General features: G+C 73.8%; 51 protein-coding genes (1 of these 51 cut by a window edge). 24 read left to right on the top strand and 27 right to left on the bottom strand.

The genetic code is table 11. The features are described 5' to 3' along the window. From ACFYNO_RS17685 to ACFYNO_RS17670, 4 genes are all read right to left on the bottom strand, one after another. Nucleotides 1-1,018 carry the 5' portion of a cytochrome P450 gene (locus ACFYNO_RS17685; RefSeq protein ID WP_388012312.1) on the bottom strand. Its footprint begins 122 nt before the window's first position, so the window shows 1,018 of its 1,140 coding nt (coding positions 1-1,018); it begins with the start codon at nucleotides 1,016-1,018; its stop codon lies beyond the left edge, outside the window. A gap of 172 nt (nucleotides 1,019-1,190) precedes the next feature. Next, nucleotides 1,191-1,934 (bottom strand): amino acid ABC transporter ATP-binding protein, encoded by a 744-nt coding sequence (locus tag ACFYNO_RS17680; protein WP_388012309.1) that lies wholly within the window; start codon nucleotides 1,932-1,934, stop codon nucleotides 1,191-1,193. Then, the gene (locus ACFYNO_RS17675) at nucleotides 1,927-2,691 is read right to left on the bottom strand and encodes an amino acid ABC transporter permease (protein WP_388012306.1); all 765 of its coding nucleotides are present in this window, start codon (nucleotides 2,689-2,691) and stop codon (nucleotides 1,927-1,929) included. The genes ACFYNO_RS17680 and ACFYNO_RS17675 overlap by 8 nt, the downstream gene beginning before the upstream one ends. 15 nt (nucleotides 2,692-2,706) lie before the next feature. Continuing rightward, nucleotides 2,707-3,579 (bottom strand): ABC transporter substrate-binding protein, encoded by an 873-nt coding sequence (locus ACFYNO_RS17670; protein ID WP_388012303.1) that lies wholly within the window; start codon nucleotides 3,577-3,579, stop codon nucleotides 2,707-2,709. A 679-nt stretch (nucleotides 3,580-4,258) separates the two neighbouring features. Here ACFYNO_RS17670 and ACFYNO_RS17665 point away from each other — a divergent pair. The 9 genes from ACFYNO_RS17665 (at nucleotide 4,259) to ACFYNO_RS17625 (ending at nucleotide 15,873) form a co-directional block, all read left to right on the top strand. Continuing rightward, entirely contained in the window at nucleotides 4,259-5,206 is a 948-nt protein-coding gene (locus tag ACFYNO_RS17665; RefSeq protein WP_388012300.1) for a TauD/TfdA dioxygenase family protein, read from the top strand. A gap of 74 nt (nucleotides 5,207-5,280) precedes the next feature. Next, entirely contained in the window at nucleotides 5,281-6,477 is a 1,197-nt protein-coding gene (locus ACFYNO_RS17660) for an ROK family protein (protein WP_388012297.1), read from the top strand. Between the two features lie 47 nt (nucleotides 6,478-6,524). Next, nucleotides 6,525-8,111: an ABC transporter substrate-binding protein gene (locus ACFYNO_RS17655; protein ID WP_388012294.1), complete on the top strand. Its 1,587-nt coding sequence runs from the start codon at nucleotides 6,525-6,527 to the stop codon at nucleotides 8,109-8,111. 2 nt (nucleotides 8,112-8,113) lie between these two features. Beyond that, nucleotides 8,114-9,058 (top strand): ABC transporter permease, encoded by a 945-nt coding sequence (locus tag ACFYNO_RS17650; protein WP_388012291.1) that lies wholly within the window; start codon nucleotides 8,114-8,116, stop codon nucleotides 9,056-9,058. Nucleotides 9,059-9,063: 5 nt separating this feature from the next. Beyond that, nucleotides 9,064-9,921, top strand: a complete 858-nt coding sequence (locus tag ACFYNO_RS17645; RefSeq protein ID WP_388012288.1) for an ABC transporter permease — start codon at nucleotides 9,064-9,066, stop codon at nucleotides 9,919-9,921. Then, nucleotides 9,918-11,525, top strand: coding sequence for an ABC transporter ATP-binding protein (locus tag ACFYNO_RS17640; protein ID WP_388012286.1), 1,608 nt, complete (start codon nucleotides 9,918-9,920; stop codon nucleotides 11,523-11,525). Before ACFYNO_RS17645 ends, ACFYNO_RS17640 begins: the two co-directional genes overlap by 4 nt. A gap of 59 nt (nucleotides 11,526-11,584) precedes the next feature. Further along, on the top strand, nucleotides 11,585-12,517 hold the full coding sequence (locus ACFYNO_RS17635) for a GNAT family N-acetyltransferase (RefSeq protein ID WP_388012283.1): 933 nt from the start codon (nucleotides 11,585-11,587) through the stop codon (nucleotides 12,515-12,517). A gap of 99 nt (nucleotides 12,518-12,616) precedes the next feature. Then, nucleotides 12,617-13,132 (top strand): hypothetical protein, encoded by a 516-nt coding sequence (locus ACFYNO_RS17630; RefSeq protein WP_388012280.1) that lies wholly within the window; start codon nucleotides 12,617-12,619, stop codon nucleotides 13,130-13,132. Between the two features lie 350 nt (nucleotides 13,133-13,482). Then, a complete protein-coding gene (locus ACFYNO_RS17625; protein WP_388012277.1) occupies nucleotides 13,483-15,873 on the top strand; it encodes a helicase-associated domain-containing protein in 2,391 nt (796 codons plus the stop codon). Between the two features lie 73 nt (nucleotides 15,874-15,946). Here the strand turns inward: ACFYNO_RS17625 and ACFYNO_RS17620 are convergent, their stop codons facing one another. From ACFYNO_RS17620 to ACFYNO_RS17595, 6 genes are read right to left on the bottom strand one after another with little or no spacing between them, the layout of a single operon-like run. Further along, entirely contained in the window at nucleotides 15,947-16,717 is a 771-nt protein-coding gene (locus tag ACFYNO_RS17620) for an urease accessory protein UreD (protein WP_388012274.1), read from the bottom strand. Next, nucleotides 16,714-17,400 carry an urease accessory protein UreG gene (gene ureG / locus ACFYNO_RS17615; RefSeq protein WP_388012271.1) on the bottom strand — a complete coding sequence of 229 codons (687 nt, stop codon included), beginning with the start codon at nucleotides 17,398-17,400 and terminating at the stop codon, nucleotides 16,714-16,716. The genes ACFYNO_RS17620 and ureG overlap by 4 nt, the downstream gene beginning before the upstream one ends. A 23-nt stretch (nucleotides 17,401-17,423) precedes the next feature. Continuing rightward, nucleotides 17,424-18,101, bottom strand: a complete 678-nt coding sequence (locus ACFYNO_RS17610; protein ID WP_388012268.1) for an urease accessory protein UreF — start codon at nucleotides 18,099-18,101, stop codon at nucleotides 17,424-17,426. 7 nt (nucleotides 18,102-18,108) lie between these two features. Next, nucleotides 18,109-19,827 carry an urease subunit alpha gene (locus tag ACFYNO_RS17605; RefSeq protein WP_388012584.1) on the bottom strand — a complete coding sequence of 573 codons (1,719 nt, stop codon included), beginning with the start codon at nucleotides 19,825-19,827 and terminating at the stop codon, nucleotides 18,109-18,111. 26 nt (nucleotides 19,828-19,853) lie between these two features. After that, nucleotides 19,854-20,165 (bottom strand): urease subunit beta, encoded by a 312-nt coding sequence (locus ACFYNO_RS17600; protein WP_388012265.1) that lies wholly within the window; start codon nucleotides 20,163-20,165, stop codon nucleotides 19,854-19,856. A gap of 13 nt (nucleotides 20,166-20,178) precedes the next feature. Next, on the bottom strand, nucleotides 20,179-20,481 hold the full coding sequence (locus tag ACFYNO_RS17595) for an urease subunit gamma (protein WP_388012262.1): 303 nt from the start codon (nucleotides 20,479-20,481) through the stop codon (nucleotides 20,179-20,181). A 340-nt stretch (nucleotides 20,482-20,821) separates the two neighbouring features. On the opposite strand from ACFYNO_RS17595, the gene ACFYNO_RS17590 reads away from it, so the two are divergent. Further along, nucleotides 20,822-22,480 (top strand): allantoin permease, encoded by a 1,659-nt coding sequence (locus ACFYNO_RS17590; protein ID WP_388012259.1) that lies wholly within the window; start codon nucleotides 20,822-20,824, stop codon nucleotides 22,478-22,480. Between the two features lie 103 nt (nucleotides 22,481-22,583). On the opposite strand, the gene ACFYNO_RS17585 is transcribed toward ACFYNO_RS17590, so the two are convergent. Further along, on the bottom strand, nucleotides 22,584-23,066 hold the full coding sequence (locus tag ACFYNO_RS17585) for a MarR family winged helix-turn-helix transcriptional regulator (RefSeq protein WP_388012256.1): 483 nt from the start codon (nucleotides 23,064-23,066) through the stop codon (nucleotides 22,584-22,586). Nucleotides 23,067-23,108: 42 nt separating this feature from the next. Between ACFYNO_RS17585 and ACFYNO_RS17580 the strand changes: the two genes are divergently transcribed. Continuing rightward, a complete protein-coding gene (locus ACFYNO_RS17580; protein ID WP_388012253.1) occupies nucleotides 23,109-24,014 on the top strand; it encodes an alpha/beta hydrolase in 906 nt (301 codons plus the stop codon). A 16-nt stretch (nucleotides 24,015-24,030) separates the two neighbouring features. Here ACFYNO_RS17580 and ACFYNO_RS17575 read toward each other — a convergent pair whose 3' ends face one another. From ACFYNO_RS17575 to ACFYNO_RS17565, 3 genes are all read right to left on the bottom strand, one after another. Next, nucleotides 24,031-24,954 carry a hypothetical protein gene (locus tag ACFYNO_RS17575; RefSeq protein WP_388012250.1) on the bottom strand — a complete coding sequence of 308 codons (924 nt, stop codon included), beginning with the start codon at nucleotides 24,952-24,954 and terminating at the stop codon, nucleotides 24,031-24,033. A 94-nt stretch (nucleotides 24,955-25,048) separates the two neighbouring features. Further along, a complete protein-coding gene (locus tag ACFYNO_RS17570) occupies nucleotides 25,049-29,542 on the bottom strand; it encodes a hypothetical protein (RefSeq protein WP_388012247.1) in 4,494 nt (1,497 codons plus the stop codon). Then, on the bottom strand, nucleotides 29,539-30,732 hold the full coding sequence (locus tag ACFYNO_RS17565; RefSeq protein ID WP_388012244.1) for a hypothetical protein: 1,194 nt from the start codon (nucleotides 30,730-30,732) through the stop codon (nucleotides 29,539-29,541). The genes ACFYNO_RS17570 and ACFYNO_RS17565 overlap by 4 nt, the downstream gene beginning before the upstream one ends. Before the next feature lie 221 nt (nucleotides 30,733-30,953). Between ACFYNO_RS17565 and ACFYNO_RS17560 the strand changes: the two genes are divergently transcribed. Genes ACFYNO_RS17560 through ACFYNO_RS17550 form a run of 3 tightly spaced genes read left to right on the top strand, consistent with a single transcriptional unit; the run spans nucleotide 30,954 to nucleotide 32,927 of the window. Then, nucleotides 30,954-31,589 (top strand): ArsR/SmtB family transcription factor, encoded by a 636-nt coding sequence (locus ACFYNO_RS17560; protein ID WP_388012241.1) that lies wholly within the window; start codon nucleotides 30,954-30,956, stop codon nucleotides 31,587-31,589. Next, entirely contained in the window at nucleotides 31,586-32,323 is a 738-nt protein-coding gene (locus ACFYNO_RS17555; RefSeq protein ID WP_388012238.1) for an SRPBCC domain-containing protein, read from the top strand. Before ACFYNO_RS17560 ends, ACFYNO_RS17555 begins: the two co-directional genes overlap by 4 nt. Nucleotides 32,324-32,354: 31 nt before the next feature. Then, nucleotides 32,355-32,927: a dihydrofolate reductase family protein gene (locus ACFYNO_RS17550; protein WP_388012235.1), complete on the top strand. Its 573-nt coding sequence runs from the start codon at nucleotides 32,355-32,357 to the stop codon at nucleotides 32,925-32,927. A gap of 11 nt (nucleotides 32,928-32,938) precedes the next feature. Here ACFYNO_RS17550 and ACFYNO_RS17545 read toward each other — a convergent pair whose 3' ends face one another. After that, nucleotides 32,939-33,583 carry a dihydrofolate reductase family protein gene (locus ACFYNO_RS17545; protein ID WP_388012232.1) on the bottom strand — a complete coding sequence of 215 codons (645 nt, stop codon included), beginning with the start codon at nucleotides 33,581-33,583 and terminating at the stop codon, nucleotides 32,939-32,941. Nucleotides 33,584-34,143: 560 nt separating this feature from the next. On the opposite strand from ACFYNO_RS17545, the gene ACFYNO_RS17540 reads away from it, so the two are divergent. Continuing rightward, on the top strand, nucleotides 34,144-34,986 hold the full coding sequence (locus tag ACFYNO_RS17540; protein WP_388012581.1) for a class I SAM-dependent methyltransferase: 843 nt from the start codon (nucleotides 34,144-34,146) through the stop codon (nucleotides 34,984-34,986). Nucleotides 34,987-35,118: 132 nt separating this feature from the next. Here ACFYNO_RS17540 and ACFYNO_RS17535 read toward each other — a convergent pair whose 3' ends face one another. From ACFYNO_RS17535 to ACFYNO_RS17525, 3 genes are read right to left on the bottom strand one after another with little or no spacing between them, the layout of a single operon-like run. Further along, nucleotides 35,119-35,565, bottom strand: a complete 447-nt coding sequence (locus ACFYNO_RS17535) for a hypothetical protein (RefSeq protein ID WP_388012229.1) — start codon at nucleotides 35,563-35,565, stop codon at nucleotides 35,119-35,121. A 41-nt stretch (nucleotides 35,566-35,606) separates the two neighbouring features. After that, complete coding sequence (locus ACFYNO_RS17530; RefSeq protein ID WP_388012226.1) at nucleotides 35,607-37,688, bottom strand: galactose oxidase-like domain-containing protein; 2,082 nt, start codon at nucleotides 37,686-37,688, stop codon at nucleotides 35,607-35,609. Between the two features lie 22 nt (nucleotides 37,689-37,710). Then, nucleotides 37,711-39,303: an ArnT family glycosyltransferase gene (locus ACFYNO_RS17525; RefSeq protein ID WP_388012223.1), complete on the bottom strand. Its 1,593-nt coding sequence runs from the start codon at nucleotides 39,301-39,303 to the stop codon at nucleotides 37,711-37,713. A gap of 563 nt (nucleotides 39,304-39,866) precedes the next feature. On the opposite strand from ACFYNO_RS17525, the gene ACFYNO_RS17520 reads away from it, so the two are divergent. From ACFYNO_RS17520 to ACFYNO_RS17510, 3 genes are all read left to right on the top strand, one after another. After that, entirely contained in the window at nucleotides 39,867-40,496 is a 630-nt protein-coding gene (locus ACFYNO_RS17520; RefSeq protein WP_388012220.1) for a TetR/AcrR family transcriptional regulator, read from the top strand. 300 nt (nucleotides 40,497-40,796) lie between these two features. After that, nucleotides 40,797-42,554: a protein kinase gene (locus ACFYNO_RS17515; protein ID WP_388012217.1), complete on the top strand. Its 1,758-nt coding sequence runs from the start codon at nucleotides 40,797-40,799 to the stop codon at nucleotides 42,552-42,554. Between the two features lie 52 nt (nucleotides 42,555-42,606). Further along, nucleotides 42,607-43,062 (top strand): VOC family protein, encoded by a 456-nt coding sequence (locus tag ACFYNO_RS17510; RefSeq protein WP_388012214.1) that lies wholly within the window; start codon nucleotides 42,607-42,609, stop codon nucleotides 43,060-43,062. A gap of 97 nt (nucleotides 43,063-43,159) precedes the next feature. Here the strand turns inward: ACFYNO_RS17510 and ACFYNO_RS17505 are convergent, their stop codons facing one another. Then, entirely contained in the window at nucleotides 43,160-43,426 is a 267-nt protein-coding gene (locus ACFYNO_RS17505; protein WP_388012211.1) for a hypothetical protein, read from the bottom strand. A 375-nt stretch (nucleotides 43,427-43,801) separates the two neighbouring features. Between ACFYNO_RS17505 and ACFYNO_RS17500 the strand changes: the two genes are divergently transcribed. Next, nucleotides 43,802-44,254, top strand: a complete 453-nt coding sequence (locus ACFYNO_RS17500) for a protein phosphatase (protein ID WP_388012208.1) — start codon at nucleotides 43,802-43,804, stop codon at nucleotides 44,252-44,254. Between the two features lie 13 nt (nucleotides 44,255-44,267). On the opposite strand, the gene ACFYNO_RS17495 is transcribed toward ACFYNO_RS17500, so the two are convergent. Further along, nucleotides 44,268-45,224: a zinc-binding alcohol dehydrogenase family protein gene (locus tag ACFYNO_RS17495; protein WP_388012205.1), complete on the bottom strand. Its 957-nt coding sequence runs from the start codon at nucleotides 45,222-45,224 to the stop codon at nucleotides 44,268-44,270. A gap of 139 nt (nucleotides 45,225-45,363) precedes the next feature. On the opposite strand from ACFYNO_RS17495, the gene ACFYNO_RS17490 reads away from it, so the two are divergent. Beyond that, nucleotides 45,364-45,819, top strand: coding sequence for a MarR family winged helix-turn-helix transcriptional regulator (locus tag ACFYNO_RS17490; RefSeq protein WP_388012202.1), 456 nt, complete (start codon nucleotides 45,364-45,366; stop codon nucleotides 45,817-45,819). Nucleotides 45,820-45,860: 41 nt separating this feature from the next. Next, nucleotides 45,861-46,592, top strand: a complete 732-nt coding sequence (locus ACFYNO_RS17485) for a class I SAM-dependent methyltransferase (RefSeq protein WP_388012199.1) — start codon at nucleotides 45,861-45,863, stop codon at nucleotides 46,590-46,592. A 792-nt stretch (nucleotides 46,593-47,384) separates the two neighbouring features. Here ACFYNO_RS17485 and ACFYNO_RS17480 read toward each other — a convergent pair. Then, nucleotides 47,385-47,747 carry a cupin domain-containing protein gene (locus tag ACFYNO_RS17480; protein WP_388012196.1) on the bottom strand — a complete coding sequence of 121 codons (363 nt, stop codon included), beginning with the start codon at nucleotides 47,745-47,747 and terminating at the stop codon, nucleotides 47,385-47,387. A 115-nt stretch (nucleotides 47,748-47,862) separates the two neighbouring features. Then, nucleotides 47,863-48,444 carry a GNAT family N-acetyltransferase gene (locus ACFYNO_RS17475; protein WP_388012193.1) on the bottom strand — a complete coding sequence of 194 codons (582 nt, stop codon included), beginning with the start codon at nucleotides 48,442-48,444 and terminating at the stop codon, nucleotides 47,863-47,865. A 350-nt stretch (nucleotides 48,445-48,794) separates the two neighbouring features. On the opposite strand from ACFYNO_RS17475, the gene ACFYNO_RS17470 reads away from it, so the two are divergent. Together ACFYNO_RS17470 and ACFYNO_RS17465 are read left to right on the top strand one after the other, a co-directional pair. Beyond that, nucleotides 48,795-49,922 (top strand): hypothetical protein, encoded by a 1,128-nt coding sequence (locus ACFYNO_RS17470; RefSeq protein ID WP_388012190.1) that lies wholly within the window; start codon nucleotides 48,795-48,797, stop codon nucleotides 49,920-49,922. A gap of 16 nt (nucleotides 49,923-49,938) precedes the next feature. After that, nucleotides 49,939-50,424 carry a GNAT family N-acetyltransferase gene (locus ACFYNO_RS17465; RefSeq protein ID WP_388012187.1) on the top strand — a complete coding sequence of 162 codons (486 nt, stop codon included), beginning with the start codon at nucleotides 49,939-49,941 and terminating at the stop codon, nucleotides 50,422-50,424. 3 nt (nucleotides 50,425-50,427) lie between these two features. On the opposite strand, the gene ACFYNO_RS17460 is transcribed toward ACFYNO_RS17465, so the two are convergent. The 5 genes from ACFYNO_RS17460 to ACFYNO_RS17440 form a co-directional block, all read right to left on the bottom strand. Further along, nucleotides 50,428-51,435, bottom strand: coding sequence for a hypothetical protein (locus tag ACFYNO_RS17460; protein WP_388012184.1), 1,008 nt, complete (start codon nucleotides 51,433-51,435; stop codon nucleotides 50,428-50,430). Nucleotides 51,436-51,506: 71 nt separating this feature from the next. After that, nucleotides 51,507-52,442 carry a cupin domain-containing protein gene (locus tag ACFYNO_RS17455; protein WP_388012181.1) on the bottom strand — a complete coding sequence of 312 codons (936 nt, stop codon included), beginning with the start codon at nucleotides 52,440-52,442 and terminating at the stop codon, nucleotides 51,507-51,509. 64 nt (nucleotides 52,443-52,506) lie between these two features. Then, entirely contained in the window at nucleotides 52,507-53,430 is a 924-nt protein-coding gene (locus tag ACFYNO_RS17450; protein WP_388012178.1) for an NADP-dependent oxidoreductase, read from the bottom strand. 354 nt (nucleotides 53,431-53,784) lie between these two features. Continuing rightward, on the bottom strand, nucleotides 53,785-54,159 hold the full coding sequence (locus ACFYNO_RS17445) for a nuclear transport factor 2 family protein (RefSeq protein ID WP_388012175.1): 375 nt from the start codon (nucleotides 54,157-54,159) through the stop codon (nucleotides 53,785-53,787). 39 nt (nucleotides 54,160-54,198) lie between these two features. Further along, nucleotides 54,199-54,714 carry a GNAT family N-acetyltransferase gene (locus ACFYNO_RS17440; protein ID WP_388012172.1) on the bottom strand — a complete coding sequence of 172 codons (516 nt, stop codon included), beginning with the start codon at nucleotides 54,712-54,714 and terminating at the stop codon, nucleotides 54,199-54,201. Nucleotides 54,715-54,814: 100 nt separating this feature from the next. On the opposite strand from ACFYNO_RS17440, the gene ACFYNO_RS17435 reads away from it, so the two are divergent. Beyond that, nucleotides 54,815-55,585 carry a hypothetical protein gene (locus ACFYNO_RS17435; protein ID WP_388012169.1) on the top strand — a complete coding sequence of 257 codons (771 nt, stop codon included), beginning with the start codon at nucleotides 54,815-54,817 and terminating at the stop codon, nucleotides 55,583-55,585. Nucleotides 55,586-55,870: the final 285 nt, after the last annotated feature.

Raw genomic sequence — 55,870 nt, 5'->3', positions numbered from 1 at the left:
GGTCCTCGACCAGCTCGGTGCTGAGCGTGGCGGCGGCGCAGGTGTACGGGCCCCAGCCGAACGGGAGGTAGGCGGGGGTGGGCGGCGGCGCCTCCCAGCGGGCGGGGCGGTAGGCCTCGGGGTCGTCCCAGTGGTCGGGGTGGCGGTGGGTCAGCCAGCTGCACACGGTGACGGTGTCGCCGGGCCGGAACTCCCGCTCGCCCAGCCGGTGTCCGGTGGCGACCCGGCGGTCGAAGAGCCAGGCCACCGGCCAGAGCCGCAGTGCCTCGCGGACCACCCAGGCGGGCCGGCGGCAGGGCTCCTCGGGGTGCAGGCCGAGCAGGTAGACCGACCAGGCGAGCAGGAAGGCCAGCGAGCCGGTCACCGACATGATGAACCCGACGTGGATCTCGGCCAGTTGGCGGTCGGTGGCCTCGGCCGGGGCGAGCCGGGCGACCAGCTCCAGCAGGTCGGCCGGCTCGCCGGTGCCGCTGCGGCGCTCGGCCGCGGCGACGGTCAGCAGCCGCATGGCGCGGGCCCGGTAGCGGGCGCGGGCCCACCCGCCGCCCCGGCCGTGGGCCGAGGCGAGCACCGAGCGCTCGACCATCTCCCGGACCAGGTCGTGCAGTTCGGGCGGGGCGGTGGGCGCGAGCAGCGCCTCGCCGAGGTGGTGGAGCAGCACCAGGTTCGCCGCGTCGGGCCAGTGGGTGGGCGGCCCGCCGGGTGCGAGCTCCCGCTCGATCAGGGCGGGCAGCTCGGCGCGCCGGCGCTGCGCCACCCGGCCGAGCAGCTCGCGGGCGCCGCGGCCGATGTCCACCTGCAGCGAGCGCGGACCGAGCTGGCCGAGCGAGCTCGCGAAGAAGTCCGAGTGCTCCACGAAGTGCCCGTCCCGGTTGCCGAGCACGGCCCTGGCCTCGGCCGGGTCCACCACCCAGAGCGCGCCGCCGGCCCGGGCGGCCGGGCCGCTGGTGCGGAAGCCGTGGGCGAGCCGGGCGAGCAGTTCGGGCCCGGCCGGCCACGGGGTGCTGCGTGGGTGCATGGCGGATCACCTCCTGCGCGGAGCCTCGGACGGCTGCGGGCCGGCTGCGGGCCGCCTGCACGGGATCGACTCGCCGCCTCCGACGTGGTTCCACAGTCTGCATGCCGCTCCGGGCCCGGGCAAGACAGCAGGTGACGGTTCGTCAGTTCGGATGCAGCGTCCGTTCGCCTGCTCACAGCACGTCCGCGAGGAACCGCCGCAGCCGCGCGCTCTCCGGCGCCGCGAACACCTGCTCCGGCGGTCCCGCCTCGACCACCGTGCCGCCGTCCATGAACGCGACCTGGTCCGCCGCCTCCCGGGCGAACCCCATCTCGTGCGTGACCACCACCATCGTCATCCCGGCCTGGCCCAGCTCCGCCATCAACCCCAGGACGCCCTTGACGAGTTCGGGGTCGAGCGCCGAGGTTGCCTCGTCGAAGAGCATCACCCGGGGCTCCATCGCCAGGGCGCGGGCGATCGCCACCCGCTGCTGCTGGCCGCCGGAGAGCCGGCCGGGCCGGAGCGCGGCCTTGTGGCGCAGGCCGACCAGGTCGAGCTGGTGCCGGGCCGCCTCGATCGCCTCCTCCTTGCCGAGCCCGCGCAGCCGGCGCAGCGGCAGGGTCAGGTTGCGCTCCACGCTGAGGTGCGGGAAGAGGTTGAACTGTTGGAAGACCATGCCGACTTGGCGCCGCAGTTGATCCGGGTCGCGGCGCAGCACGCTCTCGCCGTCGAGCAGCACATCGCCCCGGTCGGGCTCCAGCAGCCGGTTGACGGTGCGCAGCAGGGTGGACTTGCCGGAGCCGGACGGCCCGATCACGCAGAGCGTCTCGCCGCGCGGCACGTCGATGCTGCAGCCGCGCAGCACGGGGGTGCCGCCGAGTGCGAGGTGGAGGTCCCGGGTGGCCAGGCTGACCGGGGAGAACGGGGCGTCAGGCATGGGCGGCCTCCTCTTCGCTCGCGGCGGCCGGTTCCTCGGCGGCGCCGGCCGCCGGCCGGCCGGTCCGCAGGCGGCGGTCGACGACGTTGACCAGGTGGGTGAGCGGCACGGTGAGCACCAGGTAGAACAGGCCGGCCAGCACCAGCGCCGACTCGTTGCCGGTGTTGGCGGCCGCGTCCTGGCCGATCCGGAACAGGTCGCGCTGATCGGCCGTCAGGCCGAGGAAGTAGATCAGGCTGGAGTCCTTGACCAGCGAGATCAGCTGGTTGACCCAGGCGGGCAGCACCCGCCGCACGCCCTGCGGGATGATCACCAGCCGCATCGCGGCCGGGTAGCGGAAGCCGAGCGCGCGGGCCGCCTCCAGCTGGCCGCCCTCCACGCTCTGGATGCCGGAGCGGAAGATCTCGCCGAAGTAGGCGGCGGCGATCAGCGAGAGCGCCAGGATGCCGAGCGGGTACGGGTCCGGGCCCCAGATCGCCAGGCCCTGCGGGGCCAGGCCGACGCCGATCAGCAGGATGGTGACGGCGGCGGGCAGGCCGCGGAACACATCGGTGTAGAGCCGGGCCGGCCAGCGCAGCCAGCGCGCCCTGGCCGTCCCGGCGACCGCCAGCGGCAGCCCGAGCAGGGTGCCGGCGGCGGCGGAGGACGCCGCGAGGACCAGCGTGTTGGGCACGCCGGTGGTGAGCAGGTCGGAGAGCGCCGCGCGCATCGATGCCCAGTCGAAGAAGGTCTCCGCCAGGGTGCCGAGCTGGTCCACGTCAACGTCCCCCGGTCAGTTGGCGGTTGACGAGGCGGCGGGGCTCGCGCCGGTGACCGGCGGGAACTCCACCGAGCCGCTGCCCGGCTTGAAGTCCGCGGGCACCGGCCGGCCCGGGTAGTACTGCTCCTGCAGCCTGGTCCAGGTGCCGTCCTTGATCACCTCGTCCAGGCCCTTGTTGAGCGCGTCCAGCAGCTTGGCGCGGTCGTGCGCGACGGCGAAGGCGGTGGGCGCGGGGCTGAGCCGCTTCTGCGCGAGCGCCACCTTGCCGCCACTGTCCTTGGCGCTCTGCTCGCCGATCTCGGCGGGCGAGATCCAGGCGTCGGCGGTGCCGGACTTCAGCTGGTTGAGGGCGCTGTTGTAGTCGGGCACCCGGACCGGGTTGAGGCTGTTCTTGGTGGCGTAGTCGTCCTGCACCGTACCCTGGACCACCACCACGCGCTTGCCGGCGAGCTGGTCGAAGCTGCTGACCGGCGAGCCGGTGGGCACGTCGAGGCCGAAGTAGCCGAAGTCGTAGCCGTTGCTGAAGTCGACCGTCTTCTTCCGGGCCTCGGTGATGGTGATGGACGAACTGCCCACGTCGAACTTGTGGTTGGCGACCTGGGAGAGCAGCGCGGAGAAGTCGGTGGAGGCGAACTGCACCTTGAGGCCGGCCTTGGCGGCGACGGCCGTGAACAGGTCGTTGTCGAAGCCGGTGAACTTGCCGTCCTTGAGGTACACGTTCGGCGGGGCGTCGGAGAGCGTGCCGACGTGGAGGGTACCGGGCTCGATCAGCTGGTACGGGTTGGCGGCGGCGGCCGATCCGCCGGACGAACTGCTGCCGCACCCGGCGAGCGAGACGGCGGCGGCGAGGGCGGTGAGCGTGCTGAGGACCAGGCGCGGGCGCACGGGAGCTCCTGTGGGATGTGCGGGGCGGTGTGGGCATGGGCGTGCCGGGCCGTCCCGGGCGCGGATGCGCGCCGGGGGCGGCCGGAGGCAGGCGTGAACGGCCTTGCGCGGATCGGCGCTCGGCGCGGGGACGGCTATCGGGAGCCGGCTGAGAGGGGCAGCGGAGGCGCTGCGGGAGTGGCGGTGGTCAGTGAACGGCGCGACAGCTCATCGCCGTCACGCGGCGCAGGTCGACATGCCTGCGGGACACCAGATAACCAGCCATGCGGGCACTATGCGTGCTGATCATCCGCCGAGTCAAATCCGAACGGGCGACCGACGGCCGCCGGCCCGGGCCCGGATGTGACGCCGTGTTGCGGCCGGTGTCGGTCGATGGCGGTCCGATGGCAGGCACTCCCGGGGGCTTCCGGGCCGGCCCGGCGGCGGACTAAATTTCGCAGCGGAAATAACTCCGCCGAGCGTGCGGGCCGTTCCTGGCCCGCGGCCGGCCACTGCCGAGCCCGGAAGGAGGGCCGATGACCGCCGCCGTCCGCCGCAGCTGTCCGCCCTCCGCCGGCTGCCCGTGCTCCGCGCGTTCCTGACGCTCCGTCATCTCGCACCGCCGCTCCGCGCTCCCGGCCCGCCCGGGCGCGGCGGCCTGCGCCACCCGTTCCCCTCTCTCCCGATCAGAGGATCCGTCATGACCACTGCCACCGAACTCCGCCTCACCCCGGCCGCCGGCCGGATCGGCGCGATCGTCCACGATGTCCGCCTCGGCGGTGACCTGTCCGCCGAGACCACCGCCGCCATCGAGGCCGCGCTGTACGAGCACAAGGTGCTCTTCTTCCGCGGCCAGCAGCATCTGGACGACGCCGGGCACGAGGCCTTCGCCCGGCTTCTCGGCCACCCCGTGGGCCACCCCACCGTGCCCAGCGCGGACGGCCGCTACATCTTCGAGCTGGACGCCACCAAGGGCGTGCGGGCCAACAACTGGCACACCGACGTGACCTTCGTGCCCTCCTACCCGAAGGCGTCCATCCTGCGGGCGCTGGAGCTGCCCGCGGCCGGCGGCTCGACGGTCTGGGCCAATACCGCCGCCGCCTACCAGGACCTTCCGCCGGTGCTGAAGACCCTGGCGGACAGCCTGCGCGCCGTGCACACCAACGACTACGACTACGCCGCCAACCTGGCGCTCACCCCGGAGCTGGCCGAGAACCGCGAGGTCGCCGCGCTGTTCCGGCAGGTCTTCGTCTCCACCGCCTTCAAGACCGAGCACCCGGTGGTCCGGGTGCACCCGGTCACCGGCGAGCGCTCCCTGCTGCTCGGCGCCTTCGCGCAGCGCATCACCGGCGTCTCCGGCCCCGACAGCAAGGCGCTGATCACGCTCTTCCAGCGCTACGTGGAGCGGCTGGAGAACACCGTGCGCTGGGACTGGCAGGTCGGCGACGTGGCGATCTGGGACAACCGGGCCACCCAGCACTACGCCGTCAACGACTACGGCGACCAGCCGCGCCTGGTCCGCCGGATCACCCTGGACGGCGACCTGCCGGTGGGCGTGGACGGGGAGCCGAGCCGCCTGCTGGAGCCGGCCGACCCGCCGGCGGTGGCGGGCCTGGTCCCGGCCGAGCAGATCGCGCCGGCCGTCTGACCCATTCGACTCGTCTGTCCTGTCCGACCCGTCCCGCCCCGCCCCGCCCCGCCCCGCCCCGAGGAGCCCGACCGATGCCCGCCCCGGACCACCGGACCGCCCCGCGCACCGGCGACGACCGACGCGACACCAACGCGGCCACCGTGCTGCGCACGGTGCTGGACCACGGTCCGGCGGCCCGTGGCCGGATCGCGGCGCTCTCCGGGCTCAGCCCGGCGGCCGTCTCGCGCCAGGTGGCCACCCTCACCGGGCTCGGCCTGCTGCGCGAGCGGCCCGACCTGGCGGCCGGCGGCGGGGTCGGCCGGCCGCAGCTGCCGCTGGACATCGACACCGGGACCCTGGCGGTGGCCGGAGTGCACGTCGGCGTCCCGTTCTCCACCGTGGCGCTGCTGGACCTGCGCGGCAACGTGCTCTGCCAGGAGCAGTTGGACAACGGCGGCCGGACCGGGCCGGCGGTCCTGGAACCACTGCTGCGGCGGCTGCCCGCCTTCCTCGCGGCGGCGCGTCGTCCGCTGATCGGCCTCGGCGCCGTCTCCGGCGGCGCCGTCGACCCGGCGCGCGGCGTGACGGTCCGCCATGTCCCGCTGGATTGGCACGAGTTGCCGCTCGGGCCGATGCTGGCCGGGGCCACCGGCCTGCCGGTGCGGGTGGACAACCACGCCCGCGCGCTGGCCGAGACCGAGATCCTGTACGGTCTGCCGGCCGCCCGGCGCAGTCTGCTCCACCTCTTCGTCGGCCACGTGGTGGATGCCGCGCTGGGCATCGGCGGACTGGTCCACCTCGGCCACCGCTCGGCCACCGGCGACATCGCACACCTGCGGGTGGCGGGCAGCCGGGAGCCGTGCGACTGCGGCCGCCGGGGCTGTTTCGGCGCGGCCGCCTCCGACACCGCGCTCTACCGGGACGCGGCGGCCGCGGGAGTGATCGAGCGCCCGGACCGGAACCTGATGATCGCCGCCGTGCGGTCCGGGGACCGGCGCGCGGACCGGCTGGTGCTGCGCCGGGCCCGGATGATCGGGCAGGTGCTGGCCCTGCTGGTGGACGTCGTCAACCCCGAACTGGTGCTGCTCAGCGAGACCTTCGCCGTGCTGGACCCGCGCTACCTGGACGCGGTGCGGCACGAGGCGGCCCGCCGCTCCAGGCTCTTCCAGGAACCGGAGCAACTGATCGCGCAGCGCCGCGGCGAGGACACCCTGGCGGTGGCCGGCGGCACCCCGGTGCTCAGCGCCGTCTACCGCGACCCGCTGCGCACCGTCGGCCCACCACGCTGACCCCTTCTCTTCCACACACCCGTCCACCCGCACCCGAAGGGTCCGTCATGCCTGCCTCCACCTCCCCCTCGCCCCACGGTCCCTCCCGCCGCGCGCTGCTGCGCGCCACGGTCGCCGGCGTCGGCCTGGCGGCGCTGGCGGCCTGCCGCTCGGCCGCCGACACCGCCACCGCCGGCGCCGGCGGTTCCGCCGGGCCGCGCAGGGGCGGCACCCTGACCGTGGCGGCCGCGGTCGACTTCACCCCGGCGCTGCTCTTCTCGCAGAGCGCCAACACCCTGATCCACCGACTGGTCTTCAACACCCTCACCCGCTACGACGACCAGCTCCGGCCGCAGCCCGAGCTCGCCACCTCCTGGCAGCTCGCGGCGGACGGCCTGAGCATCACCCTGAAGCTGCGCGACGACGTGCACTTCCACAGCGGCCGCCAGTTCACCGCCGACGACGTGGTCTTCGCCGTCAAGAACCTCCAGGACGCGAGCCGCGCCGCCCAGTTGCGCTCGACGGCCGCGACCGTCACGGACTTCCGCAAGAACGGCGACCACGAGCTGACCCTGGTGCTCGCCCACCCGGTGAGCAACCTGTTCGACCTCTTCGAGTTCATGATCATCACCGACCCCGGCACGGTGGCCGACGCCCTGGCCGGCAAGCAGTTGGTCGGCACCGGCCCGTTCCGGTTCACCGGCCGGAACCCCGGCGCCTCGTTGAGCCTGAGCCGCAACCCGCAGTACTGGCGCCCGGACCGCCCCTACCTGGACGCCGTCGAGATCCGGATCATCCCGCAGGGCGACTCGCTGCTCTCCTCGCTGAGGACCGGCCAGAGCCAACTCACCTACGACCTGGCGGGCAAGGACGCCGCCGCCCTCAAGAGCAGCCCGGACTACCGGATCCAGCAGTACGCCACCGGCGCCGGCGCGGTCTACATCGGTGCGGACGTGACCGCTCCCCAACTCGCCGACAAGCGGGTGCGGCAGGCGATCGCCTGGGCGGTGGACCGGGACCGCCTGGTGCAGCAGGCGCTCGGCGGGTACGGGCTGGCCTCCGCCGCGCCCTGGCCCAAGTCCTCCCCCGCCTACACCGACGCCAACGCCTCCCACTACACCCACAACCCCGACAAGGCACGGCAGTTGCTCAAGGATGCGGGCGTCGGCGGGCTCTCGCTGCCGTTCGCCCACGCCAACACCCCTGGCTCCACCGCGATCGCGCAGATCCTGCAGTACGACCTCAAGCAGGTCGGCATCGACACCGTGCTGCAGCCCACCGACACGGCGACCATGCAGAAGCAGCTGATCGCGCAGTCCATGCCCGCGCTCTGGACGCTCAGCCACTCCTTCGCCCAGGCGCACCCCGCCACCCTGGCGGTGAGCGCCTACCCGTTCAACGAGGCGAAGAACACCTCGCACTTCAGCTCCCCCGCCTACACCGAGCTGGTGCGGAGCGCCTGGCAGCGCGCGGACAGCGACGGTCCGCAGGCCCAGGCGCTCTACCAGCGGGTCACCGACACCCTGCTGGAGGAGGAGTTCGTGATCGACCTGGCGATCGCGGGGCTGATCGAGGTCTCCACCGCGAAGGTGCGCGGCGCCACCCTCAACCGGTACAGCTACCTGAACCTCGACGACGCCTACCTGACGGCCTGACGATGCGCTCCTACCTGCTGCGACGCCTGCCCTCCGGGCTGCTGGTCCTGCTGCTGGCGTCCTTCACCGTCTTCCTGATCCTACGGCTGATCCCCGGTGATCCGGCCAGCTCGCTGGCCGGGCCGGACGCCGGTCCGGCGGGTGTGGCCGCCGTCCGGGCCCAACTCGGCCTGGACCGGCCGCTGCTCGGCCAGTACCTGCACTGGCTCGGCCAGTTGGCCACCGGCCGGCTCGGTCCGAGCTACGCGATCGGTGGCCAGGTGGCCGACCTGATCGGCAACGGTCTCGGCAACACCGTCGAACTCACCCTGGCGGCACTGCTGCTGGTCGTGGCCCTGGCGCTGCCGCTGGGCGTGCTGGGCGCCGCCACCCGGCACCGGCCGCTCGCCGCGGCGGTGCGGGCCGCCACCACCGCCGTGCTCGCCGTGCCACCGTTCGTCACGGGCGTGCTGCTGGTCCTGCTGTTCGCGGTCACGCTGCGGCTGCTGCCCGCCGGCGGCCACGAGTCCATCATCCAGCAGCCCGACCTGGGCGTGCAGTACCTGCTGCTGCCGGCCGTCTGCCTGGCCCTGCCGAGCGCCGCGATCCTGGCCCGGTACCTCACGGACAGTCTGGAGCGGGCGCTGGACGAGGACTACGTGCGCACCGCCACCGCGCTGGGCGTCTCGCGGCGCCGGATCGTCTGGCGGCACGCGCTGCCCAACGCGCTGCCGCCCGCGGTCACCGTGCTGGGCCTGCAGTTCGGCCAACTCCTGGGCGGCACGGTGCTGGTGGAGGCCATCTTCGCCTGGCCCGGGCTCGGCCAGCTGGCCGAGCAGGGCGTGCTGCGCCGGGACTACCCGGTGGTGCAGGACCTCCTCCTGCTGCTGGTCGCCGTCCATGTCGCCATCCAGCTGCTCACCGACCTGGTGTACGCGTGGCTGGACCCCCGGATCCGGTGGGAGTGATCCTGATGACCGCATCGACCGTACCGATCCCGTCCACCCTGCCGCGGCGCCGGCGCGGACCGCTGCTCACCGGGCTGCTCAGTCCGCGCGGGCTGAGCGGGCTGGCGCTGGTCGGCACCGTGGCACTGGCCGGACTGCTGGCGCCGCTGCTGACCGGCGCCGACCCGACCGCGCAGAGCGCCCAGGCCCTCCTCGGCCCCACGGGGGCCCACCCGTTCGGCACCGACGAGCTCGGGCGCGACCTGTTCAGCCGGGTGCTGCACGGGATCGGCACCGACCTTCTGATCAGTCTCACCGCCGTGCCGATCGGGGCCCTCACGGGCTCCGCGCTGGCGCTGCTGGCCGCCGGCACCCGCTGGGCCGACCCGGTGGTGCAGCGGCTCTTCGACCTGGTGCTCGCCTTTCCGGGGCTGATCCTGGCGCTCGCCGTCACGGCGCTGCTCGGGCCGGGGCGCTGGCCCGTGGTGATCGTCATCGCCCTGGCCGAAGTGCCCGGGTTCGGACGCCAGTTGCGTGCCGGACTGCTGGTGCAGCGGGAGCGCGACTACGCCTTGGCGGCCCGGGTGGGCGGCGCCTCCCGAGCCCGGGTGCTCCTGCGGCACGTGCTGCCGAACGCCGTCGACCCGCTGATCGTGCAGGGCGCGATCGCGCTCTCGCTGGCCGTCTTCATCGAGGGCGCGATGAGCTTCCTCGGGGTGGGCATCCGCCCGCCGGAGCCGTCGCTCGGCGGCATCCTGAGCCAGTCCATGGCCTACCTGTCCACCCACCCGACCTACGCGGCGGCGCCGCTGGTCGCGGTGACCGCACTGGTCCTCGGCTTCACCCTGATCGCCGAGGCGCTGAACCGGGGGTTCCGCCGGTGACCCGTCCCTCTCGTCCGTCCGATCAGCCGGTACTCGAAGTCCGGGACCTGCACGTCGAGTTCGGCGCGGAGCCGGCCGTCTCCGGGGTCTCCTTCCGGCTCGCCGCCGGGGAGTCCCTGGGGCTGGTCGGCGAGTCCGGCTCCGGCAAGTCCACCACCGCGCTGGCGCTGCTGCGGATGCTGCCCCGGGGCGGGCGGATCACCGGCGGCTCGATCCTGCTCGGCGGCCAGGATCTGGCCGGACTGCCGGAACCGGAGCTGCGGGCGCTGCGCGGACGGCGGATCGCGATGGTCTTCCAGGATCCGATGTCCGCGCTCAACCCGGTGCTGACGATCGGCCGGCAGCTCGACGAGGCGCTGCGGGCCCACGGCTCGGCCCGGCCCGCCGAGCGGGCCGCCCGCGCGCTGGAGCTGCTGGAGCTGGTCGGCATCCCCGACGCGGCGGCCAGGCTGCGCGACCATCCGCACCGGTTCTCCGGCGGCCAGCGGCAGCGGGTCATGATCGCGCTGGCGCTGGCCGGCGAGCCCGAGGTGCTGGTGGCCGACGAGCCGACCACCGCCCTGGATCCGACCGTCCAGCAGCAGATCCTCCGGTTGCTGGAGCGGATCAACCGGACCACCGGCACCGCGCTGCTGGTGATCAGCCACGACCTCGGGGTGATCTCCTCGACCTGCCGGCGGGTGCTGGTGCTGCGGCACGGGCGGGTGGTCGAGGAGGGGCCCACCGCAGCGGTGCTGACCCGCCCGCGGCACGGTTACACCGGGGAGTTGCTGGCCGCCGTACCGCGGCTGGAGGCTCCGTCGGCCGCGGCGGCGAACAGCACGCCGGGGACCGAGCCGCTGCTCACCGTCTCCGGCCTGCGCAAGGTCTACGGCTCCGGTCGGCGGCGGCTGACCGCGCTGGACGGCGTGGACCTGACGGTGCGTCCGGGTGAGACGGTGGGGCTGCTCGGCGAGTCCGGCTCCGGCAAGTCCACCCTGGCCCGCGCGCTGGTGCAGCTGCACCGGCCGACCTCCGGGGAGATCCGGTTCCGCGGGCGCCCGCTCGACCGGGCCGCCGCACGCCGGATCCAGCTGGTCTTCCAGGATCCGTACGCCTCGCTCAACCCCCGGCTGACGGTGGGCCGGATCCTCGCCGAGCCGATGGTGGCGCACGGCCTGCCGGACCGTCCGCGCCGGGTGGCCGAGCTGCTGCGCAAGGTGGGCCTGGAGCCGGGGGCGGCCGACCGGCTGCCGCGCGAGTTCTCCGGCGGCCAGCGGCAGCGGATCGGCATCGCCCGGGCCCTCGCGCCGGAGCCCGAACTGCTCGTCTGCGACGAGCCGGTGTCGGCGCTGGACGTCTCGGTGCAGGCCCAGGTGCTGGAACTGATCGCCGAACTCCAGCGCGAACTGGGGCTGGCGGTGCTCTTCATCGCACACGACCTGGCCGTGGTGCGGCAGGTCAGCCACCGGATCGCGGTGATGCGGGGCGGCCGGATCGTCGAGACCGGCCCGGCCGACCGGGTCGCCACCGCGCCGGAGCACCCCTACACGGCCGAACTCCTGGCTGCGGTGCCCCGCTTGGAGCGTCCCGTCGGCACCCTGGGAGGTGCTGCCGGGGGTTGACCGACCGCGTGCGGGAATTCCTTTGACAACGACCGAGTTGAGGGCCATATCCTGCGACGATGACCGACTTCACGCAGCTCACCGACCCTGCCGACTGGCTCCCGGCCGTGCGGCAGCGCCTCTGCGAGGCCTACCAGGCGACCGGTTTGCCGGACGCGGCCGCCACCGCGTACACCGACACGATTCTGGAGAAGAGCGGGGAGTGGACGGCGACGGCGGTCCTCGACGACGGCGGCCGCCGGGTCGGCCTGGTGGCGACCCACCTGGTGGAGCGGGTCGGCGAGCTGGCCGGCTGGGTGCGGGCGCTCTGGACCGACCCCGCCCTGGACGGGACCGGCGAGCACCGCCGGGCCGCTCTCGAGTGGGCCGAGCGCTGGTGCGCGGAGCGCGGCGCCGCGCAGGTCAAGGTGCGGCTGGCGGAGCCGGACCCGCTCTTCGCCGCCTACCGGCCGACCGGCAGCGCCCGGATCAAGCCGGTGGGCGCCGCGGCGGAGGAGCCCGGCGTGCTGGGCGGCGTCAGTTGGCGTCCGCTCAGCGAAGCCGAGTACCCTGCCTGGCTGGCCCACGAGCAGGAGGCCTACGCCGGCGACATGCTGCGCTCCGGCGGCTGGACGGCCGAGCAGGCCCGGGAGACCAGCGCGCAGGACTTCGCCCGGCTGCTCCCCGACGGCCCGGCCACGGCCGACAACGCGCTGATCGTGATGGAGGCGGGCGGCGAGGTGATCGGCCACGGCTGGCTCCGCCACCGCCACCTGCCCGGCGTCACCTTCGGCTACGGCCTCCAGGTGCACCCGCGGTTCCGCGGCCAGGGCCACGGCCGGGCGGCGATGGCGCTGGGCGAGCAGGTGGTCCGAGCGGCCGGGGACGAGGTGCTGATGCTCAATGTGTTCGGCGGCAACGAGGTCGCGATGTCGCTCTACAGCGCGGTCGGCTACCGGGTGCTGGAGGAGTACCGGGCGCTGGCGCTGGAACAGCCGGCCGAGGAACGCTGACGATGCGGTAGGTTCTCACCGTTCGTTCACCCCTCCCCCATCGGAGTCGACTCCTCGATGACTGCTGCCTGCCCCCAATGCGCCGAGTCGGACCGGACGGTGCCGCTCGAGAGCGCGCTGTCCGATCCGGCCGAGCCCTTCGGCCCGGAGACAGCCAAGCTGCTCGCCCCACCCGCCGAGCCGAGGCTCGACGACGTCCCGCAGACCAAGGGGACCACGGCGCTCTTCGTGATCGGCGGGATCCTCGGCGTGCTGGCGGTCATGTCGGTCCTGCCGAACCCGAATTCCAGCGCCACCCAGGTCCTGTCGAACCTGGGCCGGTTCGTCCTTCCGGCGATCCTGCTCGGGGTTGCCCGCTCCAAGCGCAAGGAACAACGCCGGGCGGCCATGACCGCGCCCGGCCCGGCCAAGCAGGCCGAGGTGGACCGCTGGCGGCTGCGGATGCGGGTGTGGCAGGCGGCGTGGGTCTGCCGCCGGTGCCGGGTCACCTTCTTCCCGGCGGACTCGATCCGGCCGGACTTCCCGGCCTCGCCCGCGATCAAGGTGGCGGAGTTCCCGCTCTGGGTGATGACCGCCACGGACCGTGCCTTCGGTCCGCCGGTGACGGCAGCCTGACGCTCCGTCAGGTCGACGTCACCCGCGCGCCACACGCCGGCGCCGGCCGCCAGAACACTCCGTGCGGTCACGCCCCCTTCGAGGTGGACTACGGGCCGGGCACGGTCACCGTGCACGCCAACGGAGCCCACGGTCGGGTCACGGACGTGGACGGCAACGAGATCGACTGCGGGCACGGCCGTCCGCCCCGGGCCTCCTGACGGGGTGACGCCGGGCCGCAGTTCTGCCGCCCTTTCAGGAACCGCACCCTTCCGAGTGACGCGTACGGCCCCGGCGATGCGAGACCATGAGCAGACCGTCCGCCGTCCCGCGCGGGCGGCGGACCTGTGGAACGGCGAGGTGGCCCCATCATGGCGAGCGGTTCGGCCCTGGCCGGCTGGCTGCACCGGCTCGACGCGGCTCAGCTGTCCCGCGTCCTGGCGAGGCGTCCCGACGCGGTGGCGGCCCCGGTGCCCCGCACGGTAGGTGAGCTGGCGGACCGGCTGCAGCGCACGGCGTCCGTGGCGCTGGCGCTCGGCCGGCTGACCCTGCCCGAGCTCCAGGTGCTGGAGGCACTCACCGCGCTCACGCCGGCGCCCGGGGACCTCCTGGCGCAGCTGCTGGACGCGTCGGAGGGTGATCGCGCCCGTCGGCTGGACGAGGTGCTGGCGGCGCTCGGCGACCACGCCCTGGTGTGGCCCGGCGGCGATGGGCTGCTGCGCACCGCACCGGCCCTGCGGAGGTTCTGGGAGCTGCCGCTGGGCTTGGACGCGCCGCTGGAGCCCCTGCTGGCGGGGGCGACCTCGGAGGACCTGGGCCGGATGGTGGCGGCCCTGGGCATCCGGTCGGCCGGTGCCCGCAAGCAGCAGCGGCTGGACGCGCTGCTCGACCATCACCGCGACCCGGACCGGCTGCTGGCCCTGGTGGCCCGTGCCCCGAAGGCCACCAGGGAGTTGCTCGCCCGGTGGGCGTCCGGCGAACCGGGTTCCGGCAGCGAGCCGGCCGCACGGTGGGCGGTGGAGCGGGCACTGCTGGTCCGGCACCGGCACCAGTGGTACGACTCGGCCCGGATGCCCGCGGAGGTGTCGCTGGCGCTGCGCGACGCCGGTTGGCGCGCGCCGTTCGCCCCGGTACCGCCTGCCGTGGAGCCGAGCCCGGTGAGCGCCGCGGAGCTCGAGCGCGAGGCCGCGGCCGCGGGGATGGCGTTCGTCTCCGCCGCGTCCGCCGCCCTGCGGGCGTGCGCGACGACTCCCCCGGCGCGGCTGAAGTCCGGCGGGATCGGCGCTCGCGAGCTGGCCCGGATCGGCAAGACGGCCCAGTGCGGCGGGACCGAGGTCCGCATCGCGCTGGAACTGGCTCATGCGGCAGGTGTGCTGGCCTTCGACGGCGACCGGCTGGCAGTCACCGGCGCCTACGACCGGTGGGCCGAGCAGGAACCCGCCGAGCGGCTCTCCCTCCTCCTGCGGACCTGGTGGGCCCTGCCGCTGACGCCCGGCGAGAGCCGCGACGAGGACGGCAAGCCCCTGGCCGCCCTCGCGGGAGCGGGCTCGCTGCGGCACGCCGCCCGCCCCGAGGAGCGCCGCCAACTGCTCGCGACCGCGGCCGAACTCCCGGCCGGCGAAGGCGCGAGGAACCCGGCCGACCTGGCCGAGCGGCTCGCCTGGCGCCGCCCGCTCCTCGACCGGCTCCCCCAGGACGAGCGCCCGTTCGCCACCCTGGTCCGGGAGGTCGAGCTCCTGGGGGTGCTCGCCCGGGGCGCCCTGACCCCGCTCGGCCGTGCCCTGCTCGCCGACGACTCCGACGCCCTGACCGCAGCCTGTCAGCGGCTGCTGCCCGCCGCCACGGCCACCGCACGCTTCGGCAGCGATCTCACCGCCGTCGTCTCCGGCACGCCCTCGACCTTCCTCGCCACGCTGCTGGATTCGGTCGCCGACCGGGAGACGACCGGCGCGGCCTCCGTCTGGCGGTTCAGTCCGCGCAGCGTCCGCCGGGCGCTCGACTCCGGGCGGTCGTCCGACGACCTGACCACCGACCTGGCGGCGGTGGCGGTCGGACCGCTACCGCAGACTCTGTCCTACCTGATCCAGGATGCCTCCCGGGGCCACGGTCGGATCCGCGTCGCGGCCGCCGCCAGTGTGATCCACGGTGAGGAGCCCGCGCTGCTGGCCGAGTTGGCCGCCCACCGCAAGCTCGCACCGCTCGGGCTGCGGCTGTTGGCGCCCACCGTCCTGATCTGCCGGACCCCGCTGGACAAGACGCTCACCGCGCTGCGCGCCGCCGGGTACGCTCCCGTCGCGGAGAAGGCGGACGGGAGCATCCGGATCGAGCGGGCCGAACCGCACCGCGCGGCCGGCCCCGTCCTCCCGCCACCGCGCCGATCGGCGACCGAATCGCCTGCCGTGAAAGCGGCCGAACCCCTGGATGCGGTGGACCTCGGTGTGCTGGCGGGCCGACTCCTGGGCGTCGTCGCTCACCTGCCCGACCCCGACCCGGACCGGGGGCGCCCGTTCCACAGCGACACCGAGGAGATCATCGCCGGGTCGGCCCACGGCCTCTCCTTCACGGACGTCCGCCAACTGGCCCACGCCCTCGATGAGGGCCTGCCGATCACCATCGAGTATGTGGCCGCCTCGGGCGACCTGACCATACGCACCCTCAGCCGGCTGGAGCTCGACGCTCCCTTCCTCCAGGCCTGGTGCCACCTGCGCGAGGACGGGCGGATGTTCACCCTCTCACGCATCCAGGCGGTGATGCCCGCCTGAACCACCACCCGCGGTCGGGCCGATCCACCTGGCCACCACCACCCGTACCGCGGGGGTGCACGGCTCTCCCGCGTCACCCTGCGGGCGTGACAGCGGGCACTCGCTCCTGAGCGGACAGGGAGCACAGGGCGGCTCGGACCTCCATCGCGCCCGCCGCCACGGCGGTGAGCAGGGTCAGTCCCTCGCCCACCGGGAACGCCGCCGCGCCGGTCACCGGGGTGGGAGCGCAGGTCCGGGTGGTCAGGAGCTGGCCGAGCGCCCGGTTGCCGCCGAGCACCGCCGGGCCGTCCCAGCCTGGGGGCGCGCCGGCGCCGATGTCCGTCGACTGGTCGAGCACGGCCCGGCCGTCCTGGTGGACCGTCAGGCGCGATGTCAGGCGCCCCGGGGGTTCGCCGTGGCGGCCGAGGACCTGTTCCTCGCGCAGGTGCACCCGTGCGCCGGCGCCGAGGCGGACGCGGGTCCACAGGCGCAGCGAGCTGGCCGCCGCGGCGATCACGGGTTCCGGGAGCCATTCGAGGTCGGCGTCCGCGCCCACCGTGAGGTCCAGGTCGTAGTGCGCCGGTGCCGGTTCCCGTCCCGGCAGGCTCACCGTGGCGGCGGCGCTGGTGACCAGCAGCCTGGCACCTGGCTCGACCACCGCCTCCACCCGGAGCCGGTCCCCGCCCAGCGGCGCCGCCATCGCGCCGACGAGCACCACGTGCGCGGCGCCGGTCCCGTCCGGATGGCGGCTGCGGCGCGGAGCCAGCGGGCCGTCACCGGCCAGCTCGCCCAGCACGGTGCCGCCGCGGCCGTCCGCGACGGCCCGGATCCGCGCCACGGCGCGGACGCCGTGCCCGCCGGTCACCCGCGGCGCCACTGCGCCAGCCGCTCCCGCACCCAGGCCGCGATCGGCGCGACACCGTCGGGGGCCACCAGGGAGCAGAACACGACCGGCAGTTCACGGCGCTGCGCGGCCGCGTCGCGGGCCATCACCGACAGGTCGGCGCCGACCAGCGGCGCGAGGTCCGTCTTGTTGACCACGAGCAGGTCGGAGCTGGTCACCCCGGGACCGCCCTTGCGCGGGATCTTGTCGCCGCCGGAGACGTCGATGACGAAGATCTGATGGTCCACCAGGCCCCGGCTGAACGTGGCCGTGAGGTTGTCGCCGCCGCTCTCCACGAGCACCAGGTCCAGCGGGCCGACTGCGGCCTCCAGCTCCTCCACGGCCTCCAGGTTGGCGCTGATGTCGTCGCGGATGGCGGTGTGCGGGCAGCAGCCGGTCTCCACCGCGGTGATCCGTTCGGGTGGCAGGACGGCGTGGCGCAGCAGGAACTCGGCGTCCTCGGTGGTGTAGATGTCGTTGGTGACGACCGCGAGGGAGAGCTCCTCGCGCAGGGCCCGGCAGAGCGCCGCGACGGTCGCCGTCTTGCCCGAGCCGACGGGGCCGCCCAGGCCGATCCGCAGCGCCCGCCGGGTGCCGGTGCCCGGCAGGTCCGCGGCCGGGGCGGCGTGGTGGCCGGGCAGGACGAGGTCGGGGTCAACGTGCATGGTCACTCCAGTCGTCGGGGTGGTCAGGTCGCGAAGAGGCGGACCGGCCAACGGGCGTGGTCCTCGGCCGCCAGGTCGAGCAGGGGCGCGCCGAGCGTCGGCAGCAGGTCGACGTCCCCGGTCGCGGCCGCGGCGACGGCTTCCCGCGCGATCGCGGCGACCGGGGGCGCGAGCCGGGCCAGCACCGCCGCGGCCTCGAACGGGTCGAGCCCCAGCAGCCGCACGCAGGCCGTCACCGGTCCGGACACGGACTCGTAGGCCACGGCGGTGGCGGCGTCCGCCGGCGAGAGGCCCGCGGCCGCGGCCACCACGCCGAACACCACCGGCTGGTGCGCTCCGCCCGGGGCGGCACCGGCCAGCCGCTCCAGTGCGGGATCGGGCCACGCCGCCCTGGCCGCGCGCAGCAGTTGCCGGCCGAGCCGCCGGGACGCCGCGCGCAGGGCCGGGGAGGGCGTGCGGATCTCGGCGGCGTGGTCCAGCACGAGCGGGTCCGTAGCGCCCGCCGCGGCCGCCGCCAGCGCGGCGGCCGTCAGGCCCGTGGTGTGCAGGCGTCCGGTGCAGAACGCCTCCAGGGTCCGTGCGTCGCCCACCCGCCCCGCCCGGACGGCCGACTCCACGCCGCCGGAGTGCGCGTGGCCGCCCGCCGGGAAGCGGCCGTCGGCCAGCACCAGCAGCGCCGGATCGGTCGGAGGCCGTGTCACGGCGGCCTCAGAAGAGGAAGTAGCGCTGGGTCATGGGCAGTTCCTCGGCCGGATGCGGTTCGACGACCTCGCCGTCGATCCGCACCGTGAAGCTGTCGGGCTCGACCGTCACGCCGGGCAGCGCGGTGTTCTCGCGCATGTGCTCCTTGCGCACGCCCCGGGTGTTGCGGATCGCGGTGAAGGCCTTCGCGACGCCCAGTTCCTCACCGAGCCGGGCCGGCAGACCGGCCTCCAGGGCCGACTCCGTCACGAAGTTGACCGAGTTGGCCGACGGCGCCCGCCCGATCGCCCCGAACATCGGTCGCGGGAGCACGGGTTGCGGCGTGGGGATCGAGGCGTTCGCGTCGCCCATCTGGGCCCAGGCGATCTGGCCGCCCTTGATCACCAGATCCGGCTTGACGCCGAAGAACGCCGGGCTCCACAGCACCAGGTCGGCGAGCTTGCCCGGTTCGACGGAACCGATCTGCCCGTCCATGCCCTGCGCGATGGCCGGGTTGATCGTGTACTTGGCCACGTAGCGGCGCGCCCGCGCGTTGTCCGCGGGCCCGTCCCCGGGCAGCGCGCCGCGGCGGCGCTTCATCACGTGCGCGGTCTGCCAGGTGCGCAGGACGACTTCGCCGATCCGGCCCATGGCCTGCGAGTCCGAGCTGATGATCGAGATCGCGCCGAGGTCGTGCAGCACGTCCTCCGCGGCGATCGTGGAGGGCCGGATCCGCGACTCGGCGAACGCCAGGTCCTCCGGTACGTCGGCGCTGAGGTGGTGGCAGACCATCAGCATGTCCAGGTGCTCGGCCACCGTGTTGCGGGTGTGCGGGCGGGTCGGGTTGGTCGAGCTGGGCAGGATGTTGGGTTCGGAGACGACGGTGATGATGTCGGGCGCGTGCCCGCCGCCCGCGCCCTCGGCGTGGTAGGCGTGGATGCCGCGCCCGGCGATCGCCGCCAGGGTGTCCTGCACGAAGCCCGCCTCGTTCAGGGTGTCCGTGTGGAGGGCGAGCTGCGCACCGCTCTCCTCGCAGACGCGCAGGCAGGCGTCGATGACGGCGGGGGTGGCCCCCCAGTCCTCGTGGATCTTGAAACCGACGGCGCCGCCGCGCAGTTGCGCGTGCATCGCGTCCGCCGACACCGTGTTGCCGCGGCCCAGCAGGCCGAGGTTGACCGGGTACTGCTCGGCCGCGGCGAACATCCGGGCCAGGTGCCACGAGCCGGGCGTGATCGTGGTCGCCTTGGAGCCCTCGGCCGGACCGGTGCCGCCGCCGAGCAGCGTGGTCACGCCGCTCGCGAGTGCCTCCTCGAACAACTGCGGGCAGATGAAGTGCACATGGGCGTCCACCGCGCCGGCGGTGAGGATCCTGCCGTTGCCGGCGATCACCTCGGTCTCCGGGCCGATCACCAGCTGCGGATGGACACCGTCCATCGTCTCGGGGTTCCCGGCCTTGCCCAGCGCCGTGATCAGCCCGTCGCGGATGCCGACGTCGGCCTTGACGACCCCCCAGTGGTCCAGCACCACCGCGCCGGTGATGACGGTGTCCGGCGCGCCCTCGGCGCGGGACACGCGGCTCTGGCCCATCGACTCGCGGATCACCTTGCCGCCGCCGAAGACCACCTCGTCCCCGCCCGCGCAGCGGTCCTCCTCGACCTCGATCAGCAGGTCGGTGTCGGCCAGCCGGATCCGGTCCCCGACGGTCGGGCCGTACAGGTCGGCATAGCGGCGCCGGGTGACGGTCAGCGCCGGGGGCGTGCGGTGCTGCGCCGTCACGAGTCCACCCGTCCCGCCGTCTCGCCGCGCAGGCCCCACACCTCGCGCCGGCCGCCCAGCGGCACCAGCTCCACCCGCATCGCGATGCCCGGTTCGAACCGCACCGCCGTGCCCGCGGGCACGTTCAGCCGCTGCCCGCGGGCGGCGGCGCGGTCGAAGTCGAGCCCGGGGTTGGCCTCCGCGAAGTGGTAGTGCGAGCCGACCTGCACCGGGCGGTCGCCGGTGTTCACGACCGTCAGTCCGGTCACGGTACGTCCCGCGTTGAGCTCGACCGGTCCGTCGCCGAGCAGCAGTTCTCCAGGAATCATGTGCGGCTCCCGCTCACTGGATGGGGTCGTGCAGGGTCACCAGCTTCGTCCCGTCGGGGAATGTCGCCTCCACCTGCGTTTCGCGGATCATTTCCGGCACACCTTCCATCACGTCGTCCCGGCCGAGGACCGAACGGCCCGACGCCATCAGTTCGATGACGGTGCGTCCGTCCCTCGCGCCTTCCAGGACGTGGACGGTCAGGATGGCGAGCGCCTCGGGATGGTTGAGCCGCAGCCCGCGCGCCCGGCGGGCCAGGGCGACGTCGGCCGCGACGTGGATCATCAGCCGTTCCTGCTCGTGGGGAGTCAGTCTCACGTCGTCGAACCCCTCTGGAGGACGAAGGCGAACACACCTTCGTGCCGCGGTTCCGGTCACCCTATAGCCGCCGGAGGAGCCGATCCGGCCTGCGCAACACGGAAGTAACCAGATCGACCCATGGCCGGTTATCCGAATGCGTCGGGGTCGGCTCCGGGCGCGTTCGAGGAGGCGGGACCCCCTCCGCGCGGACCTCCGACATGCCCGTTTCACACGGGCCGCGATCGTCCGAAACGGTCGCCTCCTAACGTCTCCCCCTATGAGCACCGGGTCGTGTACGGCTCGAGTGCGGCACGCCGGCACCTGACAAGCCATCACCCACACCTCGAGGGAGCGACCGATGAGCACCACCAGGCCCCGTGCCTCACAGGCCCCCAGCGCGGGAACGGCCGCGAGCCAGGCGACCACGGAGACGCTGGAGGACTACACCCTGCGCTTCGCGGCCCGCGGGTACCGCCGCTGGACCCCGATGGTCGTGGCGACCACCGCCCTGGGCGGCATCGCCTACATGGCCGACTTCTCCATCGGCGCCGGCATCGGCCTGACCCACGGCACCGGCAACGCGCTGGTCGCCATCGCGGTCGCGGCCGTGGTCATCTTCGTCACCGGCCTGCCCCTGGCCTACTACGGCGCCCGCTACAACATCGACCTCGACCTCATCACCCGCGGCTCCGGCTTCGGCTACTACGGTTCGGTCCTCACCAGCGTCATCTTCGCCAGCTTCACCTTCATCTTCTTCGCCCTCGAAGGCTCGATCATGGCCCAGGGACTGAAGTTGGGACTCGGCCTGCCGCTGTGGCTAGGCTACCTGGTCTCCACCTTCATGGTGATCCCGCTGGTCATCTACGGGATGAAGGCGCTCAGCAAGGTGCAGGTGTGGACCACCCCGATCTGGCTGCTGCTCATGGTCGCCCCGCTGGTCTACCTGATCGCCGAGGACCCCGGCACCGTAAACCGCTTCCTCGGCTACGCCGGCACCGGCGGCGACGGGGGCGTCAACACCCCCTCCGTACTCCTGGGCGCGGGCGTGTGCCTGTCCCTGATCGCGCAGATCGGCGAACAGATCGACTACCTGCGCTTCATGCCCCCGAGGACGCCGGAGAACAAGCGCGCCTGGTGGACCGCCGTGATCACGGCCGGCCCCGGCTGGGTGGTGCTCGGCGCGCTGAAGCAGGCCATCGGCGTCTTCCTCGCCGTCTACATCCTCGCCAGGGTCGGTCCGGTCGCCGCCACCGAACCGATCCAGCAGTTCCGCGGCGCCTTCCGGACGATGATGCCGTCCTGGGCGGTCGTGCCGCTGGCCGTCGCCCTGGTCGTGATCAGCCAGATCAAGATCAACGTGACCAACGCCTACTCCGGCTCGCTCGCCTGGACCAACTCCTTCACCCGCGTGACCAAGCACTACCCCGGCCGGATGGTCTTCGTCCTGGTCAACCTCGCCTTCGCGCTCACGCTGATGGAAGCCGACATGTTCAGCTTCCTCAACAACATCCTGGGCTTCTACTCGAACTGCGCCATCGCCTGGATCGTCACCGTCGCCACCGACATCGGCGTCAACAAGTACCTCCTCAAGCTCTCCCCCCTCCACCCGGAGTTCCGCCGCGGCATGCTCCACGCGGTGAACCCGGTCGGCGTCGTCTCCTTCGTCACCGCCTCCGCGCTCTCCATCGCCATGTACTTCCACGCGCTGGGCGACACCCTCCAGCCGTACTCCCCGGTGGCCGCCGCCGTCCTCGCCTTCGCGCTCACCCCGCTGATGGCGATCGCGACCAAGGGCAGGTACTACCTGCGCCGCACCGACGACGGCATCCAGGAGCCCCTGCTGGACGCCCACGGCAACCCCAGCGCCACCACCCTCGACTGCCACGTCTGCCACCAGCCCTACGAGCGCCCCGACTTGACGGCCTGCGCCGCCCACCGGGCAGCCGTCTGCTCGCTCTGCCTCAGCACCGACCGCACCGGGGAGCACGTCCTGCCCGCCGCACCCGCCGCCGCCTGACCACCGACGCGGCTCAATCCCCGACCCCGCTCGGCGCCGGTTCCGTTCCCGCCGCCGGGCGGGGAGGTTCGCGGGTGCGGCCGTTTCCGACCGTCGGCCGAGGTCAGCCCGCCGGGGTGCCCACCTGCCCGCGCTCCAGCGCGGCGCGCAGCGTCGCCATCGCCCCCGCGACCGCCGCCACGGCGCCGGCGTCGAGCGTGCCGCCGAACAGCTCGGCCAGGCCCTCCCGGAAGGTCCGCTCCGCCTCCGCCGCCAGCCCGGCGCCCTCCTCGGTCAGCTCGAGCAGCGAGGAGCGGCGGTCCGCCGGATTGGGCCGGCGCGCGGCCCAACCGCGCTGCTCCAGGCGGTCGATGCCCTTGCTGGTCGCGCCGACCCCGATGGCGAACTCGGCGGCGATGTCCGCCACCCGGCAGCCGGGGTGGTCGCGCAGGTAGGCCAGGAACTCGTACTGCGAGGCGACGATGCCGTGCTGCTCGCGCAGGCGGTCGCCGATGGCGTTGTAGAGCCGGGTCTCGCAGCGGACCAGGTCGGCGAAGAGCTCCGGAAAGTCGGCTGCGGCACCCTCCGCGCCCAATGTATATTCCATGGCATATAGTGTACAGGAATCCACCTACCGCGGGAGTCTGCCATGAGCAGGGAACAGCGCATCCAGGTCGACACGATCCTCCGTCAGCCCGGCCCCGAGGGGCCGCAGTCGGTCGAGCAGATCCGCGCCGGATTCCGGCAGCTGATGGATCAGATGATCGTGCCGCACGACCGCATCCGCACCGCGCCCGCCACGCTCGGCGGCCGGCCCGCGCTGCGCGTGGAACCGGTCGGCGACTCGGAGCGCGGCACCGGGACGATCCTCTACTTCCACGGCGGCGCCTGGGTCTTCGGCTCGCCGGAAACGGCCCTCTCGCTGACCGGGAACCTGGTGGCCAGGACCGGCCTCGGCGCCTACTCGGTGGACTACCGGCTCGCCCCCGAACACCCCTTCCCGGCAGCGATCGAGGACACCCTGAGCGCCTACCGGGCTCTGCTGGAGGGCGGCACGGACCCGTCCTCGATCGTCTTCGCGGGCGACTCCGCGGGCGGCGGCCTCGCCGTCACCACCGCCCTCGCCGCCCGGGACGCGGGTCTGCCGCTGCCCGCCGCCCTCCTGGCCTTCTCCCCCGGCACGGACGCGACCCGCACCGGCGAGAGCATCGACACCAAGGAGGGCATCGACCCGGTCTTCACCCGCGCCGGCCTGGAGCACACCGGCGCCATGTACCTGGCCGGCGCCGACCCCCGCCACCCGCTGCTCAGCCCCGCTGTGCACGCCGACCTGGCCGGCCTGCCCCCGATGCTGATCCAGGTCGGCGCCAACGAGCTCCTGCTGGACGACTCCACCCGGCTGGCCGCCCGCGCCACCGCGGCGGGCGTGGCCGTCATCCTGGACGTCACCGCCGACGTTCCGCACGTCTTCCAGTGCTTCGCGGGCGTCCTCGACGAGGCCGACGACGCCCTCGACCGGGCCGCCCTCTTCCTCCGCCAGCACCTCCGCCGCTAGGGGCACGCCAGCGCCGTCACCGGGTCCGCCGCCAGTAGGACCGGGTGGCGGCCGCCAGCGCGAGGCCGTAGCCGGCGAAGGCCGTCATGCCGACCCAGATCACCAGCAGCGCGTCCGGCCGGGAGTGGAATTCGCCCATCGGGACGGTCACCGCACCGGCCGAGGCGAGCGCCGCGTAGGCGGCGCCGACCAGGCCGTACGGGGCCAGGGTGGCCGCGCCGATCAGCGCCGGGGTGAGCGGGAGCCAGCGCGGCACGGGGCGGCCGCGCAGCGGGAGCGTCCAGCGCGGGAAGACCATGCCCCACGGGCGGACCAGGCCCCAGAGCAGGAAGACGCCGACGACGGCCAGCAGCACGGTGGCGTCCAGCCCCCAGGACTCCAGGGACAGCCAGATGCCCGAGGCGCCGTTGCGCCTGGCGTCCACCAGCATCTCCGCGCCGCTGATGCCCGCGAAGGTGCCGCCCACCGCCCAGGTGAGCTTCATCGCCGTGTACGGCAGGAAGGCCACCGTCCCCACCCACGCGGCGAGTTGCACCTCCCGCGAGGCCGCCGAGGGTGCCCGGCGCCCGGGTGCGCGCCGGCCGGTCTCGACGAACAGCAGCAGTCCGACCGCCGCCAGCAGCTGGTTCGCGAAGGCCGGCCGGCTGTCCACACCCGCGCCGAACAGCAGCGTGATCACCTCCATCAGCAGCCCGAACGCCGCCACCACCAGTAGCCCGCAAAGCACCCACCGCAGCACCCGGAGGCGCCACCGGGCGACGACGGCCCCCGCCACCCCCAGCCCGGCAGTGCCCCAGGCGAGCACCGGCGCCTCGGCGGCCAGGCCGTGCGCCCACAGCCGGGCACCGGTCAGGGCGCAGAGCACCCCGAAACAGGCGTAGGCCACTGACCAGGCCAGGCGCAGTCGGGCGCGGAGGGGGTCCGAGAGGGAAAAGTCCATGCAGCCGACTTTTCCGGCCCGGCCGGTACCGCCGCCTCGGCCACCGGGACGAGCGGCTCCCCCGCGCGGGTGACCGGCCCGGGGGGTCGGCGGCTCAGGAGGTCCGGGTCCGGTAGCGGTGCAGCGCCTCTTCGACCCCGGAGGTGTCCCAGCCCTCCTGGCCGGCCGCGGCCAGCCAGGTGCCTGCGCCGGCCGCCACAGCCGCACCGTCCTCGGGAGGGAGGTCGAGCCGGTCGAGCAGGAGTACCAGGATTCCGGCGGCCTCGGGCTGGGTCCAGCACGAACCCAGCCAGTCCAGCGCTCGGCGGGTGGCACCGTCCGGGTGCAGCGCATCCAGGTTCCGATTGCCGAGCAGCACCTTGACGAGCCCTGCCAGTTCAGCCTCGGAACCGGCCCTCCGCCGCCAGGCCGTGATCAGCTCCAGGGCGTCCAGGGCTCTCATGAGCTGGTCGGGCCGGAGGTCGTCGCGCTTCAGCAGGTTCCCCACGACCTTGACGTTCTTCTGCTGGGCGGAGTGTCTCTCCAGCCAGCGGAATGCCAGGCGCACGGCCCGGTCCTGCCGCTCCGGCCCGAGGGGCAGTCGCAGCACACCGAGGAGCAGTCCTTCGGACAACTCCCGCTCGCCTTCCAGGATTCTGAGCGCGTGCTCGGCGAGACGGGCGGCCCGGGCCAGGTCCAGGTCGCTCCGGAAGCGGGTGCTCTTGAGCAGCACGGTGGCGGATTTCGCCCTGGCATCGAGCAGTGCGAACAGCTGGTCGATCCACCGGGTGTACTGGTCGGGGCCGGTGCCGGAGGCCGTCGTCAGCGCCCGCACGAGGACGGGCGCCCCCTGGGCCGAGGGGTGGTCCCGGAGCCAGCTCAAGGCCCGGTCGGCGGTGTCCTCCGAGGACTCGGCGTCGAACCCTCCCAGCAACGAGGCGAGGACATAGGCGGCCGACGGGCTGTCGCGGTGGCCGTCCAGCCAGGTGCGGGAGAGCGTTTCGACGGACACGGGCCAGTCGTGCACCGGCTTCCTCCGCTGGAGCAGCCCGGAGAGGACGAAGCAGGCGCTCTCGGAGGGCAGGTGATCCGCCAGCCACGCTTGCGCCAGCCGGTCGGTCTCCGCCGCCTCTGCGTCGGTGAGCTCGAGCCCGAGGAGCGGCGCCAGAACGAAGGAGGCCTCGGGCTGTGTCCCGTGGCAGTCCAGCCACTGGAGCGCGAGGTCGACCGCCAGGCGGTGATCGTCGAGGAACCTGCGCCGTTCCAGGAGCGGCCCCAGCACGTACGTCGCCTCGAACTCCGGGCCGGCGTCACTCAGGAAGTCCAGCGCCCGGCCGGCAGCCTTGCGGAGCACGTCCGGTCCCACGCCGCGGCAGCGCAGCACCGTCGGCAGCGTGCTCCGCAGAATCGCGGGGGTGTCATGGCTGTTCAGCAGGGTCAGGACCGTCTCGGCCGCCGGGTCGACATGGCCGCCGACGGCATCGGGCCGCAGCAGCGCGGCCATCACGTACCGGCCGCCGTTGTCCAGCCCGTGACGGGCGAGCCAGTCCACCCCGTCCTCGGCCAGCTTCCGGCCGGTCTCCCGGTCGAGGTCGGTGCGCAACAGGACGGAGCTGAGCAGGAACTTCGCGCTGTCCGGCAGCCCGTACACGGCGAGCCACTCCTGCGCACGGTCGATCGCCGACGCCGCCCGCAGCTCACCGAGGTCGTCGCGGAGCAGCACCTCGCCCAGGACGTAGGTGGCCCGGCGGGCCGGCCCATGGCACTTCAGCCAGTCGAAGGTGCGATCGAGGAGGAACCGGGTGTCCTCGGCTCCCAGCTGACGGCTCGCCAGCAGCGGCTCCAGAACGAACGAGGCGTCGATGTGGGTGCCGTACTCCTTCAGCCACTCCAGGGCGGCCCGGGCGCCCCGCTCCAAGGCGTCGGCCGGAAGGTTCTCGCTGCGCAGAACCGCGTCCAGCACCATCGCCGTCCCCGACGGCTGGTTCTGCGCCTCCACCCAGAGCAGCGCGCTCTTCGCCGCGCTCCCCTTCTGTGCCTCGGTCAGCCCGTGGCGCAGCAGCAGCGGCCGCAGCACCACGCCGGCCTCGGGGTTCCGCTTGGCCCGCCGCATCCGCGCGAGCGCGAACTCGATCACCTCGGCGGTCCGCTCGGCGCCGAGCTCGCAGCGGAGCAGGGCGGCGAACAGCAGTGCGCTCCCCCTGCTGGTGCTGCGCGGCTGGACGAGCCAGCGCAGGGCCCGTTCCGCGGCCTGGTCGCGGTCCTCGGCGCCGACGCCGTCCGCCTCCAGCAGCGGGCGCAGCAGGTAGCCGACGTCGCGGGTCGTCCACTGCCGGTCCACCCACCCGAGGCAGGCGGCGGCGAGCTGGCCCGGCACGCCGCCGACGGAGTTGCGCACGGCGGTGGCCAGGACGGTCGACGCGTCCCTGGGGTCGTGCTGCTCGATCCCGGCCAGCCAGGGCCCGAGCAGCCGCTCCCAGCTGTCCTCCATGCCCTTGCGCCAGGGCGGGCCGGACAGCAGGGCGAGCATCGCGGACCGGCCGGCCTGCGGGTCGGCGGCGACCAGGGCGGCCAGTTGCCCGGTGTGCTGTCCGAGCCAGTTCGCGCAGGAGCGCTCCACGGCCGTGCGGTGGGCGGCCCCGAGGTCGGCGGTCCACCGCCGCAGGTGGCCGGAGGCCACGCCGAAGCTGCGGCCGGCGGCGAGGAAGGCGGAGAGCAGCGCCTTCAGCACGTCGCTGCGGACCGTGGTGCCGTCCGGGAGGACGGTCATCCGCAGGAACTCGTCCGTGACGATGTCGTGGACGGCGTCGATGCCCTGGCCGGACTCCACCAGCCAGCCCAGGTGCAGCAGCCGGCCGACCACGCCCTCGGGTCCGCCGCGGAAGGTCGGGTCGGGCCAGTGCTCGAGGAACCGTTCCACGGTCGACTCGACGGCGTCCTGGTCCTGCTCGCAGGAGGCCGCCGCGACCGCCGAGGCCAGCAGCAGGGTCTCCCTGGCGGGCTCGCCCTCGTCCTGCCTGCTGCCGTAGTCCTGACCCGCGCGCGCCTGCAGCCAGGAGACCAGCTCCTCCGGCCGGGGCGGGACCAGGTCCGGCTCGCCCGCGCCCGCCGTGAGCCGGGCTTCGAGGGCCCGCGCGATGAGCAGGGCGATGATCGGGCGCTGCCCGCACACCTCGGAGAGCCGGTCCTCGCCCCAGGCGTTCACCATGCCGGGGGCCACGTCCGCGAAGACCTGCCTGATCACCTTCGTGGTGTGCTCGCGGTCGCTGCGCAGCGGGACCTCGTCCAGCAGGAGCCGCACGCCGTTCTCCCGGAGCTTGCCGAGCATGCCCGGCCGCACCGAGGCGAGGCAGGCGACCCGGCCCTCCGGGTCCTCCGCCTGCAGGGCCTCGCCGAGGGCCTGCAGGTTCACCCCGTCGTAGCTGTCGAGGTAGTCGAAGACGAGCAGGACCCGCTCGCGTCCGGCCTGTTCCCGGACCGCCGCCAGCACGTCCTCGGTCGACACCTCGCTGGACCGGGCGACGTGCAGCACCTGCCAGGGCGGGTTCTGCGCGAGCGCGGCCTTGGCCACCTCGAAGCAGGTGCGGGTCTTGCCCGCGCCGGCCGGACCGACCAGCAGGATGCCCCGCTTGGTGTCCTGGCCCGACGCCGAGGTGGTCAGCCGGGCCAGGCTGCGGAGCAGCCGCTTCGGGTCCGAGCCGTCCCCCGGGCTGACGAACTTCAGCTTCTCCTGGGCCAGGTAGGAGCCCTTGCCGCGGAGCCGGGCCACCTCGTCGGCGTGCGTGCGGATGTGCGGGGAGAGCCGGGCGCGGCTCCCGGTGGGCAGCGGGCGGTCGCCGTCGCGGCGGCGTTCCACCAGGTAGGGCACCTGGACGACGGCAGCCGTACTCAGCCGGGCCCGCACCGTGCCGAGCACCGCGGGCAGGTCGGGCGGCCAGGTCCGGGAGCGCTCCAGTTCCGCCAGCAGGTGGGAGCTGAAGAGGCCGCCGCCGACGCTGCCGAGGCCGTGGGCGGGCCGGCCGTCCTGGGTGGCGTAGGCGCTCTGCAGGTGTCCGAGGACGTCCGCCTCCGCCGTGCGCCCGAAGGAGAGGGTGCCGGGCAGGCTGGCGGCGGGGACGTCGAAGTAGCGGCAGGCGTCGACGACGCAGACCTTCTCCGGTATCCCCTCGTACCGCTTGTCGTGCAGCAGGTTCCGCTCGAACTCCCCCATCGGGAGGTTGACTTCGTAGCCGGGCCGGGCGTCGGCGCAGAACAGCCGCTGCTGGTCCCGGTCGTCGAGGATGCCGTGCCCGCTCCAGGCGAACCAGAGCAGGTCGCCGCGCCACTCGGGGAGTTCGTCGACCAGGACCTGCTCGATCTGCGCCTGGGTGGCCGGGCGCGGCGCCAGTCCGAGCTCCGCGGCGGTCGCCGCCACCTCCTCGCGGGACTGGTCGCCGGGTGAGAGCAGCAGCCGGATGTTGGCGGCCGGCACGCCCCTCGACCGCAGCCACCTGGCGTGCCGGCAGGCGTCGAGCGCGGGCCCGTGGAGCGGCGTGAACTGAGGGGTGGCATAGGTGTCGACGCCGACCAGGACGGCGTACGTCAGCTCGGGGCGAAGCGTCTGGTTCACTCACCCGCTCCGACGGCACCGGCGAGGATCCGGTGGACCGCGGGGTTGCCGAAGTAGGCGCTGTGCGCGGCCAGGAACGGCTGGCCGGAGGTGACCTCCACGTCCTCCACCCGGCCGGGGAAGAGCTGCCCGGCCAGGAAGCCCAGGGGGTCGCGGCGGTCGTAGAGGTTGGTCCAGCGCGGGAAGTGCGGCGGCAGCGGCCGGCCGAACTCCAGGCCGGGCAGGGCGTTCATGCCGTAGAGCTGGCTCGCCTGGGAGCCGGCGGTGATGAGGTGGGCCACCGCCGGGAAGTCCTGGCCGACCAGCAGGTCCACGGCCGCGATGCCGCCCAGGCTGTGGGCGAAGAGGACCACCGGGCCCTCCGTCCGGGCCACCTCCGACACCCGGTCGGCGATGAAGGTGCGCAGGCCCGCGCCGCGGACCGCGTAGTGCAGGATGTCGCCCACCTGGGAGGCGGAGCCGTCGGTGATCCGGTCGCGCCAGCCGCCGACCAGCCGGTTGACGACGTACATGGCGGCCGTGCCGGCCAGCCGCTTCACCCCGCCGCGGGTGTCGGCGCCCAGGGCCTGGCCGACCAGCAGGACGGCGTGGTCGCGCTCCGCGACCGTCCAGGGCAGCGGCTCACCGGCCGCCTGGTGCTCCGTCAGGAACTGCGCCACCACGGCACTGCTGAGCAGCTGGGCGCAGCCGCCGTCGGAGCCGGCGCCGGCCAGCGCGCGCCGGCAGTCCGCCGACTCCCGTGTCCCCGCCAGTACGGTGGACACCGCGCCCCGGAACCGCTCGACGGCCCCCGCGCCGCCGAGCAGCCCGGCCAGCTCCGCCGGCAGGTCGGCGGCGAGCTGGGCGGCCCGGCGCTCCAGCTCCGGCCCGGAGCCGTCGCCCAGCACCCGCCGGCCCGTCCGGCCGCCGGCCTCGGCGCCGAGCTCGCGCAGTTCGCAGAGCGGGTCGACGTAGAGCAGGCCCCAGCGGAGGACCTCCTCGTCCTCGGGCAGCAGGGCCGCCTTCCCCCGGTAGCCGGGAACGGTCCTGGAGGACATGCCCGGCCGCACGCCGTGGGCGTCGCCCCAGTAGCAGGGGTGCAGCCCGATTCCGCGGTCGATCCGGTCCAGCCCCTTCCGCAGCAGGGCCAGGCTCGATTCGTACGACTCGGCGCGTACGCCGGTCCCGTGCACGAACACGACTGCGACCATGTCGTCCCCTCCCGTCCGTCGACATGTCGAACGGAGAACATTGTGCCTGGGAGGCCAGGGGCCGGCAGGTGATCCTTCGTCAATTCTCCGATGAGCTGATCGGCTGCGTATCTGCCGGTCTCGGGCCACGGCCCGATGCCGGGCCGCGGCGCGCCGCGCTACGCCGCGCCGACAAGATCAGCCTCCTTGACAATTTTTTTTGTCGGTAGCACCCTGGACCCATGCTCGACGTAGCCGTCATCGAAGACCCCGCCGCCGCCGAGGCCTCGCTCGACCCCATACGGTCCCGGATCCTCGCCGCGCTGGCCGAGCCCGGCTCCGCGACGATGCTGGCGGCCCGGCTCGGGCTCGCCCGGCAGAAGGTGAACTACCACCTGAAGGAGCTGGAGCGGCACGGGCTGGTGGAGCTCGCGGAGGAGCGGCGCAAGGGGAACGTCACCGAGCGGGTCTACCGGGCCGCCGCGGCCTCCTACGTGATCTCGCCGGCCGCGCTGGCCGCGGTGAGCCCGGATCCGTCCCGGGCGCCGGACCAGCTGTCCGCCCGCTGGCTGCTCGCCCTGGGCGCCCGGCTGGTGCAGGAGGTCGGGGCGCTGCTGACCGGGGCCGCGCGGGCCCGGCGGAAGGTGGCCACCTTCGGGCTGGACGCCCAGGTTCGGTTCGCCTCCGCCGCCGACCGGGCCGCCTTCGCCGAGGAGCTGACCGAGGCGGTCGCCGCGCTGGTCAGCCGCTACCACGACGAGGGCGCGACCGGCGGCCGCACCCACCGCGTGATCGTCGGGCTGCACCAGATCCCGTCCGCACCGGCACCGTCACCGGAACCGGAACCGGCACAACCAGAACAGGAAGACCGACGATGACGCACCCGTTCGAGATCGAGCTGCGGGAGGAGCTGCCCGCGAGCCCCGAGGAGGTCTGGGCGGCGATCGCCACCGGACCGGGCATCGACTCGTGGTTCATGGGCCGCAACGAGGTGGAGCCCCGGGAGGGCGGCGCGGCCGCCCTCACCACCGGCGGCCACCGCGAGGAGGCGCTGATCACCGGGTACGAGCCGGGCAAGCGGTTCGCCACCCGGACGCAGACCGGCGAGGACGGCCGGTTCATGGCCTTCGAGTACCTGATCGAGGGCCGGGAGCAGGGCTCCACCGTGCTGCGGGCCGTGCACAGCGGCTTCCTCGGCGACGACTGGCAGGACGAGTACGACGCGCTGCGCCGCGGCTGGCCGTTCTACCTCAACAACCTGCGCGAGTACCTGCGCCACTTCCCCGGCCGCACCGCCGCCCCCGTCTTCGCCTTCGCACCGCCGGGCGAGCGCTCCGGGCCGGAGTCCGCCGCGGTGCTGGCCGGCGCGCTGTCGCTGGCCGTCCCGGTCGCCGTCGGCACGCCGGTGCGCGCCCGGCCGAACGGCCTGGCGCCCCTCGACGGCGAGGTGATCTGGGCGGACGTGGAGCGGTTCGGCGTCCGGAGTGCGGACGGGCTCTACACCTTCCACCACGGCACCGGCGCCGGCCCGGTGCTGCTCTTCCACCACCTCTTCGACAGCCCCGACACCGAGGCCGCCTGGCAGCAGTGGCTGACCGGGCTCTTCAGCTGAACCGACCATCCGAGAAAGCTAGGAACCACCCATGCGCACCCTGATCAGCACCGCGTTCATCTCGCTCGACGGCGTCGTGGAGGGCCCGGGCGGCGAGCCCGAGTACCGCAACTCCGGCTGGACCTTCAAGGACATCGAGTTCGTCCCCGAGGCCTACGAGCTCAAGGGGCGGGAGCAGGAGGAGGCCGGCGCCGTCCTGCTGGGCCGGGTCAGCTACCAGGCGTTCAGCCCGGTCTGGCCGGGGATGGCGGAGTTCGCCCGCTACAAGACGCTGCCGAAGTACGTCGTCTCCACCACCCTCGGCCAGGACGACCTGGTCTCCGACTGGGGCGACACCGCCATCCTGCGCTCGCTCGACGAGGTGGCCGCCCTCAAGCAGACCGAGGGCGACCCGATCATCGTGCACGGCAGCGCCTCGCTCAACCAGGCGCTCTCCGACGCCGGCCTGATCGACCGCTACCACCTGCTGGTCTTCCCGGTGCTGCTGGGCGCGGGCAAGCGCCTGTTCAGCGGCACCGACAAGGACGCCCAGAAGCTGGAGCTGGTCGAGCAGGCCGTCTACCGCAACGGCGTGCAGAAGCAGGTCTTCGACGTGGTGCGCTGACCGGCTCCCGACTAGCGGCTGTAGGTCACGTGCGTCACGCCGGACGGGGAGGCGACGGTCTCCACGGAGGTGAAGCGCTGCTCCAGCCCCTCCAGGCCGTCCCAGACGCGCTCGCCGCGGCCGAGCAGGATCGGGACGATCACCACGTGCAGGTGGTCGATCAGGTCGCCGGCCAGGAACTCGCGGACGGTGCGCGGTCCGCCGCCGATCCGCACGTCCAGGTCGCCGGCGGCCTCGCGGGCGTGCCGCAGCGCCTCCTCGGGCGAGGCGTCGATGAAGTGGAAGGTGGTGCCGCCCTCCATCTCGATGCTGGGGCGCGGGTGGTGGGTGAGCACGAAGACCGGGGTGTGGAACGGCGGGTTGGGACCCCACCAGCCCTTCCACTCCTCGTCCTGCCAAGCGCCGCGCTGCGGGCCGAACTTGTTGCGGCCCATGATCTCCACCCCGATGCCGGGCTCGGTGGCGGCCGCGAACGCGTCGTCGACGCCGGTGCTGCCGCCGCTCTTGCCCAGCATCGACTGGAAGGTGCGGGTCGGGAAGAACCACTCGTGCAGCCGGTGGCCGGCGTGCCCGAACGGGGCCTCCTCGGTCTGGCCCTCGCCGGTGGCGTAGCCGTCCAGGGAGATGGAGAAGTTGTGCACTCTGACTCGGGACATCGGCCGTCCTCGTCTCGCTGTGGGGTCCGTGGCACGGACCTCGTGGTGTGGTGAAACCTGCTGCCCGGATGTTTGCATGACGGTCTGTCACTGGAGTCTTCCGCCGACCCTACGATCCGGTCCGACCCGACACAAATACCGTCGCGCCCGCGTCGCGGGCCACCTACGCTGCCCGGGAGGGGGTGGGGCGGATGGAGGAGCCGGGCTTCGACCTGTGGGTGATCGGCCCTGGCACGGCCGGGGCGGACTCGCTCCGGGCGGTCGGCAGCGCGACCGGGCTGAGCCTGTGGCAGAGCAAGCAGCTCCTACTCGGCGCGCCCGTGCGGATTCGTGAGCACTGGATGATCGACGAGGTGTTGGAGACCGCCGCGCGGCTGCGGAGCGCCGGCGTGCCCACCCGCGTGGACTGCCACGAGTGCCGGCGGACGGTCCCGCTGGACGGGCCACCGCTGGACCCGGGGCCCTGCGACCTGCCCGGCTGGCCCGCCGAGCACTGCCGGGCCAACTCGCTCGCCGACTGCGACTGCCCCGTCTGCACGGCCTACGGCAGGAGGACCCCGCTGGTCCTCCCCCGGCTCACCCGCGACGACCGGCCCGCCGAGGCCCACCGCACCGCGCTGAGCCGCACCTTCGACGAGGACGCCGAGCTCTACGACCGCGCCCGGCCCGGCTACCCCGACCGGCTCTACGAGGACCTCGCCGAGCTCGCCGGGGCGCGGGCCGGGAGCCGGGTGCTGGAGCTGGGGTGCGGCACCGGGCAGGCGACGGTGCCGCTGGTGCGCCGGGGGTGCCGGGTCACGGCGGTGGAGGCGGGGCCGCGGATGGCCGAGGTGGCCCGCCGCAACCTGGCGGCTGCGGCTGCGGCCGGTGCGGCGGAGGTGGTGACGGCCGGGTTCGAGCGCTGGCCGCTGCCCGCCGAGCCGTTCGACACGGTGCTCGCGGCGACCGCCTTCCACTGGATCGACCCGGCCGTACGGGTGCCGAAGGCAGCCGGGGCGCTGCGGCCCGGGGGCGCGCTGGCCGTGGTGCGGACCCAGCATGTGCTGGGCGGCACCGAGGAGTTCTTCGCGGCGGCCCAGCACTGCTACGAGCGGTTCGACCCCGCGACCCCGCCCGGTCTGCGGCTGCCGCCGGCCGACCAGGTGCACGGCGCCGACCACGCCGCCGAGGTGGCCCGCAGCGGCCGGTTCGGCCCGACCGCCTTCCGCCGCTACGAGTACGAGCTGGAGTACTCGACCGCGCAGTACCTGGACCTGCTGCACACCTACTCGGGCCACCGCGCCCTGCCGCCCGCCGCCCGGTCCGGGCTGCTGGACTGCCTGGCGGGCCTGATCGACGGGCGGTTCGGCGGGCGGATCGCCAAGCGGTACCTGGTCGAACTCGCGGTGTCCGAGCGCACCTGACGGACAGTCAGTCAAACCGCAGGGGTGCCGGAACACGACATAGCAGGTTCACGCCATGGCGGCATCCGGGACCCCAACGGGCCCTGGTAGCGGACCCCGGCCAGGTCCTTCCCCCGGCCGGGGTCCGCGCTCTCAGCGGCTGCTGCAGGCGGTGCCGCTGTGCTTCGGGTCCAGCCCGAGGTCGTCCGTGCCGTGCACGGCCAGGTCGGTGAAGCCGTGCTGGGCCAGCCAGGCGCAGCGGGCGGCGGTGCCGCTGCCGGTGCCGGGCGGGAAGGCGGCGGGCACGCAGACGTTGAGCGCACCGTAGTGGTGGTCGCAGCCGTCGGCATTGGCAGCGGCCGGGGACTGCTCGGCCCGCTGGGGCCGGGCGGCCATCGGGTGGGCGGCCAGGCCCTGCGCGAAGTCCATGATGTGCGGGTCGGGTCGGTGCTGCCGGGCGGCGGGGGTGCCGGGCGGAGCGGGCCGGGAGGAGGCGTCGGGGGTGGCGAGGGTGAGCGCCAGTGCCAGCCCGGCCAGGCCGGTGCCGAGCACGGCGGCCGCCCTGCCGAGCCGCCGGCGGCTCCTGGGTCGTGCGGTCATGCGGTCGTCCTTCCTTGTGTTGTCGATGGGTTGACGGTCCGTCACATCAGGTGGACCCAGGAGGCGACCGAGGGCACGCCGGCGGCGTCGACCACGTAGAGCATGTAGTAGCCGGGCGGCGCCAGGTTGGGGTTGCTGGTCACGTTGAGGTCGATGCTGCCGTCGCTGTGCACGGTCATCGGCAGGTCGACGAACCGCTGGTTCGGGTCCGAGGAGTGGGTGACGGCGGCCGGGCGGATCAGCTCGGCGCGCACGATCGGCGCGTCCACCGTGATGTGCTGGCTGGAGCCGTAGGACCACATGGTGTTGGCCACGCCGGTGATCTGCGGCCGGGCGCCGTGGTAGAGGTACGGCGGGGTGTAGATCGAGACGTGCATGTCGAAGCTGCCGTTGCCCGGGTTGTCGCCCACCGTCATCACCCGGCCGTCGGGCAGCAGGAACGAGGCCGAGTGGTAGGTGCGCGAGATCGGGTCGGTGGCCATGCCGGGGGTGAAGGTGTCGGTGGCCGGGTCGAACATCGAGGCCTCGGTGACCGGGTCGGCCCGGTTGTGCAGCGCGCCGTTGGTCTCGAAGACCTGGCCGTTGGGCAGCAGCACGGTGGAGACGTACATCTTGCCCTGGCTCGCCGACTCCGGCTGGCCGTTGGCCAGGGTGCCGGTGGGGATCAGCGGGCCGGGGGTGTAGCTGGGGCTGGCCGCCTTGAGGTCGATGATGTCGGTCTGCCGCCCGGCGTCCACGTTGGTGACGATGTTGCCGCCGCCCATGGTGAGCACCCGCTGGTCCTGGGCCGGCGGCAGCAGCACGCTCATCGACTGGTCCCGGGTGTCCTTGCTCTGCAGGCCCGGCACGTCGGTGACGGTGTTGGCGTCGTAGTCGTAGATCGAGGCGCCGGAGCCGGCGGTGCCGTTGCCGAAGACGTGGCTGCCGGTGTAGAAGAGCCGGCCGTCCTGCATCAGGATCATCGACGGGTAGAGGCCGAAGAAGTTCCAGCTCTGGTGCACCGCGTTCAGCGGCTGCCAGGCGTTGGCGCTGCTGGAGAAGACCTCCTGGGTGACGCTGCCGGAGGAGTCGCCGCGCAGGCCGCCGAAGGTGATGATGTCGCCGTCGCCCATCTCGGTGGCCGACGGGTACCAGTGGCCGTCGTTCATGTCGTCGGCCTGGGTGTAGGCGTTGGTCGCCGGGTCGAACACGTAGGAGGTGTTCAGGCCTTCGTAGCCGTGGCTGCCGTCGGCCGCCGGGTAGGCCTTGGTGCCGCCCATGATCAGCACCCGCCCGTCCGGGAGTTGGACGTGGCCGGAGCAGAACATGTCCGCCGGGGTGGGCACCTGGGCGAAGGTGCCGGTGCCCGGGTCGTAGACGGCGGAGTTGAAGGTGCCGGCCTGGAACGCCATCGGGTCGTTGCCGGAGCCGGCCATCAGCAGCACCTTGCCGTTGTGCAGCACGATGGCGTGCATGCTGCGCACCGGGTTGGGGAACGGCATCACGGCCCAACTGCCTTGGGTGCAGGCGGGTCCGGCGGTGCAGACGTCGCCGGTGGCGGGCACCGTGGCGTCCTGCATGGAGTAGTCGTCGGTGGTGAGCGTGCCGGTGCCGTAGATGGTCACGCCCCAGGTGATCTGGTCGGTGTTCGGCGGGATCACCGGGGTGCGCACGCCGGCCTGGGTGTAGGCGCCGGCCACCGGCAGGGTCGCCAGGTCGGTCCAGTACTGCCAGCCGTTGGCCACGTCGTGGCGGAAGGCGGTGAGCACGGTGTCGGCCGAGGTGCTGGTGTACCAGACGCCGAGGTCGTACTGGTGGCCCGGCGTCACCGAGGGCGCGCAGGACGGGTTCTCCAGCATCATCGCCTTGCGGTCACCGGTCGTCACGTTGGAGACGGTGATCTGCATGGCGTTGCCGCCGCCGTGCGCGGTGTGCGTGACGGCGTAGTTCACGCTGCCGTTGCCCCAGCCGGCCTGCTCCCAGCAGACCGGGAAGCCGTTGGCGTCCAGCGCCTCCAGGCCGGGGTTGACCACCAGGTCGGCGCCGGCGTAGGCCGGGCGGGCGGCGACGCCCAGCATCAGGGCCAGCAGCGCCAGGACGGCGAGCAGCGCCGGGCCGGCTTTGCGGTGGGATGTGCGGATCACGGGTGCGTTCTCCTCCTGGGGGCTACGGCTGCGCCGAGCGGTCGATACGGCGGATCTCGATCCGGCCCGCCGGCGGGCCGAAGGCGGCGACCACGGTGGAGTGGGCCAGCGCGGCGTGCACGGTGGGCAGGTCGTTGGGGTCCTGGCGCAGGGCGGGCGAGGAGACGATGTAGTCGAGGTCGCGCCAGCCGTGCGGCAGGGTGCGGGTGACGGCCGGGTCCAGGTCCACCTTGTAGAACCAGATCACGCCGGTGCCGGGCCGGAAGCCGTCGTGCACCAGGCTGAGCCAGAGCGCGTCGTCCACGGTGATCCGGGTGTGCGCCGGGTCGGGGACGTTGCCGCGCAGCCAGTCGGCGGCCTGGTCGTAGGGCGCGTTGGCGTCGCTGGTGAGGGCGGTGCGGTCGCCGGCGTACCAGCGCGGGGCGGTGTAGCCGACCGCCAGTGCGGCCAGGGCCAGCAGGGCGGCCCAGCGCAGCGGGCGCAGCCGCACCCTGGGCAGGCCGCGCAGCAGGCAGCGGGCGGCCAGATCGCCGGCGCCGGCCAGGCAGAGCGCGAGGAACGGCAGCGCCTGGATGACGTACATCGCGGGCAGGTAGCCGGCGCCGGGCCGCAGCACCACGGCGGTCAGCAGCAGCGCGGCGAGCGCGGGCGCCCGCAGGCGGCGGACGAGGAGCGCGGGCAGCACGGCGGCCAGGCCGCCGAGGATCAGTATTCGGTCGTAGTAGAGCCAGGAGTCCAGCAGTTGGCGGGCGGGCGTGCCGGGCGTCAGCATCGAGCCGGAGCCGGGGCGGTCGAGCTGGTAGACGATGCCGCCGAGCAGCGAGACGTGTCCGGGGCCGGGGAACAGCTCGCCCTTGATCGCCGCGTAGAGCGGGTAGCCCAGGCCGATCAGCACCAGTGCGGTGCCGAAGCCGACCACCGAGAACTTGCGGGTGCTCCGGGCACTGCACTGCCAGAGCAGCAGGGCGACGGCGGGCAGCACGGCTGCCATGGTCTCCTTGGAGAGCACCGCGACGCCCGCGCAGAGGCCGGCGCCGACGTGGTGCCAGAGGTGCCGCCGGGGGGAGGCGGCCAGCACCAGGGCGGCCAGCATCCAGAGCACGGCGAAGTTGTCCAGGAAGAGCTCGCGCTGCAGGCCGACGGCGAGCGGGCAGAGGCCGAAGAGCAGCACGGCGGCGGTGGCGGAGAGCCGGGCCAGGCCGAGCCGGCGGGCCAGGGTGAAGAGCAGCAGGCAGCTGGCGGCGGTCACCGGGAGCATCACCACCCGCATCTGGGCGGTGAACAGGCCGCCGTCCGGGGCGAGGTGGCCGGGCAGCCAGCTGAGCACGGCGAGCTGGATCCAGCCGAGCGGCGGGTGGTCGTACCAGTAGGTGTAGTGCGCCATGCCGTGCTGGGTCTGGACGGCCCAGGCCTGCGCGAGGTAGGTGCCCTCGTCGTCACTGACCCCGGGGAAGCCGGTGATGTTCCAGCCCTGCACCAGCACCACCGCGAGGGTGGCGAGCCCGGCCAGCCAGCGGCCGGGGCGGGCCAGCCGGTCGAGCCTGCGGCGCAGCGGTGGTCGCGGGCGCGGCGGGGTGACGGGAGGACGGGCGGCCGTGTCGAGGAGCACGGTCACGGATCTCAGCCTTTCGAGGGAGGCAGCCGGTGGCCGGTGGAATTGTCCGCGTGACGGGCATGGCGAAGCGGCGCGACGGCGCGGGGAAGCCGACCGTCGTGCCGGGGCGCGGGAATTCCGCCGGGACTATCGAATGTGCGTACGTCTTTCGCGCGCCAGTTCGAGGCGCGCGAGACTCTCCGTATTCCCCCAGGTCATCGTGCTGAGCACCTTCCCCCCATCGGCGGTGGCCGACGTCTTCGCCCTGCGAACCAGGGGCGAACCCGGGAACATTGAATACCCATCGGCTCGGCGGCGTCGGCGTTTTCCGGAATGTCACCCATTCACGTTCCAATCGATCATCAGGAATCACTCCCGGGCACGGCAATCGCCATTCGCAACAGCTGAGCGCATATTCGTGCGGCACTGGCTGTTTCCGGCCGGTGACTGAGGCCCCGTCAGGCAGGCGGAGGACCGGCCGAGGTCTGCGCCGCCCCCGAGTCCGTCCCCCGCGACCGCCGACCGCCCGGCCGACCTGCGCGTTCCCGTCCCGCGGGGTGCCCCGGAGCGGGTACATTTCGCTCGTGGAACCCGAGCCCGTCACCACCCTGCCGCGCGGCCACCACGGTCTGAGCCGGGCCGAGGTCTGCGCCGCCCAGCGCTCCCGGCTGCTGGTCGGGATGGTCGACGCGGTCGCCGAACTCGGCTACCCGGCCACCACGGTGGCGGTGGTGCTGAAGCGCGCCCGGATCTCGCGGCAGACCTTCTACGAGCACTTCGAGAACAAGGAGCACTGCTTCCTCGCCGCCTTCGACGCCTCGGCGGACCTCTTCCTGACCCGGATGGCGACGGCGCTCGGGCCGGCGGAGGATCCGGTGCTGCTCCGGCTGGACCGGGTCTTCGGCAGCTGGCTGGAGTCGCTGGCCGCCGCCCCGGGGCCGGGGCGGGCCTTCCTGATCGAGATCTACGCGGCGGGCTACGCGGCGGTGTCGCGCCGCCTGGAGCGCCAGGAGCGGTTCGCCCAGCTGGTCGGCGAGGCCGTCGCCCACGGCGGCGCCTGGCGCGGCGACCTGGAGCCGCGGTTCATCGGCCGCGCCCTGGTCGGCGCGGCCAGCACCATGGTCACCGCCCGCATCGACGCGGGCGAGTCCGCCCACCTGACGGAGCTTCGGGATCCGCTGCTGGCGATGGCGCGGGCGCTGCTGGCGTCCTGAGACGCGTCCTCTCTGACGCCTGCTCACCTGCTCACCTGCTCACCTGCTCGGTTGATACCCTTCGCATCCCAACCACCCCGCGTGCGAGCACTGCTCACGCGCCCTCAGCGGCCGCCTCGCCACCCCCTCGCCACTCCCCCGCCGCCCCCGGTTTATGTACAGCGGTGTTCATCAACGCTATTCTCGCCGCGGGGCGGCCGAGCCCCGGTCAGCCGTGCGCGAGGGGACGCGGCTGGCCGATCGGCCGCGCCCGTATGCTTTGCGGGACCGACCCACGTCGCGTGTCCCATGGGGGAACAGATGCAGGAGCTGGGCGCAGCCGATCCGCGGCGCGTCGGGCCGTTCGAGATCCTTGCCGTGCTGGGTCGCGGCGGCATGGGGACCGTCTACCTGGGCCGTCCGGCGCCGCTCGACCCCGTCCCGAACGAGGACGAACCGACCCCCGGCACCCCCGACGCCGACACCCCCGCCACTCCCGCCACTCCCGCCACTCCCGGTCTCGTCGCGGTGAAAGTCGTCCATGCCGACCTTGCGCGCGACGAGGAGTTCCGCGCCCGCTTCCGCGGCGAGGTCGCGGCCAGCCAGGCGGTCAGCGGCCCGCACCTCGCCGCCGTGATCGGCTCCGGCGAGACCGACGAGCGCCCTTGGCTGGCCACCGAGTACATCCCGGGCCCGTCGCTGCGCTCGGTGCTGGCCCAGCACGGCGCGCTGCCCGTCAACCGGGTCCGCGCGCTCGGCGCCGGGCTCACCCAGGCACTGGCCGCGATCCACCAGGCCGGGCTGGTGCACCGCGACGTCAAGCCCGCCAATGTGCTGATGGCCGAGACCGGCCCGACCCTGATCGACTTCGGCATCGCACTCGGCGCGGGCGAGGCCGGCCTCACCCGCGAGGGCGTGCTGCTCGGCACCGCGCACTACATGTCGCCCGAGCAACTGCGGGACGAGGGCGCCACGGTGGGCCCGCCCGCCGACATCTTCGCACTCGCCTGCGTCCTCGCCTACGCGGCCGGCGGCACGCACCCGTTCGGCGACGGCAAGGCCGAGGAGCTGCTCTACCGGATCGCGCACGAGGAGCCCGACCTCGGCGCCCTGGACCCGGCGCTCGCCCCGGTGCTGCGCCGCTGCCTCGCCAAGCGGCCCGAAGAGCGCCCGACCGCCGTCGAGTTGGGCGAGATACTCGGCGGCGACCAGCCGCTCCCCGAGGCCGACCCGAACTACGTGCTGACCACCGTGCTGCCGCCTGTCCCACGGCCCAGCGACCTCTCCTACCTGGACGGCGGCGACCCGCCGCTGCCGCCCGCGCCGCCGTCGGGCTGGCAGCGCTGGCTGGTGCCGGTCGGCGCGGCGGCCACCGCGACGGCGATCGTGCTGCTCGTGGTGCTGCCCGGCAACTCGCCCGGCGCGCCGGCCCGGGCGATCGTCACGCCGTCGGCCAGTGCCTCCCCGCACAGCGCCGCGCCGAGCTCGGACGCCCCGTCGCCCACCGACCCGCCCTCGCCCAGCGACTCCGGCTCCCCCACCGACTCGCCTTCCCCCAGCGCATCGGCGTCCGCCTCGGCCTCGCCGTCCGCGACGCCGAGCGCCACCGCGCCTGCCAGTTCCGCCCCGCCGACCCCGGCCGCGCCCAGCCCCACCCCGTCGGCCAGCGCCGCCGCCCCGACGCCGAGCCCGAGCCCGAGCCCCGACCCGACGCCGAGCCCGAGCGCTAGCACCGCCGAGCCGTCCTCCCCGGCGCCGACCGGCAGCAGCCCGGCGCCGACCACCAGCGCGCCGACCGGTTCGGCGCCGCCGACCTCGCCGCCACCCGGCAGCCCGCCCAGGGCGATGACGCCGTTCAGCGCGGTGCCCCAGGGCAAGTCGGTCCTCGTCACCTGGGCACCCGCGCCGGACGCCACCAGCTACCTGATCCACTACCGCGAGTCGAGCGGCCTCCACCAGCAGACCTCGCCCGGGACCAGCGCCAAGCTCGACAACCCCACGGGCGGCACGGTCTGCATCACCATGCAGGCCGTCAACGACTTCGGCACCTCCCCGTCGACCGCCCAGCAGTGCGTCTAGGGGCTGCTGTGAAGATGGATCGTCTGTCAGACCTGCCTGGGATGTTCCCACCATGGAGATGACAGTGCAGTTGACGATCGACTGCTCCGATCCGCAGCGAATGGTGACGTTCTGGGCCGAGGCCCTGGGCTACGTGCCCGAGCCTCCGCCGGGCGGGCACGCCACGTGGCGTGCTTACTGGGTGGCGGTGGGGGTGCCCGAAGCGGAGCTGCCAGCCGGTGCCGGGGATGTTCCGGAGTCGATCATCGATCCGGCGGGACGTGGACCGAGGGTGTGGTTCCAACAGGTTCCGGAGCCGAAGACCGCCAAGAACCGGTGGCACCTCGACCTGAAGGTCGGTGGGGGTCGTGACGTCCCACTGGACGTCCGCACACAGCGGGTCAAGGCTACGGTGGAGAGGCTGGTCGAAGCCGGTGCGACCCTGCTGCGGCTCAAGGATGAGCCGGACCTGGGGTTCTATGGCGCCGCCATGCAGGACCCCGAGGGCAACGAATTCGACGTCATCTGAGGGTGGTTGCAACGCTGCGGGTCACAGCCATTCGTCGATGGCAGCGACCAGCACGGTCGCGTGGTAGCGGACAGCAAGTTTGACGCCCCTGTGGATGTCAGTCGGCTGACGCTGGTGCAGGAGCGGGCTTCCTGGCCACGGGGATGAGTTGGTAGGCCTCGCGGGCGACGTAGCGCTTGAGGCACCGGATGGCCTCGCGGCGGGTCTTGCCATCGGACACCCGCTCGGTCTGCGCGGCGACCTCCGCGTAGCCGCTGCTCGGCCCGCTCAGGTCGCCGCCGGCCGACCAGCGGCCGACCGAGCCGTTCAGCTCCTCGGTCGCGGCCCGCATCGGCTCGGAGGGCCCGACCTGTTCGCCGAGCAACGGATCGTGACATGACGACGAGCAGGTGAGGCGGGCGCATCACGAACGGCTTCTCTTCCTCCCCGCCCGGACCGCGGCGGCTCTGCCCCCAGGCTCCCCCGAGGCTCCCCGCGGCACGGCAGGGCCGTTCGTCCCGGGCCGACGGGCTGATCGGCCGCCCCGGGACCGGGCGGCGTCACCACCCGCCCCGCCCATACGGGTGTTTGACACCCTGCCGTACCATCGACGCAGCCTCGATCGCCGGCGCTCGGTCGCAGGGGCGGTCGCGCAGACGCGGGGCGGGGGACGGCGGTTCTGGGAGGGGACACGGTGAAATCACGTCACGGCCTCGATTGTCCGGAGCGGTGTTGGCCGGCGGAGCCGTGGAGCGAGATCGTGCCTGGGCTGTGGATCGGCGGCCACCTGTGGGCCGACGCCACGGGCACGGTCCGTCCGGCGGTGGCGGAGAGCGAGTTCGACCTGGTGGTGAGCCTCTACGACCGGGCGGGGCACGGGCCGGCGCCGGGCGTCGAGCACCTGGTGCAGGAGATTCCGAACGGTCCGCTGACGGCCTCCGAGCTGGGCGCGGTACAGGAGTTGGCTTCGGCGACGGCGCAGGCCGTGCGCTCCGGCCGGAGCGTGCTGGTGCGCTGCCGCTACGGCTACAACCGATCCGGCCTGGTGGTCGCCCAGGCGCTGGCCGAGTTGGGCACGCCGGTGGCGGAGGCCATCTCGCTGATCCGCGACCGCCGTTCGCACGCGGCGCTGCACAACGACGTCTTCGTGCAGTACCTCACCACGGGCCTGGACATCGCCCGGGTACTCAGTTCACTCGACATCCTGGCCTGAGGCCTGGCCCGGATCACCACCCGGTCAGGTCGAGCAGTGCCTTGCCGAGCACCGCTCCGCTGCCCAGGTCCTCGATGGCGCGCGGGAGTTCGTCGGGTCGGTAGAGCGCGGTCACGTCGATCCGGGCCCGCCCTGCCGCCACCTCGGCGAGCGCGGCCCGGGCGGTGGCGGCCAGCGCCTCCGGGCGGGTGCCGTACAGCAGGTTGCTGCTGTAGCCGAGCACGGACTGGCCGGCCATCAGCAGGGCGGTGGTGTCGGCGGTGACCGGTTCGCCGGCGCCGTCGATCACGCCGTAGAGCGCGAGGCGGCCGTGCGGGGCGAGCAGGGCGAGGCTCTGCCGCCGGGTGCGGCCGCCGACCGGGTCGAGCACGGCGTCGAACCGCCGCTCGCCCAGTGCGGCCGGGAAGTCGGCCCGCAGCAGCACCTCGTCGTACCCGAACTGCTCGGCATAGCGGGCCCGTTCGGGCGTCGAGGCGATGCCGGTGAGCTGCCCGGCGCCGGCCTGCCGGGCGAACTGCGCGGCCATGGTGCCGACTCCGCCGGCGGCGCCGTGGATCAGCACCCGGTCGCCCGGTCGCACTCGGGCCACCTCGGTCACCAGGTCGTAGGCGGTCGGCGTGGACCAGCCGGCGCCGGCGCCGGCGGTGAGCGCCAACTCGCCGGCCGGCACAGCGAAGAGCGCGGGCACCACGACGGTCTGCGCGAAGGCGCCGCCGGTGGCGAGCACGGCGACGGGCTCGCCGAGCCGCGCGGCGGGCACGCCCTCGCCGACCGCGCTGATCCGCCCGGCGGCCTCGAAGCCGGGCACGAACGGGCGCGGCACCGGGAAGGCGCCCTCCCGCAGCATCACGTCACCCCACTGCAGCCCGGCGTAGGCGACCCGGACGGCCACCTCGCCGGGGCCGGGGGCGGGTTCGTCCAGCTCGGCCTGGCGGAAGGCGGAGTCCTGATCGAAGACGATGGCACGCATGAGATACAGCCCCCTGTGCTGACTCAGTATCCTGTGACTGCTGGCGTCCACGACGCTATGGAGTAACAGGTACCTGTGTCAATGCAGGTACCTGCCTGCCTACCTGCCCGCCTACCGGCCCAGGAGAGATGACCGACCGATGACCGACATCCCTGCCGAGGAGTACCTGTGCAGCCGGATCCGGCGCACCGAGCAGGCCCTGATGGCCCATCACGAGGCCGCCCTGCGCCGCTACGGGCTGACCATGACCCAGTACGCCGTGCTGCTCGCGCTCTCCCGCGAGGACGGCCTGTCGGCCGCCCAGCTGGCCCGCTCCGGCGGCGTCAGCCAGCAGAGCATGGCGGGCGTGCTCGGCACCCTGGAGGGCAAGGAGCTGATCCGCCGCTCCCCCTCCCCCGTGCACGCCAAGGTCCAGCTCACCACCCTCACCGGCACCGGCCGCGAACTGCTGGCCCGCGCCTACCAGGAGGTCATCGCCCTGGAACGCGCCCTGCTGGCCGCCTTCACCGCCCCCGAGTACGCGGCCTTCTCCGAGCTGCTGGAGCGGGCCACCCAGGTCCTGGTCGAGCAGACCCCGGCCCGCCAGCCGAAATAGCCTGCGGCCGGGGGCCGTTGCACCGTAGGCTGCTGACCTTGATGACCAACGCACCGGACACCTGGGACTCCATCGCCGACTGGTACGCCGAACTGCTGCGCACCGGCTCCCCGTTGAACGAGTTCGCCCGCGACCAGCTGTTGGCCCTGCTGCCCGCCCGCCTCACCGGCCTGCGCATCCTCGACCTCGGCTGCGGCGAGGGCCTGGTCACCCGGGCTCTCGCGGAGCGCGGCGCGGACGTCGACGGGATCGACCTCTCGGCCCGCCTCATCGAGCACGCCCAGGCCGCCGAACGCTCCCAACCGCTGGGCGCCGCCTACGCGGTGGACGACGGCCAGACCCTGCGCACGGTCCCCGACGCCTCCCGGCACTGGGTGGTCGCCTGCCTCTCCCTCAACAACCTCCCGGACCTGCCCGCCGCCCTCACCGCCGTCAGCCGCGTGCTCCGCCCCGGCGGCCACCTCGCCTTCGCCGTCCCCCACCCCTGCTTCGAGGCCCCGCACTCCGCCTGGACCGGCCCGCCGGCCCGCCGCCTGGTCGGCGACTACGCCACCGAGGGCTTCTGGCGCGCCGCCGACCCGCACGGCGTGCGCCGGGCCGGCAACCACCACCGCACCCTGAGCAGCTACTTCACCGCGCTGCTCACCCACGGCTTCACCCCGGAGGCGGTCTGCGAACCCCTCCCCGGCCCCGCGGTGCTGGCCCGCCAGCCACAACGGGCCGGCCTCCCCCCGTTCCTCCTCGTCACCTCGTCCCTCGCCAGGGAAGCCTGACCGGGCCGCCACTCCACGGTTTCCTCCCGCCGCTGCTGGAATCCGGGCAGTTCGCGGTCGACACCGACGGCGCCGCCACCGTCCTGCTGGCCCCGGGCGACCTGGCTCTGGTCCCCCGCCACCATGCGGAAGACTGGGTGCGTGACGCCTCCTCCTCCGCTCGCTGCTGCTGAAGAGATCCACGACCACCTCGTTGACCAGCTCAACCTCACCCTTCGCCGACCCGGGATGTCCGGCGGTGAGGTGGCTCTTCGTGTCCTTACCCCACCGAGGATCCGCAACAGCCGATGGTGGTTATCCACTTGTGGAACGGCCGCGAACCCGGCGACGGATCGTGGCCGCCCGAGCACGAGCAACCGCTGCTCCTCGCCGTGCGATTCGGCGGCGGCTCGTTCCGCGAATCGCTGACTTTCACCCGGAGGGCGAGCGGCGAAGGGCGATGAACGACCCTTGTGCGGTGCAGTAGCCGATCCCTCCCCGCGACACCGGGTCACCCATCCGCAGGCCTTCGCAGCAGACCTGAAATCCCGCGCACGAGACTGCGCGTGCCCTCGCCCTGATCGGCCTGGCGATCTCGCAGTACGGCCGCTGGGAGAACGACGAGGTGGTCGTGGAACTCGATCTCGCCTCCGCCGACGTCGCCGTGCCGGCATCGCAGTAACCGCACGGCTGCGGCGAACCCCTCCGGTCTGCGCCGCCACCTCGCGCAGCGCCTTCTCGAGGCTGTCCTCCCGCTCGGTCCTCGCCTGGACGCATCCCGCAGCAGCGCCCCCAGCGCCAGATGCCCGGCCGTCAGCGCTTCGCGTAGTCGGCGAAGCCCTGCCAGTCGATCACGACGCACGGCTCGTCGCCGACGATCCAGGCGTCGTGTCCGGGCGGGCAGACCATGAAGTCGCCCGGACCGAACTCGTCCTCCTGGCCGTCGTCCATGACGATCTTCATCCGGCCGGAGACCACGTAGCCCAGGTGGGCGGCCTGGCAGCTGTCGGTGCCGGCGATGGGCTTGACGTGCTTGGACCACTGCCAGCCGGGCTGGAAGACCGCGCGGCCCACGGGGCCGGCGTCGAGGTTGACCAGGGCGAGTTCGCCCATGCCGTCCTCGAACGGGCGGACTTCTTCGGGGGTGTCCAGGCTTCTGCGGATGAGACCGGCCATGACGACGCACACTCCAGGATCGTTCTGCCGCTTACCACCATCCTCGGCCGGTTGCCACCGGACCGCATCCGCACGGGTGCCCGGGACGACGCTCCCCCGGGGCCACGCCGCCGCCCTACTCCATCGCCGCGACCCGCGCGAACAGCTCCGGGTCGCGCAGGCCCACGCAGTCGTGCGCCCAGAACGGCTCGGCGTAGACGTACGTCCCGGTCATCCACGGCCGGTACGCCGGCAGCCTCGCGACCTGGAACGCCGGGTCCGGGATGCGCAGTGACGGTGGGCGGAAGCCGCAGTGGGCGGCCCGTTCGAAGCCGCGGGAGCGGTAGTAGGCCGGCGAACCCTCCAGGAAGACCAGGGGCGCGCCCAGGTCCTCCGCCGCCCGCAGGGCCGCCGCCAGCAGTCGGGTGCCGATGCCGCGCCGCTGGTGCTCCGGGTGGACGCCGAGCGGGGAGAGGCTGAGCACGTCCACCACCTGCTCCGGCGCGTCGAGCCGGCCGGCGCTGAGCATGACGTGGCCCACCACCTCCCCCTCGCCGGTGGCGACCAGCGAGACCGGTCCGAGGGCGGCGGGCGCGGACCGCAGCGCGTCGACCAGCCCGGGTACCCGCTCCGGGTCGCCGAAGGCGAGGGCGTGGAGGCGCCGCACGGCGGGGTGGTCCCGGGACTCTTCGGGCCGGATCACGTAGGAGAGGCTCATGGCGGGCAGGGTAGGCACCCGCCCACCGGGCAGGCGACCGCTTTTGCGCGCTCACCTACCCGAGCCCCGGCCGCAGGAGGCGGAGGACGGCTCCGAACGCCGGTCGGTGTGCCCGCCCACGAGGGCGGCGCCCGCGAACTGCGCGGCGGCAGCGGGCGGGAGTGCGGAAATCCGGCGGACCATCAGGGTCAGATCGGTGCAGCGGTCCGGGCGCGCGCGGCATGGCACACCGCTGCCTCCGCGGCCCGGACCCGGGCAGCCGGCCCGGCGCCGCCCCCCGGTTCCCGCCGTTGTGACCTTCCGTCAGAATGGCGGGCAGTACGTACGGAGACCCGGGAGGTAGCGCAGCCATGACCCGTTACTGTGTCGACGCCGATCGGCACGAGCTGATCGCCACCTGGGGCACCGGGGCGGGCTCGCTGGCGTCGCGGATCGCGGGGCTGCCGGCGGCCGCCGACCCCGCGCTGTTGCTGCGGCTGGCCCGGGCGCTGAGCCACCTGTCGACGGCCGCCTGGACCACCTACACCCACCCCGCCTCCTCCGCCGAGTCCTTGGAGGCCGAGGGCGAGGGCTGGCGGCGCGAGCAGGAGCGGCGGGCGTTCGGCGATGTGCGGCAGGCGCTGGTGCGGCCGCACCTGCCGCAGGACGGGTCGCTGACCGTCTCCTACAGTCCGCTGATCGAGGCCGCCCACCGGGCCGGCCGCGCGCTGCGCGCCCTGGACAGCGCGGAGTTGACGGCGGAGGTGCTGGCCGAGGTGGCCGCCGAGCTGGCGGCGGTGGAGAGCGCGGAGCTGGGCGACCTGACCGGGCGGTCGCAGCAGGCGGTGGTGCTGAGCCGGGAGGGCGCCTCGCCGGCCCAGGTGGCGGCGGCGGACCGGCTGTTGGAGAAGGACCCGTTCGGGCCGGCCTCGATCTACTCGGAGATCGATCCGACGGCGGCCGCCGTCGCCGCCGCGCACTGGCTGGGCGCGGCGGCCGAGGTGGCGGCCGAGGTGTCCGGGGAGCCGCCGGCGGAGGTGGTGCTGGAGGCCGACGGCATCGAGGAGTTGCCGCACGAGACGCCGACCCTGGTGCTGGAGCTGCTGGCGGCGGGCGTCTCGCCGTACGACACGGTGACGGGGCTGGTCCGGCACGCGATGCTGGTGGCCGACGGCACGCTGCCCGATCCCTCCGCGCTGCGCGAGCAGTTGGAGGCGCTGGCGGAGGATCTGGCGGAGCTCCCGGAGGAGGACGCCGCCGAGGCGCTGGGTGCGGGCCTGCGGCTGACCCCGCTGGATCCGCGCCGCCCGGCCCGCGACCTGCTGGAGGACCTGCTGGCGGGCATCCACGGCTGCTGGGTGCTCTACGACGAGTACGCTGACCAGCCGAGCGACCCCGCCTCCGACGGCGACGGACGGGCCGGGCAGCTGCGCAGTCGCGCCCGCTTCGCCCGCCTGGTCCGCGAGCGCGCGGGCGCCGACCGTGACCGCCTGATCTGAGAGAGCACCGCACCGCATGGAGATCCGCACCGCCACGGCCGAGGACTGGCCGAGCATCTACCCCTTCTACGCCGCCACCATGGCCGAGGGCCGCACCTACGCGTTCCCGCCCGGCCAGAGCCTGGCGGAGGCCCGGCCCTGGTGGATGGAGCAGCCGCCGGGCCGCACCGTGGTGGCGGTGCTGGACGGCGAGGTGGTGGGCTCCGCGAAGATGGGCCCGAACCGGCCGGGACCCGGCTCGCACATCGGCACCGCCTCCTTCCTGGTCGACCCCGCCCACCGCGGCCGCGGCATCGGCCGCGCCCTCGGCGTGCACGTGATCGACTGGCACCGCGAACAGGGCTTCCACGGCATCCAGTTCAACGCGGTGGTGGAGGTCAACGAACCCGCCGTGCACCTCTGGCGCTCGCTCGGCTTCGAAGTCCTGGGCACCGTCCCGGAGGCCTTCGCCCACCCGGACCACGGCCTGGTGGGCCTGCACCTGATGTACCAGCGGCTATAGCTGCTACCGCTCCTCCGGGGGCGTCAACAGGTCGGCGGTGAGCGCCGGTTCACCCGGGGGCACCAGGTGGCTGTACCGCTCGGTGCGGCGGCTCCACTCCAGGTAGCCGCGCATGGCGCAGGCCAGCGCCTCGGTGTGGCGGGCGAGCAGGGCGGGGCTCGCGCCGGCGGGCGGCCGGCGGCGCAGGGTGTCGGCGAGGACGGTGAACTCCGCGGTCCAGGCGGCGACCAGGCGCTGGACCTCGGCGAGGGCGGCGGCGCGGTCCAGGCCGCGTTCGCCTTCGATCACCAGCACCAGGTTGTGCGGGTCGCCGCGGGACTCCTCCTTCTCCAGCGAGTGCACGTCGTTGACGGTGTCGACCACGTCCGAGGTGATCTCCAGCATCCGGGCCGGCACCGGGTGTTCGGCGAGGGCGGCGGGCAGTTCGTAGCCGTGGGCGCGCTGGCTGAGGTCGATCATGGCGGGGACGAAGCCGGAGCGGCGGCGCAGCTCCATGAACTCCTCGAAGCCGAGCCGGCGCCGCCGGGCCCGGTTGCCGGCCTCCTCGGCGTAGGCGTCGAAGCACCACTGCCAGTGCCGGGCCGTCAGCCGCAGCCAGTCCGGGTCGGCGCCCTCGGCGAGCCGGCGCCAGACGTCGGCGAAGGCGGCGACCAGCGGACCGGTCCGGTCGGGCACCGTGCCGTCGCCGCTCCCGTGCAGCACCCGGTTGAAGCCGGCGCAGAGCTCCCGCACCCGGTCGGGCCGGTCGGCGAGCGGGCCGTCGATCTGGTCGTCCAGCATGGTGGCGACCAGCACCGCCTCGCTGGCCAGGTCGAGGGCGGCGCCCTCGGCGAGCGGGCACCACCGGGCCATCAGGCCCGGGATGTCCCAGCGGGCGGCGCGCAGTTCGTCCACCGCTCCGGTCAGCAGCCCGCGCCGTCTGCACCAGGCCAGCGACCGGGCGCGGGTACCGGCCGCGTCGGGGCTGGTGCGGTACGGGAACGGAACGTCGAACGGCAGGTCCTGCGGCATCGGTCGGCACCCTCTCCGGGCCTCGGTCAACTGGTGCGGCAGGACCGGGTGGTGCGGCTGCTGATGGCCCGTCAGGCTGCCATCCGGTACTGCCGGCGGTAGCTCCCCGGGGCCAGACCGTACTCCCGTTTGAAGGCCTTGCCCAGGGCGTACTCGGAGCCGTAACCGGTCTGCCCGGCCACCGTGCTGAGCGGGGTGTCACCCTCGCGCAGCAGGCGGGCGGCGGTGGTCATCCGCCAGCGGGTCAGGTAGGAGAGCGGGGGCTCGCCGACCAGCTCGTTGAACCGGCGGGCGAAGCCGGCCCGGGAGAGGCCGGCCTCGGCCGCGAGCGCGGCCACGGTCCAGGGCGCCGCGGGTTCGGCGTGGATCGCGTTGAGCGCGGCGGCGGTGGCGGGGTCGCGCAGGGCGGCCGCCCAGCCGCGGGCCGTGCCTGCGGGCTGCTCGTCCAGCCAGGCGCGCAGGATGTAGATCAGCAGCGAGTCGATCAGCAGCGGCACGATGCCCGTCGAGCCGGCCCGCGGGTTCTCCAGTTCTCCGCCCAACAGCTGGATGGTGGAGGTGAGTTCGGGGTGCGCGCCGGGGCGGGCGGGCAGGTGGATCAGCTCCGGCAGCTGTCCGAGCAGCGGGTGCGGGCGGCGGCCGGGGTCGAGCAGGTAGGTGCCGCAGAGCAGGCTGGTGCCGGGCCCCTCCCCGCCCAGGGTGAGGGTGCGGATCGGCCCGGCGGGGCCGGAGCCGCACTCGCCGATACCGACCTGCGGGGAGTCCGGGTGGTCGGTGAGCACGTGGTCCCGGCCGTCCCGCAGGAAGATCACGTCCCCGGGGCCGAGCGCCGTGTCGTGCCCGGCGCCGGTGCAGTCCAGCAGCCAGCAGGTGCCGTGCAGCACCACGTGGAAGCTGGCCCCGGGGACCGGGCCGAGGCGCAGCCCCCACGGTGCACGGCCCTCGGTGCGCGCCGAGGCGGGCATGCCGGTGCGCATGGAGGCCAGCGCCTCGGTCAGGATGTCCATCGGGTCCCCTCCCCGGGGTCGGTCGCGTGTCGGTCGCGTGGGTCGGTCGCGTGGGTCGAGCCTGTCACACCGTCAGCACGATCTTGCCCTGGGTGCGGCCGGACTCGATCAGCTCGTGCGCCTTGGCCGCCTCGGCGAGCGGCAGCACCTCCGAGACGTACGGCCGGATCCGGCCCTCGTCGACCAGGGCGGCGATCGCCTCCAGCGAGGCGTAGTCGGGCTCCACCGAGACCCCGGCGAACCTGCGGCCCGAGGCCTCCACCTTGGCGATCAGCTCCCGGTCGCCGTGCTGCAGGATGCTGACCAGGGTGCCGCCCTCGCGCAGCACGGAGAGCGAGCGCTCGCCCTCGGCGTTGGAGTCGAAGACCACGTCGACGCCGCTGAGCACCGAGGTGAAGTCCACGGCCCGGGAGTCGATCACCTCGTCGGCGCCGAGCCCCCGCACGAACTCCTCCCGGGCCGCGCTCGCCAGCGCGGTCACGTGCGCGCCGCGCGCCTTGGCGATCTGCACGGCCAGGTGGCCGACCCCGCCGGCGGCGCGGTGCACCACCACCCGGTCGCCCTCGCCGATGCCCGCCAGGTCCACCAGGCCCTGCCAGGCGGTCAGCGCGGCCAGCGGCAGGGCGGCGGCGTGCACGTGGTCCAGGTTGGCGGGCTTGCGGGCGAACTGCCGGGACGGCGCTGCCACGTACTCGGCGTAGCCGCCGGCCTGCCGGGGGAAGAACGGCATCCCGTAGACCTCCTCGCCCACCCGGTAGCGGGCGCCCGGGCCGGCCTCCTCGACCACCCCGGAGACGTCCCAGCCGAGCACGAACGGCGGCTGTCCGATCAGCGGGAAGGCGCCGGAGCGGACCGCCGCGTCCACCGGGTTGATCGCGCTGGCGTGCACCCGCACCAGCACCTCGCCGGAGCGCGGCACGGGCCGCTCGGCCTCGACGAGCTCCAGCACCGAGGGGCCGCCGAACGACTTCTGCGAGACAGCGCGCATGGTGTCCACTTCCTTTACCTGTTCGATCACTTGGGGTGTCTGGCTGACGTGATCAACGGTAGGCCTGGGATGTTGGACGGAAAATGGCCGCAGCTCCAGCTTTCATGTCCCAGCGTCCACCTGGAGCGCGCTCTCGGCCATCCCGGCCTGCAGGCGGCGGCCTGCGGGCGGCGGGCGGCGGGCGGCATCCCGGGGCGGATGTCGGAGAGTGGATGGCTCGTCATGGAGCCGCGCACCCATTCCCCCGGACCCGCCGGGTGCGCGCAGCTACGCGGCCGGCCCCTCGCTCTCCGAGGCGGTCCGCCGGTCCGGCCCGCGGGTGATCGACCTCGGCATCGTCCGGGCCGTCGAGGGTCAGGCGACCGGCTCGATCTCCCCCGCGAAGACGATGATCTGGTCGATGAGGCTCCGCCGCAGATGGACGACGTCCGTTCCGGCCAGCCGTGGGCCTCCGCCAGGCGTGGTGAAGACCCACTGGTACCGGGCCCATTCGCCGGGCATGTCCACCGCCGAGCAGCGCACCATCGTGCCGGCCCCCGCCGGGTGGCGCCGGAGGTCGAGCACGAACCGCTCGACCGCCTCGATTCCTTCGCTGCGGCCCAACGGCCCCCAGAAGACCACGTCCGAGGTCAGGGCCTGCGGGAGCAGGGCGGTCACATAGCTGTCGTCCGAGGCGTTGAACGCGGAGATGAACGTGTCGATCGCGGAGCGTGCGGTCTCTTCCTGCATACCCCAGTAATACCAGCCGTTCCGCCTGTGCTCGTCCCGCTACCACTCCCCCGCGTGCACCCGCACCACCGGGCCCTGCCGGCTCACCGCCTCCCGCTCGAACGGCAGCCCGATCCGCTCGGCCACCCGCTGCGAGGGCAGGTTCGCCGGCCGGATCAGAGCGACCAGCCGCCGCACCCCCAGCACCTCGCGGGCGTGGTCGCGGCAGGCCGCCGCGGCCTCGGTCGCGTAACCGCGGCCCTGCAGCGCCGGCTTCACGTGGTAGCCGACCTCGATCTCGGTGACGCCCTCGATCAACTGCGGCGTCAGGCCGCAGTCGCCCACGAACTCGCCGCTCTCCCGCAGCGCCACCACCCAGAGGCCGAACCCGTGCTCGGCGTAGAGGCGCTGGTTCCAGTCGATCCAGTCCTGCGCCTCCTGCCGGGTCTTCGGGCGGGGGTAGTGCCGCATCACCTCCGGGTCGCCGAGCAGCGCCGCCATCTCGTCCAGGTCGTCGCGGGTCATCCGGCGGAACGCCAAGCGGGCGGTGGGAGCGGGTAGTTCGGGCATCAGCATGGTTCGTCAGCCTACGGTCTCCGCCGGTACCCGGTCCAGCACCCGGGCCGGCCGGGAAAGCGATTGGACGCTGGGCGGCCGTTGCCGACATGATCCGGGCGTGCGTATACCGATATCCCTTCGCGCCGCCGCGCTCGCCGCCGCCGCGACCGGTCTGCTGGTCGCCTGCGGCGCGCCGCCAGAGACGCTGACGGCGCCGCGCCACCTGGCCGCTCCGACACCGGTGCCGACCGCCATGCCGTCCGCGCCGAGGTCCACCGCGCCGACCCCGACCGACGCCCCGCTGCCGGCCGACTCGGACTCGCCCACGGCCGCGCCCTCGCTCTCGCCCGCCGCGGCGCAGGCGGGCGCGCAGCTGATGGCGAGCGTCCTGCCGGTGCCGGCCGGCGGCCACGGCTGGCCCGACGAGACCGGGCTGCTGGACCAGGCCGGCTTCGTCAAGGAGGTGTTCGCGCCCGACGCCCAGCAGACCGAGAACACCGAGCTGACCAAGCGCAAGTTCACCGTGGCGGCGCAGCGCGGCTGGCGGGACAAGGACGACAACCAGGCGCACGTGCTGCTGGTCAAGTTCGCCACCGCCTCCGGCGCCAAGGGCCTGTACGACGGCATCACGGCGAACTGGCAGGACCAGCAGGGCCAGGCCGACAAGGGCACGGTCTTCCAGGACCAGGCGGACCAGGCGACCGGGCACGTGATCACCAAGCTGGACAGCCTCGGCAACGCCTATGTGACGATGATCGCCACCCAGGGCGACACCGTGGTCTACCTGCGCTACTTCACCGCGGCCCACCCGGACCAGACGGGCACCCAGGCGATGCTGCACCGCCAGCTCGCCCTGCTGAACAACCCGGCGGCGCCTCCCGGGATCTGATGACCCGTCAGTCGGGGACCCCGCCACCGGCCGGTCGGCGGCGGGTCCCGCTCGGTCCGGCCGGACCGGGCCACCGGCCGTTCGCCCGCTGTCCGCTGTCCGCTGTCCGCAGCGCGGGACGGATCACCTGCTCAGCGGCTTCTACCCGGACTTCCCCGGGGCCCGCGGCTGACCCGCCGGGCGGGTTCCGCTTGTGCCCGCGGCGACCGGGTGGTGATGGTTCGGTGGTGATGATCGCCCGGATTCCATGGTCGGCTGACCGGCCGCCCGCCCGGCGCTAATCTC

The sequence above is a fragment of the Kitasatospora sp. NPDC006697 genome (genome assembly GCF_042869935.1).
Taxonomy (GTDB): domain Bacteria; phylum Actinomycetota; class Actinomycetes; order Streptomycetales; family Streptomycetaceae; genus Kitasatospora.
Note: the sequence above shows the minus strand (reverse complement) of the source record. Positions and strands in the feature narration are given on the sequence as shown.

Bases quoted from the DNA above. Each gene is read 5' to 3' on its own strand.
- ACFYNO_RS17510 (WP_388012214.1), top strand. From the start codon at position 42,607: ATGGAGATGACAGTGCAGTTGACGATCGACTGCTCCGATCCGCAGCGA.
- ACFYNO_RS17665 (WP_388012300.1), top strand. From the start codon at position 4,259: ATGACCACTGCCACCGAACTCCGCCTCACCCCGGCCGCCGGCCGGATC.
- ACFYNO_RS17535 (WP_388012229.1), bottom strand. From the start codon at position 35,565: ATGACCGCACGACCCAGGAGCCGCCGGCGGCTCGGCAGGGCGGCCGCC.
- ACFYNO_RS17660 (WP_388012297.1), top strand. From the start codon at position 5,281: ATGCCCGCCCCGGACCACCGGACCGCCCCGCGCACCGGCGACGACCGA.
- ACFYNO_RS17575 (WP_388012250.1), bottom strand. From the start codon at position 24,954: ATGGACTTTTCCCTCTCGGACCCCCTCCGCGCCCGACTGCGCCTGGCC.
- ACFYNO_RS17515 (WP_388012217.1), top strand. From the start codon at position 40,797: ATGCAGGAGCTGGGCGCAGCCGATCCGCGGCGCGTCGGGCCGTTCGAG.
- ACFYNO_RS17565 (WP_388012244.1), bottom strand. From the start codon at position 30,732: ATGGTCGCAGTCGTGTTCGTGCACGGGACCGGCGTACGCGCCGAGTCG.
- ACFYNO_RS17600 (WP_388012265.1), bottom strand. From the start codon at position 20,165: ATGATTCCTGGAGAACTGCTGCTCGGCGACGGACCGGTCGAGCTCAAC.
- ACFYNO_RS17555 (WP_388012238.1), top strand. From the start codon at position 31,586: ATGACGCACCCGTTCGAGATCGAGCTGCGGGAGGAGCTGCCCGCGAGC.
- ACFYNO_RS17590 (WP_388012259.1), top strand. From the start codon at position 20,822: ATGAGCACCACCAGGCCCCGTGCCTCACAGGCCCCCAGCGCGGGAACG.
- ACFYNO_RS17625 (WP_388012277.1), top strand. From the start codon at position 13,483: ATGGCGAGCGGTTCGGCCCTGGCCGGCTGGCTGCACCGGCTCGACGCG.
- ACFYNO_RS17580 (WP_388012253.1), top strand. From the start codon at position 23,109: ATGAGCAGGGAACAGCGCATCCAGGTCGACACGATCCTCCGTCAGCCC.
- ACFYNO_RS17455 (WP_388012181.1), bottom strand. From the start codon at position 52,442: ATGGACATCCTGACCGAGGCGCTGGCCTCCATGCGCACCGGCATGCCC.
- ACFYNO_RS17445 (WP_388012175.1), bottom strand. From the start codon at position 54,159: ATGCAGGAAGAGACCGCACGCTCCGCGATCGACACGTTCATCTCCGCG.
- ACFYNO_RS17465 (WP_388012187.1), top strand. From the start codon at position 49,939: ATGGAGATCCGCACCGCCACGGCCGAGGACTGGCCGAGCATCTACCCC.
- ACFYNO_RS17485 (WP_388012199.1), top strand. From the start codon at position 45,861: ATGACCAACGCACCGGACACCTGGGACTCCATCGCCGACTGGTACGCC.
- ACFYNO_RS17475 (WP_388012193.1), bottom strand. From the start codon at position 48,444: ATGAGCCTCTCCTACGTGATCCGGCCCGAAGAGTCCCGGGACCACCCC.
- ACFYNO_RS17460 (WP_388012184.1), bottom strand. From the start codon at position 51,435: ATGCCGCAGGACCTGCCGTTCGACGTTCCGTTCCCGTACCGCACCAGC.
- ACFYNO_RS17585 (WP_388012256.1), bottom strand. From the start codon at position 23,066: ATGGAATATACATTGGGCGCGGAGGGTGCCGCAGCCGACTTTCCGGAG.
- ACFYNO_RS17490 (WP_388012202.1), top strand. From the start codon at position 45,364: ATGACCGACATCCCTGCCGAGGAGTACCTGTGCAGCCGGATCCGGCGC.
- ureG (WP_388012271.1), bottom strand. From the start codon at position 17,400: ATGCACGTTGACCCCGACCTCGTCCTGCCCGGCCACCACGCCGCCCCG.
- ACFYNO_RS17545 (WP_388012232.1), bottom strand. From the start codon at position 33,583: ATGTCCCGAGTCAGAGTGCACAACTTCTCCATCTCCCTGGACGGCTAC.
- ACFYNO_RS17450 (WP_388012178.1), bottom strand. From the start codon at position 53,430: ATGCGCGCTGTCTCGCAGAAGTCGTTCGGCGGCCCCTCGGTGCTGGAG.
- ACFYNO_RS17680 (WP_388012309.1), bottom strand. From the start codon at position 1,934: ATGCCTGACGCCCCGTTCTCCCCGGTCAGCCTGGCCACCCGGGACCTC.
- ACFYNO_RS17470 (WP_388012190.1), top strand. From the start codon at position 48,795: ATGACCCGTTACTGTGTCGACGCCGATCGGCACGAGCTGATCGCCACC.
- ACFYNO_RS17440 (WP_388012172.1), bottom strand. From the start codon at position 54,714: ATGCTGATGCCCGAACTACCCGCTCCCACCGCCCGCTTGGCGTTCCGC.
- ACFYNO_RS17480 (WP_388012196.1), bottom strand. From the start codon at position 47,747: ATGGCCGGTCTCATCCGCAGAAGCCTGGACACCCCCGAAGAAGTCCGC.
- ACFYNO_RS17655 (WP_388012294.1), top strand. From the start codon at position 6,525: ATGCCTGCCTCCACCTCCCCCTCGCCCCACGGTCCCTCCCGCCGCGCG.
- ACFYNO_RS17650 (WP_388012291.1), top strand. From the start codon at position 8,114: ATGCGCTCCTACCTGCTGCGACGCCTGCCCTCCGGGCTGCTGGTCCTG.
- ACFYNO_RS17645 (WP_388012288.1), top strand. From the start codon at position 9,064: ATGACCGCATCGACCGTACCGATCCCGTCCACCCTGCCGCGGCGCCGG.
- ACFYNO_RS17635 (WP_388012283.1), top strand. From the start codon at position 11,585: ATGACCGACTTCACGCAGCTCACCGACCCTGCCGACTGGCTCCCGGCC.
- ACFYNO_RS17550 (WP_388012235.1), top strand. From the start codon at position 32,355: ATGCGCACCCTGATCAGCACCGCGTTCATCTCGCTCGACGGCGTCGTG.
- ACFYNO_RS17495 (WP_388012205.1), bottom strand. From the start codon at position 45,224: ATGCGTGCCATCGTCTTCGATCAGGACTCCGCCTTCCGCCAGGCCGAG.
- ACFYNO_RS17560 (WP_388012241.1), top strand. From the start codon at position 30,954: ATGCTCGACGTAGCCGTCATCGAAGACCCCGCCGCCGCCGAGGCCTCG.